The 47,044-nt window shown below is 63.9% G+C and carries 43 protein-coding genes, 1 tRNA gene and 1 pseudogene; 29 read left to right on the top strand and 16 right to left on the bottom strand.

Annotated elements, in window-relative coordinates; all coding sequences use genetic code 11:
* Nucleotides 1-70 precede the first annotated feature (70 nt).
* Nucleotides 71-766 carry an RlmE family RNA methyltransferase gene (locus tag RFM40_RS28335; protein ID WP_320229794.1) on the bottom strand — a complete coding sequence of 232 codons (696 nt, stop codon included), beginning with the start codon at nucleotides 764-766 and terminating at the stop codon, nucleotides 71-73.
* A gap of 177 nt (nucleotides 767-943) precedes the next feature.
* A complete protein-coding gene (locus RFM40_RS28330; protein WP_320278645.1) occupies nucleotides 944-2,272 on the bottom strand; it encodes a Ppx/GppA phosphatase family protein in 1,329 nt (442 codons plus the stop codon).
* A 247-nt stretch (nucleotides 2,273-2,519) separates the two neighbouring features.
* Here RFM40_RS28330 and RFM40_RS28325 point away from each other — a divergent pair, with 247 nt between their 5' ends.
* The 3 genes from RFM40_RS28325 to RFM40_RS28315 all read left to right on the top strand — a co-directional run bounded on the left by RFM40_RS28325 (nucleotide 2,520) and on the right by RFM40_RS28315 (nucleotide 4,489).
* A complete protein-coding gene (locus tag RFM40_RS28325; RefSeq protein WP_320229791.1) occupies nucleotides 2,520-3,452 on the top strand; it encodes a lysylphosphatidylglycerol synthase domain-containing protein in 933 nt (310 codons plus the stop codon).
* Between the two features lie 144 nt (nucleotides 3,453-3,596).
* Nucleotides 3,597-3,670, top strand: a tRNA-Gln gene (locus RFM40_RS28320).
* 144 nt (nucleotides 3,671-3,814) lie between these two features.
* Entirely contained in the window at nucleotides 3,815-4,489 is a 675-nt protein-coding gene (locus RFM40_RS28315) for a protein-L-isoaspartate(D-aspartate) O-methyltransferase (protein ID WP_320229789.1), read from the top strand.
* Between the two features lie 193 nt (nucleotides 4,490-4,682).
* Here RFM40_RS28315 and gloA2 read toward each other — a convergent pair whose 3' ends face one another.
* Nucleotides 4,683-5,066 (bottom strand): SMU1112c/YaeR family gloxylase I-like metalloprotein, encoded by a 384-nt coding sequence (gloA2, locus tag RFM40_RS28310; protein ID WP_320229788.1) that lies wholly within the window; start codon nucleotides 5,064-5,066, stop codon nucleotides 4,683-4,685.
* Nucleotides 5,067-6,150: 1,084 nt separating this feature from the next.
* Here gloA2 and RFM40_RS28305 point away from each other — a divergent pair.
* Nucleotides 6,151-6,321, top strand: a complete 171-nt coding sequence (locus tag RFM40_RS28305; RefSeq protein ID WP_320229787.1) for a hypothetical protein — start codon at nucleotides 6,151-6,153, stop codon at nucleotides 6,319-6,321.
* A 110-nt stretch (nucleotides 6,322-6,431) separates the two neighbouring features.
* Here RFM40_RS28305 and RFM40_RS28300 read toward each other — a convergent pair.
* From RFM40_RS28300 to ehuB, 6 genes and pseudogenes are all read right to left on the bottom strand, one after another.
* Nucleotides 6,432-6,612: pseudogene (locus tag RFM40_RS28300) on the bottom strand (helix-turn-helix domain-containing protein); the annotation flags it as partial.
* 91 nt (nucleotides 6,613-6,703) lie between these two features.
* The gene (locus RFM40_RS28295; protein ID WP_320278644.1) at nucleotides 6,704-7,432 is read right to left on the bottom strand and encodes a GntR family transcriptional regulator; all 729 of its coding nucleotides are present in this window, start codon (nucleotides 7,430-7,432) and stop codon (nucleotides 6,704-6,706) included.
* Complete coding sequence (gene ehuA, locus RFM40_RS28290; protein WP_320229785.1) at nucleotides 7,429-8,208, bottom strand: ectoine/hydroxyectoine ABC transporter ATP-binding protein EhuA; 780 nt, start codon at nucleotides 8,206-8,208, stop codon at nucleotides 7,429-7,431. The genes RFM40_RS28295 and ehuA overlap by 4 nt, the downstream gene beginning before the upstream one ends.
* Nucleotides 8,205-8,864, bottom strand: a complete 660-nt coding sequence (ehuD, locus tag RFM40_RS28285) for an ectoine/hydroxyectoine ABC transporter permease subunit EhuD (protein WP_320229784.1) — start codon at nucleotides 8,862-8,864, stop codon at nucleotides 8,205-8,207. Before ehuD ends, ehuA begins: the two co-directional genes overlap by 4 nt.
* Nucleotides 8,861-9,589, bottom strand: a complete 729-nt coding sequence (gene ehuC / locus RFM40_RS28280; protein WP_320229783.1) for an ectoine/hydroxyectoine ABC transporter permease subunit EhuC — start codon at nucleotides 9,587-9,589, stop codon at nucleotides 8,861-8,863. Before ehuC ends, ehuD begins: the two co-directional genes overlap by 4 nt.
* A 54-nt stretch (nucleotides 9,590-9,643) precedes the next feature.
* Nucleotides 9,644-10,507, bottom strand: a complete 864-nt coding sequence (gene ehuB / locus RFM40_RS28275; protein ID WP_320278643.1) for an ectoine/hydroxyectoine ABC transporter substrate-binding protein EhuB — start codon at nucleotides 10,505-10,507, stop codon at nucleotides 9,644-9,646.
* Nucleotides 10,508-10,758: 251 nt separating this feature from the next.
* Here ehuB and RFM40_RS28270 point away from each other — a divergent pair, with 251 nt between their 5' ends.
* The 8 genes from RFM40_RS28270 (at nucleotide 10,759) to RFM40_RS28235 (ending at nucleotide 19,602) form a co-directional block, all read left to right on the top strand.
* Entirely contained in the window at nucleotides 10,759-11,940 is a 1,182-nt protein-coding gene (locus RFM40_RS28270) for a M24 family metallopeptidase (RefSeq protein ID WP_320229781.1), read from the top strand.
* 35 nt (nucleotides 11,941-11,975) lie between these two features.
* Nucleotides 11,976-13,124, top strand: a complete 1,149-nt coding sequence (locus RFM40_RS28265; protein ID WP_320229780.1) for a M24 family metallopeptidase — start codon at nucleotides 11,976-11,978, stop codon at nucleotides 13,122-13,124.
* Nucleotides 13,125-13,133: 9 nt separating this feature from the next.
* Complete coding sequence (locus tag RFM40_RS28260; protein ID WP_320229795.1) at nucleotides 13,134-14,387, top strand: sarcosine oxidase subunit beta family protein; 1,254 nt, start codon at nucleotides 13,134-13,136, stop codon at nucleotides 14,385-14,387.
* A gap of 13 nt (nucleotides 14,388-14,400) precedes the next feature.
* Nucleotides 14,401-14,679, top strand: coding sequence for a sarcosine oxidase subunit delta (locus RFM40_RS28255; RefSeq protein ID WP_320229779.1), 279 nt, complete (start codon nucleotides 14,401-14,403; stop codon nucleotides 14,677-14,679).
* Nucleotides 14,676-17,624, top strand: coding sequence for a sarcosine oxidase subunit alpha family protein (locus RFM40_RS28250; protein ID WP_320278642.1), 2,949 nt, complete (start codon nucleotides 14,676-14,678; stop codon nucleotides 17,622-17,624). Before RFM40_RS28255 ends, RFM40_RS28250 begins: the two co-directional genes overlap by 4 nt.
* A 10-nt stretch (nucleotides 17,625-17,634) precedes the next feature.
* Nucleotides 17,635-18,123 (top strand): sarcosine oxidase subunit gamma family protein, encoded by a 489-nt coding sequence (locus RFM40_RS28245; protein WP_320229777.1) that lies wholly within the window; start codon nucleotides 17,635-17,637, stop codon nucleotides 18,121-18,123.
* A gap of 536 nt (nucleotides 18,124-18,659) precedes the next feature.
* On the top strand, nucleotides 18,660-18,893 hold the full coding sequence (locus RFM40_RS28240; protein WP_126084340.1) for a hypothetical protein: 234 nt from the start codon (nucleotides 18,660-18,662) through the stop codon (nucleotides 18,891-18,893).
* A 199-nt stretch (nucleotides 18,894-19,092) separates the two neighbouring features.
* Entirely contained in the window at nucleotides 19,093-19,602 is a 510-nt protein-coding gene (locus RFM40_RS28235; RefSeq protein WP_320278641.1) for a hypothetical protein, read from the top strand.
* A gap of 64 nt (nucleotides 19,603-19,666) precedes the next feature.
* On the opposite strand, the gene RFM40_RS28230 is transcribed toward RFM40_RS28235, so the two are convergent.
* The 3 genes from RFM40_RS28230 to RFM40_RS28220 all read right to left on the bottom strand — a co-directional run bounded on the left by RFM40_RS28230 (nucleotide 19,667) and on the right by RFM40_RS28220 (nucleotide 23,691).
* Nucleotides 19,667-21,124 carry a tetratricopeptide repeat protein gene (locus RFM40_RS28230; RefSeq protein WP_320278640.1) on the bottom strand — a complete coding sequence of 486 codons (1,458 nt, stop codon included), beginning with the start codon at nucleotides 21,122-21,124 and terminating at the stop codon, nucleotides 19,667-19,669.
* 372 nt (nucleotides 21,125-21,496) lie between these two features.
* The gene (locus tag RFM40_RS28225) at nucleotides 21,497-22,930 is read right to left on the bottom strand and encodes an aldehyde dehydrogenase family protein (RefSeq protein WP_320229774.1); all 1,434 of its coding nucleotides are present in this window, start codon (nucleotides 22,928-22,930) and stop codon (nucleotides 21,497-21,499) included.
* Between the two features lie 293 nt (nucleotides 22,931-23,223).
* Nucleotides 23,224-23,691 (bottom strand): GNAT family N-acetyltransferase, encoded by a 468-nt coding sequence (locus RFM40_RS28220; protein ID WP_320229773.1) that lies wholly within the window; start codon nucleotides 23,689-23,691, stop codon nucleotides 23,224-23,226.
* A gap of 412 nt (nucleotides 23,692-24,103) precedes the next feature.
* On the opposite strand from RFM40_RS28220, the gene RFM40_RS28215 reads away from it, so the two are divergent.
* Nucleotides 24,104-25,078, top strand: a complete 975-nt coding sequence (locus tag RFM40_RS28215; protein WP_320278639.1) for a YeiH family protein — start codon at nucleotides 24,104-24,106, stop codon at nucleotides 25,076-25,078.
* Here the strand turns inward: RFM40_RS28215 and RFM40_RS28210 are convergent.
* Nucleotides 25,075-25,572 (bottom strand): GAF domain-containing protein, encoded by a 498-nt coding sequence (locus RFM40_RS28210; RefSeq protein ID WP_320229771.1) that lies wholly within the window; start codon nucleotides 25,570-25,572, stop codon nucleotides 25,075-25,077. The genes RFM40_RS28215 and RFM40_RS28210 overlap by 4 nt on opposite strands.
* Nucleotides 25,573-25,663: 91 nt before the next feature.
* Here RFM40_RS28210 and RFM40_RS28205 point away from each other — a divergent pair, with 91 nt between their 5' ends.
* The 6 genes from RFM40_RS28205 (at nucleotide 25,664) to RFM40_RS28180 (ending at nucleotide 32,326) form a co-directional block, all read left to right on the top strand.
* Complete coding sequence (locus tag RFM40_RS28205; protein ID WP_320229770.1) at nucleotides 25,664-26,077, top strand: NUDIX hydrolase; 414 nt, start codon at nucleotides 25,664-25,666, stop codon at nucleotides 26,075-26,077.
* Nucleotides 26,074-27,051, top strand: a complete 978-nt coding sequence (locus RFM40_RS28200; RefSeq protein WP_320229769.1) for a GlxA family transcriptional regulator — start codon at nucleotides 26,074-26,076, stop codon at nucleotides 27,049-27,051. Before RFM40_RS28205 ends, RFM40_RS28200 begins: the two co-directional genes overlap by 4 nt.
* Nucleotides 27,052-27,372: 321 nt before the next feature.
* On the top strand, nucleotides 27,373-28,671 hold the full coding sequence (locus tag RFM40_RS28195; RefSeq protein ID WP_320229767.1) for a M24 family metallopeptidase: 1,299 nt from the start codon (nucleotides 27,373-27,375) through the stop codon (nucleotides 28,669-28,671).
* Nucleotides 28,672-28,697: 26 nt separating this feature from the next.
* Nucleotides 28,698-29,375, top strand: coding sequence for an isochorismatase family protein (locus RFM40_RS28190; protein WP_320229766.1), 678 nt, complete (start codon nucleotides 28,698-28,700; stop codon nucleotides 29,373-29,375).
* A 5-nt stretch (nucleotides 29,376-29,380) separates the two neighbouring features.
* A complete protein-coding gene (locus tag RFM40_RS28185) occupies nucleotides 29,381-30,439 on the top strand; it encodes an alpha/beta hydrolase (RefSeq protein ID WP_320278638.1) in 1,059 nt (352 codons plus the stop codon).
* A 246-nt stretch (nucleotides 30,440-30,685) separates the two neighbouring features.
* Complete coding sequence (locus RFM40_RS28180) at nucleotides 30,686-32,326, top strand: ABC transporter substrate-binding protein (RefSeq protein ID WP_320278637.1); 1,641 nt, start codon at nucleotides 30,686-30,688, stop codon at nucleotides 32,324-32,326.
* A gap of 66 nt (nucleotides 32,327-32,392) precedes the next feature.
* On the opposite strand, the gene RFM40_RS28175 is transcribed toward RFM40_RS28180, so the two are convergent.
* Complete coding sequence (locus RFM40_RS28175; protein ID WP_320278636.1) at nucleotides 32,393-33,475, bottom strand: LacI family DNA-binding transcriptional regulator; 1,083 nt, start codon at nucleotides 33,473-33,475, stop codon at nucleotides 32,393-32,395.
* A gap of 194 nt (nucleotides 33,476-33,669) precedes the next feature.
* Here RFM40_RS28175 and RFM40_RS28170 point away from each other — a divergent pair, with 194 nt between their 5' ends.
* From RFM40_RS28170 to RFM40_RS28160, 3 genes are all read left to right on the top strand, one after another.
* Complete coding sequence (locus RFM40_RS28170) at nucleotides 33,670-34,506, top strand: ABC transporter substrate-binding protein (RefSeq protein ID WP_320229761.1); 837 nt, start codon at nucleotides 33,670-33,672, stop codon at nucleotides 34,504-34,506.
* Between the two features lie 99 nt (nucleotides 34,507-34,605).
* Entirely contained in the window at nucleotides 34,606-36,129 is a 1,524-nt protein-coding gene (locus tag RFM40_RS28165) for an amino acid ABC transporter permease/ATP-binding protein (protein ID WP_320278635.1), read from the top strand.
* Nucleotides 36,130-36,201: 72 nt separating this feature from the next.
* Nucleotides 36,202-37,326, top strand: coding sequence for an NAD(P)/FAD-dependent oxidoreductase (locus tag RFM40_RS28160; protein WP_320278634.1), 1,125 nt, complete (start codon nucleotides 36,202-36,204; stop codon nucleotides 37,324-37,326).
* Nucleotides 37,327-37,669: 343 nt separating this feature from the next.
* Here RFM40_RS28160 and RFM40_RS28155 read toward each other — a convergent pair whose 3' ends face one another.
* Entirely contained in the window at nucleotides 37,670-38,461 is a 792-nt protein-coding gene (locus RFM40_RS28155; protein ID WP_320278633.1) for a DUF7847 domain-containing protein, read from the bottom strand.
* Nucleotides 38,462-38,608: 147 nt separating this feature from the next.
* Between RFM40_RS28155 and RFM40_RS28150 the strand changes: the two genes are divergently transcribed.
* The 6 genes from RFM40_RS28150 to RFM40_RS28125 are packed head-to-tail and all read left to right on the top strand — an operon-like array spanning nucleotide 38,609 to nucleotide 44,556.
* On the top strand, nucleotides 38,609-39,235 hold the full coding sequence (locus tag RFM40_RS28150; RefSeq protein ID WP_320278632.1) for a DUF4129 domain-containing protein: 627 nt from the start codon (nucleotides 38,609-38,611) through the stop codon (nucleotides 39,233-39,235).
* Nucleotides 39,232-40,446, top strand: a complete 1,215-nt coding sequence (locus RFM40_RS28145; RefSeq protein ID WP_320278631.1) for a DUF4350 domain-containing protein — start codon at nucleotides 39,232-39,234, stop codon at nucleotides 40,444-40,446. Before RFM40_RS28150 ends, RFM40_RS28145 begins: the two co-directional genes overlap by 4 nt.
* A complete protein-coding gene (locus RFM40_RS28140) occupies nucleotides 40,433-41,389 on the top strand; it encodes an AAA family ATPase (RefSeq protein ID WP_320278630.1) in 957 nt (318 codons plus the stop codon). Before RFM40_RS28145 ends, RFM40_RS28140 begins: the two co-directional genes overlap by 14 nt.
* Nucleotides 41,386-42,690, top strand: a complete 1,305-nt coding sequence (locus RFM40_RS28135) for a DUF58 domain-containing protein (protein ID WP_320278629.1) — start codon at nucleotides 41,386-41,388, stop codon at nucleotides 42,688-42,690. The genes RFM40_RS28140 and RFM40_RS28135 overlap by 4 nt, the downstream gene beginning before the upstream one ends.
* Complete coding sequence (locus tag RFM40_RS28130) at nucleotides 42,687-43,706, top strand: stage II sporulation protein M (RefSeq protein WP_320278628.1); 1,020 nt, start codon at nucleotides 42,687-42,689, stop codon at nucleotides 43,704-43,706. Before RFM40_RS28135 ends, RFM40_RS28130 begins: the two co-directional genes overlap by 4 nt.
* Nucleotides 43,693-44,556 (top strand): RDD family protein, encoded by an 864-nt coding sequence (locus RFM40_RS28125; RefSeq protein WP_320278627.1) that lies wholly within the window; start codon nucleotides 43,693-43,695, stop codon nucleotides 44,554-44,556. The genes RFM40_RS28130 and RFM40_RS28125 overlap by 14 nt, the downstream gene beginning before the upstream one ends.
* Before the next feature lie 445 nt (nucleotides 44,557-45,001).
* Here RFM40_RS28125 and RFM40_RS28120 read toward each other — a convergent pair whose 3' ends face one another.
* Nucleotides 45,002-45,688, bottom strand: a complete 687-nt coding sequence (locus RFM40_RS28120) for a D-lyxose/D-mannose family sugar isomerase (protein WP_320278626.1) — start codon at nucleotides 45,686-45,688, stop codon at nucleotides 45,002-45,004.
* A gap of 212 nt (nucleotides 45,689-45,900) precedes the next feature.
* Between RFM40_RS28120 and RFM40_RS28115 the strand changes: the two genes are divergently transcribed.
* On the top strand, nucleotides 45,901-46,959 hold the full coding sequence (locus tag RFM40_RS28115) for a D-TA family PLP-dependent enzyme (RefSeq protein WP_320229059.1): 1,059 nt from the start codon (nucleotides 45,901-45,903) through the stop codon (nucleotides 46,957-46,959).
* The last annotated feature ends 85 nt before the right edge of the window (nucleotides 46,960-47,044 follow it).

The following is a 47,044-nucleotide window of genomic DNA, read 5'->3' as shown; positions in this document are numbered from 1 at the left end:
AAACTGTTCGCGATGTCCTCGCACACCTGTTCGCGATGTCCCCGGTCCAAACAAAGGGGAGAAGGAGGCGCTACCCCTTGAACTCCTTCGCCAGCAAATACAGCTCCACCGACTCATCCCGCGAAGCCGGCGGCTTCACATGGTGGACCGAGCGAAAATTCTGCTTTAGCCGCGACAAGAGCTCGTTCTCTGCCCCGCCCTGAAAGGTCTTGGCGAGGAAATGGCCGCCGGGCTTCAAAACCTGCAGCGCGAAATCGGCCGCCACCTCGCACAGATGCATGGTGCGCAGATGGTCGGTGCGGCGGTGCCCGGTGGTGGGGGCCGCCATGTCCGACAGCACGACGTCGGGCTGGCCGCCGAGCGCTTCCGCCAGCTTTTGCGGCGCTTCAGGATCGAGGAAATCCATCTGCAGGATGACCGCGCCCGGCACCGCGTCCATCTCGAGATAGTCGATGCCGACGACGTGCGGATTTTCCGCCGTTGACTTCGTCCGCGCGGCCGCCACCTGGCACCAGCCGCCGGGAGCGGCACCCAAATCGATCACCTTCATGCCGGGCTTCAAGAGATGGTGTTTGTCGTCGATCTCGGTCAGCTTGTAGGCGGCGCGGGAGCGATAGCCGTCGGCCTTGGAGCGCTGCACATAGGGATCGTTCATATGGCGCTCGAGCCAGCGGCGCGAGGACTCCTTCAGTCTGCTCTTCTTCTTGATCCTGGTTTTCAGCACGCGCATGCCAGCCGAGCCCGGCTTTTCCGGCTTCTTTGTCATAAACGTTCTCTTTTGCGCATGATCTTTTCCAAAAACCGGATTCCACTTTTTGGGATCATACTTACCCCTGTTTATGCAATTCCGGACGCAAAACCGCTGCGCACTTTTGCTGGAATTGCTCTAGCTGTTTACGCAATTCCGGACGCAAAACCGCTGCGCACTTTTGCTGGAATTGCTCTAGCGGCGTCCGTCATGACGCCAGACGCCGTCGTCGGCCATCAGCTCGCTCAATATACCTTCGCGCAGGCCGCGGTCGGCGACGCGCAAGCGCTCGGACGGCCACACGCCGCGGATCGCTTCCAGGATGGCGCAGCCGGCCAGCACGAGGTCGGCGCGATCGGCGCCGATGCAGGGATTGGCGACGCGCTGCTGGAAATCCCAGCCGATCAGTTTTTCCACCATGCGGTCGACGCTCATGCGGTCCATCCAGAGCCCGTCGACCCGGCGGCGGTCATAGCGCTCGAGGTCGAGATGGACGCCTGCCAGCGTCGTCACCGTGCCGGACGTGCCAAGCAGATGGAACTGGGGGCTGGCGAGCACATGCGCGAGCCGGTCGCGCCCGTCGAAGGCCTTGAGCCGCATCGCGACGTCGTCGACCATCGCTGAGAACGTCTCGCGCGTCACCGTGCGGCCGCCGAAACGTTCGGCGAGAGAGACGACGCCGACGGGCAGCGACGTCCAGGAGACGATGTGGTTGGCGAGCCGCGGCGAACGCTGGCCGCGGGTGAGGTCGATCAGCGCGATCTCGGACGAGCCGCCGCCGATGTCGAACAGCACCACGCCGCGCGTGTCGCGCTCGACCAGCGAGCCGCAGCCGGAGACTGCGAGGCGGGCCTCGGTCTGGCGATCGATGATCTCCAGCTTCAGCCCGGCCTCGCGTTCGACGCGTTCGAGGAACTCGATGCCGTTCGCGGCCGAGCGGCAGGCCTCTGTGGCGATCAGCCTGGCCTTCCTGATCTTGCGGTTGCGCAGCTTCTCGCCGCAGACCTTGAGCGCCTCGACGGCGCGGTCCATGGCAGCCTGACCGAGCCGGCCGCTGGCGGAGAGTCCCTCGCCCAGCCTGACGATGCGCGAGAAGGCATCAATGACGCGGAACTGGCCGTGCCGGCCCGGCACCGCAACCAGAAGCCGGCAGTTGTTGGTGCCGAGATCGAGCGCGGCGAACACCGGCAGTTCGTGCTGCGGCGGACGCGGCACGCTTGAAACCGGCAGCCGCGGTTGCGGCACAATTGGCGCAGGCTCGCGCATGCGGCTGGCGGGATTGGCGGCGGGTGCGGCGTGCGGTATGGCGCCGTTTGCATCGCGCGCGAAAACCTTGCGGCCGCGCCTGCGCTTGCGGCGCTTGCGCGTCTTGCCTTTCTGGTTCTCGCCTTGATTGTCGGCATGTTTTGCATGCGCGCCCGCATGGCGGCTGAACCGTCCCGCGGACGGGCCCGCCGGCTCCGTCGGCGATGCCCCGGACATGCCCACTGCCGACGCGCCCGCGCCGGTATCGTGGTCTTCCACTTCAATTCCTTCCGGCGCCGCGCGAACCGGGAAGGACGCAGCAGGCACCTCGATTTGTTTCAAGTTGAAAACAGACTAGCAGCGCTATCTGCAATCACCAAGAGCGCATGGTCCGATTTTTGGCACCGTCACGCCGGGGCAATCTCATGCCGGTTGAATAGCCGGCTTCGATCAGGCATTTCTCAAGGGAGGAATAGAGAGGCCGGGCAACAGCAACTCATGAGCCGCAACGCATGACGATCTCGCCATGAACTGGAGGCGTTATTTCTGGCCGGTCATTGGCATAGCGGCCGTGGTGTTCTCGCTCTGGCTGCTCATCCACGAACTGCGCGGCATTTCACTCGACGACGTCTGGGCCGGTATCATCGCCATTCCGCCGCGCGGCTGGATACTGGCGGCGCTGAGCTCGGTCGTCGCCTATGCCTCGCTCGCCGGCTACGACCACATCGCGCTGCTCCATATCGGCAAAAAAGTGTCGTGGCTGTTCGTCACGCTGTGCTCCTTCACCACCTACGCGCTATCGCACAATATCGGCGGCTCGGTGATCTCCGGCGCAGTGATCCGCTACCGCGCCTATGGCACGAGGGGCCTCACCGGCCAGGATGTCGGCGTGCTGGTGGCGATCTGCTGGATCACCTTCGTGCTCTCCAGCTTGCTCGCGGCCGGCCTGGTGCTGGTGCTGGAGCCTCAGATCGTCGACCGCTTCTCCGGCGCCCCACATCACGGACCGGCGATCGCCGCCGGCCTCGCTATGCTGATCCTGGTCGGCGCCTACGTCTGCGGCAGCGGGCTGCATCTCAAGCCCCTCAAGATCGGCAGCTTCCAGCTACATTATCCAGCGCTGCCGATCGTGGCGCGGCAGTTGCTGATCGGCCCGATCGAATTGCTGGCGGCGGCCGCGATCATCTTTTTTGCCCTGCCCGCGGCGGGCAATCCCGGCTATTTCGTCGTGCTCGGCGTGTTCGTGGTGTCGTTCTCGGTGGCGCAGCTCTCGCACGCGCCGGGCGGGCTCGGCGTGTTCGAGGTCGTCTTCCTCGCCGGTCTCTCGGACATGGACCCGGTCGGCGTGCTGGCAGCGCTGCTGGTCTTCCGCCTGTTCTATCTCATCATCCCGCTGCTCATCGGGCTCTGTGTGGTGCTGTTCTTCGAGCATTCGCAATACAGCCGCGGCGAAGGCTGAGCCTTCCCAAGCGCTCGGCGACCAAGCGAGAAAAAAGCCTGCGATTGAAACGCCGCGCGGGGTTGACTATTTTCCAGCGGCGGCTACAAGGCAGCGCTCGCGGCGCTTGAGCCGCCCGCTTCGTGCGGCACAGACCGCGCCTGCTGGGGAATAGGTTAACGGTAGACCCACGGACTCTGACTCCGTTAGTCCTGGTTCGAATCCAGGTTCCCCAGCCAAACTGGATGCCCTGTGGACAACTTGGTTCCACAAGCCCCTTCGATCGCCGCAGCCACCAGCGCATCGGCCTTGTCGGTTACTGTGACGAGACGAACGGGATATAATGCTTTTGGCAGTAGCTGGTCGAGGAAAGCCTCACCGTCGTGAAACCAATGAACGAAAAGCATCTTGCGGTTCTACGCAGGCACATGGTCGAGATGATTGCGATCCATGCCGATCTTGCAAGCGAAGAACTCGGCAAGGCAACGCTCGATGAGCGGGTGATGGCATCGATGCGGCGGGTCCCGCGACATCTCTTCGTGCCAGCTGCGGTCGCGCCTTATGCCTACCAGGACATGCCGCTGCCGATCGGCTTCGATAAGACCGTGTCGCAGCCCTTCATTGTCGCTCTGATGACCGATCTCCTTGCTCCCCAACCGCACGAAACAGTGCTCGAGATCGGGACTGGCCTAGGCTATCAATCCGCGATCCTCGCGGAACTCGCGGGACAAGTTTGGAGCGTAGAAATCATCGAGGAATTCGCAAGCCATGCCGAGGCTCTGCTGCAGGGCCTTGGCTTCTCGAATGTCGCCATTCGTGTCGGAGACGGGTCTCGCGGCTGGCCCGAGCACGCCCCATTCGACAAGATCCTGGTTAGCGTGGCGGCTGAGCGGGCGCCGCCAGCTTTGCTGAATCAGCTCAAGCCAGGGGGACGCATTGTTCTGCCTTTGGCGTCTGAAGAAGGACAGTTTCTGACTATCATCGACAAGGATGCTGCTGGGCAACTCGAGACTCGGAAACTCATCCCGGTTCGGTTCAGCCGGCTTGAAACCATCTAAAGCAGGTCGCGTGAAAAAGGATTCACGCGACCTGCTTTAGGTTTTTGACTTTAAGCATGTCTTCGTCCCGAACCGGGCCCACTTTCGGGAGACATGCTTTAACGGAGTGCGCACAACTGACGCGACTTCGCTTTTGCAACCGTCAGCCGGATGCCGGCAGCTCCGCATTCTTCTCGTCGCAATGCTCCGACTGTCAAACTCGATCCTCGTAGAACTCAATGGGGAGACCGTCGGGGTCTGCCACGAAAGTAAACGAACGTCCTGTGTAAGGGTCTATGCGAATAGGCTCGACTTCGACGCCTCGTGCCCGAAGCAACCGGGCTGTCGCCTCTACTGAGTCCACCGAGAATGCTACGTGTCGCAGTCCGCATGCCTCAGGCCTGGTCAGCCGGCTGGGTGGCATGGGAAAACTGAACAATTCGATCTGGACAGGACCATGCCGCAAGTCGCACTTCCAAGATTGCTTTTCGGCTCGCCAATTTTCGTCGACGATGACGAAATCGAGCTTGTTGTAGAACTGCTTCGACAGCTCGTAGTCACTGCAGATGATTGCAATATGATGGATTCCTAGAAGCAACGAACTAACCCCATATGAGCACGGACACGCCCCACGTAGGCTTGAACGAAAGAGAAGGACTGCCGCCGGGCTAGGCGAGTTGATCGATCAAGCTTGTCCCAGAGCGGCTTCATGCGTCGCGACCTCCGTAGCAAGCGCCCGCAGTTCGGATGGTGGCGCGGCCCAGAAAGTTCGAAAAGCTTCCAAGAACCCCAGCCAGTCGCTTTCACCACGCTTTTTCATGGTTCCCCTGCAGTATCTCGCTAGCGCGGCAACGCGCCGACGACGATTGCGGTCAAAACTGCCGCAGCCAGGACGATCGCAGCGAGCCGAATGCGCTTCACCCAGAACTGCCGGCTAGGTCATCGGGCCACCGACGCGCCATCGTATACGCTATAGAGGCGCCGGCCATCCTCTCCATAGTAGTCAGCGTTTGGATAAATCTTTTGCGACTTGCGGCGCGGTTTGAGCATTGGCGCCCCTCTCATCTGCAAGCTACATTAGCGCCTGCTTGCACTCAATCTCCGCCAAGACGATCAGTTCGGCCGGTCCTGGCGCATAACGCCGTAGAGAAGCAGGCCCGCCACTAGAGACACGACAGCGCCCAACATGTCAGGGCCGGTCAGCCCTGAATAGTATGCGAAAGCGAATGCCAACTCGGCCATGATTTTCCACCAGGGGTATGCTGGACTTACCTGAGAGAAACCTTGTGGGCGCGCTAATGTTCCGCTTGAGGAATGAGCGGCCGTCGCAGATCCAAGACAAGGGACAGGGTGTCCACGGGTTGTGCCTTTTTCCGGCAGCTACACCCACAACTTCGAGGACAAAGGCGGAAACTGGGTCGTGTCGCTTGACGACTGAATTCGTTTCGGGGGCACGAACCAAGCTGACGGTTGCTTCACGTGTCTCATTTCAGGACGGGAATTGCTGGCACCGGGCTTGCACTGAAGCTGTTGCCGGTTTGATCCCCGGCAGCTCGTCGGGCTCTTAGAGGCAGTTGTTGGGGGCCTCGCCCGGCGAGTTTTTCACTTATATTAGCGATTGCTTGTAAACGGAACGAAGTAGGAAGATAATGGCGTTGCGAGGAGCCCTGAGGGAGGGTCCTATGCGATGGCCTTTGGTCGTGATCGCGCTGATTATTGGTTTGATCCTTTGGGACCACTTTGCCAATGACAACGCCTATACCGCCGACGTCGAGCGCAGCTTTTCGTCCTTGCAGATGCCGGGTGGCTGGAGAGCCCCCGCCATTACCTTCCACGACCCGCTCGACCAGTGAGCGATCTAGAGCCCTAGCAGCGGGATAGAGCCGTCCAAATCTCTAGACGTAAAGCGGCAACGGAAGGCTCGGCACAGCATAGACCCGATCGCCGATCGATGCCGCAGGCGTGGAAGCTGATTGGCGTGGCGGTATGGCCGGCGCGACCGGTCCGTCAGCCCTTCCAAGCCACTGTCGTTGTAGCGTGTGAGGATCTTGTAGCCCGTCTTGCGCGAGATATCGAACTCCGGCAAAGCACCGCATCTTCTCGCCGTCCAGCAGCCGGGCGATGAACTTCAGCCGCTCTTCCATGGGGAAGGGCAATTCCAATGACTTGCTCCGCGCGCTTTTCTTGCAAGGAACTGCGCCAGCAAATTCCAGGCGAGACGTTCCGAAGATGCGGTTAGGTGCCTTCTAAATCACCAGCCGCCCCTGCGTGGCGCATCATGCGGCGGAAGCTCATGGAGATGTGGGCGCGCCTGATATGCCCGATCGATTCCCAGTCGCCGATCTCGGCCGCGGCCAGGACCTCCTCCATTTCGCGCCGGAACGCCGTGAACTCCTCCACGAGGCCCAGTTGCGGCATCATCTTGAGGACGACGCGCGCCACCTGGAAATACAGTCTTTCGCTGATCTCGCGCAGCGGCTGGTTGCCGGTCATGCCGGACAGCTCGGTGAAGAAATCCATGTTGAGCTGCAGGAAGGCGCGCTGATCCGGATTGAGCATGTCGGAATCACAGCGGGCAATGAGCGCCCGGATCCGATCAAGGTCGGCGGCCGTGCGCGGAATCGGCGAAAGCTTGCCGACCAGCAGCGCCAGTTCCAAGCGCAGATGATAGACCTGCTGCAATTCCTCGATGTCAACGTCGGTGACGATGGTGCCGACGCCATGGACGGATTGAACCAGGCCTTCGGACTCAAGGCGCGCCAGGACGCGCCGGACGGGCGTGCGGCTGATCTCGAATTCCTGAGCGAGTTCTTCCTCGGAGAGCCGGCTGCCCGGCGGATAATCGAGCAGGCAGATGCGGTCGCGCAGAATCAGGTAGATGCGTTCGAACCGTTCACGCGCCGAGAGCGGTCGTGGCGCCTGTGCGATCACAATTGGAGCCGAGGCATCCGTCTCGAGCGTCATCCAGCCTCCAGGACGGCGTGCAGGAACTGCCGCGTCCGCTCATTCTTCGGTGCGCCGAACAACTGGCTCGGCGATCCCTGTTCGCAAATCTTGCCCTGATAGAAGAAACAGACCCGGTCTGAAAATTCCTTGGCGAAGCCCATCTGGTGGGTGACCATCAGCATGGTCAGGTCATGCTCACGGCCGAGCTGCCTTATCACCTGCAGCACTTCGCCGACAAGCTCCGGATCGAGCGCCGAGGTCACCTCGTCGAACAGCATGATCTTCGGCCGCATCGCGCAAGCGCGGGCAATCGCGACGCGCTGCTGCTGGCCACCGGAGAGCTGCGAGGGATAGTGGTCCTTCTTCTCCGACAGGCCGACCATATTGAGCAGCTCGGCCGCGCGCTCCTCGGCATCCTTCCGCTTCATGCCGAGAACCGTTATCGGCGCCTCGATGCAGTTCTGCAACGCAGTCATATGCGGGAAAAGGTTGAACGACTGGAAGACCATGCCGATCTTGGCGCGAACGCGGCGGATATGGGCAAGATCGGCCGGCACGAGCTTGCCCTTCTTCTCCATATGCGTGAGAGGCTCTCCTTCCACCCAGATGACGCCGTCATTGATGGTTTCCAGCGTCATCAGCATACGCAGCACGGTGGTCTTGCCGGAGCCGGACGGGCCTATGATGGAGACCTTCTCGCCACGGGCGATGTCCAGGCTCAATCCGTCGAGAACGGTCAGCGCTCCGTAGCGTTTCGAGACATTGTCGAAACGGACCATCGGTTGTTCGGTCATCGCACGGTCCTCTGGTTGAGAAAGCGCTCAAGCGCACGGATAAGCGCGGCCGATACCAGGCTCATCGCCAGAAAGAACAGGCCGACCAGTGTCATCGGCTCGGTATAGCGGAAGGTCTCGGAGCCGATGATCTTGGCAGTCTGCATGAGTTCCAGAACCGCAATCGCCGAAAGCAGCGGCGTTTCCTTGAACAGGGCGACCAGATAGTTGCCGAGCGCCGGCACGATCGGCGGGATGACCTGCGGGATGATGATATCGCGGAAGGTTATCCATTGCGGGAGATTAAGAGCGATCGAGGCTTCCCATTGGCCGCGGTGGATATTGTCGAAGCCGGCGCGGTAGACCTCCGAGCAATATGCAGCGTAGTGGACGCCGATGGCGACAACGCCGGCGGTGAATGCATCGATCACGAGGCCGAATTTCGGAAACACGAAATAGATAAAGAATATCTGGATGAGCAGCGGCGTCGAGCGGATCAGCTCGACCAGCACCGAGATCGTCCAGCCGGTCCACGGCACGGCGATGCGGACCACCGCCAGGACAAGGCCGAGCGAGGCGGCGATGACAAAGCCGAGCAGCGTTGCCTCGATCGAGATGATTGCCGCGCGCGCCAGCACCGGCAGGATCTGCAAGGTAAAACCCCAATCCCAGATCATGCCGCCTTCCCCCGCGCCAGGCCGAGCGAGGCCCGCCTCTCAAGAAGCCGCATGCCGATGGAGACGACCAGCGACATGGCGAGATACATCAGCAGCACCAGCGTGAAGATCGGAATGGTCTTGAACGTGGTCTGGTTCATTTGCTGAGCCTTGAAGGCAAGGTCGGTGAGCGTGATCAACGAGACCAGCGCAGTCGCTTTCAGAAGCTCGATGAACAGATTGCCCCAGGGCGGGATCATGGCGATGAAGGCCTGCGGCAGGATGATCCGGCGCAGCATCTGCGAGCGGCTCATGTTGAGCGCCGTTCCCGCTTCCCATTGGCCGCGCGCGACCGACTGGATGGCGCCGCGCACGACCTCCGACCCGTAAGCCCCGACATTCAGGCCGAGCGCCAGCACGGCGACGAGGAAGGCGTTGAGCGTGACGCCGAATTGCGGCAGCACGAAAAACAGCCAGAACAACTGCACCAGCGCCGAGGTGCCGCGGAAGATCTCAACATAAACGGTCGCCAGCCACCTGAGCGGCGCCGCTCCGTACATGCGCGCAAGTGCGGCAAGCACGCCCATGACGATCGCCAGCAGGCTGCCAAGGATAGCAATCTCGATTGTCAGGAGTGCGCCCTGCAGCAGTCCAGGCAGGAACAGCCTGTAGGATTCTTGCGTCGCCAGCACGCCGATCACGGCGAGCGCGACAACCAGCATGGCAACTAACGTGCGGATTCCCATCTGCCCTCCAGGAAAAAAGAGGGCGGCGCTTTCGCGCCGCCAGCAGTTGGGAACTTATTCGCCCTTGCAGAGCTGCGCGGTGGTCTTGTTCGGCAGATAGTCCTTACCGAATCCGAGCGGCTCGACCAGGGCGATATGCTCAGGCGATCCGATGAACTTCTTCAGCTCGGCGTTGAACGCTTCCTGCAAATCGGTGTCTTCCTTGCGGAAGCCGAAGCCGCCATGGCCCTTGATCGACTTGCCGGCAACCTCGCCGAACGGCTTTGTCGACTCGACGCCGTCGGCCTTCTTGGCCATTTCGGCGATCGAGAGCGCCGTCAGCGTGGCCGCATCGGCGCGGCCCGACTGGACGGCGGCAACCAGGCTGGACTGGTCGGGCAAGGTGACGAGCTGCGCGTCGGTGACGCCTGCGTCCTTGGCAATGCCGCCTTCGACAGCGCCTGCCATCACGGCGAGCTTGAGATCAGGATTGTCCTTGATGCTCGTGTAGTCCTTCACACCCTTCGGATTGCCCTTCGGCACCAGCATGGCCTCACCGATGCCGTAGGACGGTTCCGAGAAATTGATCTCGGCGCAGCGCTTCGGATTGATGAACATGCCGGCGGCGATGATGTCGAAACGGCCGGCCTTGAGGCCCGGAATGAGCGAGCCGAACTCGGTCAGCACGCCGTCCACCTGCTGGATGCCCATCTTGGCGAGCACCGCCTTGGCGACCTCGGGCGCTTCGCCGGTCAGCTTGCCGTCGGGCGTCGCGAAACCGAACGGCGCCTCGTTGGCAAAGCCGACGCGGATATAGCCGTCCTTCTTGGCGCGCTCGAGGGTCGTCTCCGCCTTGGCCGGCAGCGACGTGAATGCGGTCGCGGCGAGCGCAAGGCAGGCGGCGGCCTTCACAACCGCGCGGCGGGATATCTGTGACATGAACATGCGTTCCCCTTTGCTTTCGATGATTGCTTGGCTCGGACGACGTTTCTCCTCCATCGCTCAAGCTCATAAGACGTATACAACTCATCTGGACATATCGCAAGATGCGCTGTACGAATATCGAAAAATAGCCGTTATCGCACCATCGATCGGCCCAAACATTGAACAGTTGTGCACAATTACAGGCGATTTCCCTGAAATTACGGGCTGCGAGTCGCGTTCGGCCGCGGCAATAGGAGGAGACGGTTTTGAGCGGGTCCGGCGGGTTCACCAAGGCGGAATATGCGCGGCGTCTGGCCGACGTGAAGCACCGCATGGAAAAGGCCGGCTTCGATCTCATCATCTGCCAGGATCCCGCCAACATGTGCTGGCTGACCGGCTATGACGGCTGGTCCTTCTACGTGCCGCAATGCGTGCTCGTTCATCTGGAGGAAGACCGCCCGATCTGGTTCGGCAGGGCGCAGGACGCCAAGAGCGCCCGCATGACCACCGGCCTGCCCGAACAAAACATCGTCCCGTTCTCGGAGCGGCTGGTGCAGCACCCGGTCGAGCATCCCTATGACGAGCTCGCCGGGCTGATCAGGGCGCGAGGCTGGGACCGAGCACGCATCGGCGTCGAGATGGATGCGCATTACTACACCGCGCGCTGCCACGCCCATCTCGTTAACAGTTTGCCGGGAGCGCGCTTTTCCAACAACCACGACCTCGTCAACTGGGCGCGCCTGGTGAAATCGGACGGCGAGCTGGCGCTGATCCGCGAGGCGGGCGCGATCTGCAGCAACGCCATGAACCGCGCCATCGAAAAGATGCGGCCCGGCGTGCCGCAGAACCACGTCATTGCCGAGATCTATCATGCTCAGATCATGGGCGTGGCGGGCGCCGGCGGCGACTATGCCGCCATCTGTCCGTTGATGCCGGTCGGCGAAGGCACGAGCACGCCGCACCTGACCTGGTCAGACGCGCCGCTTCCAGACGCCGGGCTTGCCATCGTCGAAATCGCCGGCGTACGGCGGCGCTACCATGCGGCGCTGACCCGGACGGTGCATTTCGGCAAGCCGCCAGCTGCCCTCTCCGACATGGCCAAGGTGATCGTCGAAGGCGTCGATGCAGGGCTCGAAACGGCGCGGCCCGGCAGCACCGCCGAACAGGTTGAAGCCGCCTGGCAGGCCGTGCTGCGCAGGAACGGACTGAAGAAGGAAAGCCGGGTCGGCTACCCGGTCGGCCTCGCCTACCCGCCGGACTGGGGCGAACGCACCGCGAGCCTGAGGCCCGGCGACAAGACCGAGCTTCAGCCCGGCATGTGCTTCCACTTCATGGCCGGCGTCTGGCTCGACGATTTCGGCGTCGCCATTTCGGAGTCCTTCGTCGTGGCCGAACATGGCGGCGAGCGGCTCTGCGACGTGACCCGCGATCTCATCGTCATCAACTGACCACCCCTGCAAACAGGCATTTTCGAGGATCTAGAATGGACCGCAATCCCTTTTCGGAAGCCGAGATCGCCGGCCGCCTTTCGAAGGTGCGCAAGGCGTTGGCCGAGCGCGGGCTCGATGCCGCCGTCTTCGCCTCGCCGGAGAACATCTTCTATCTCACCGGCCTCGACCATTGGGGCTATTTCGCGCCGCATCTGCTGATCGTCACGCTCGACCGGCAGCCAGTCCTGGTCACCCGGTCGATGGAAAAGGTGACGATCGAGAACCAGGTGAAGGCAGCGCAATTCCGCGGCCATTCCGACAGCGAGACTGCCGCCGATCTCGCCGCGCGCGTCCTTGCCGAACTTGGCCTGACGGGTAAGCGCATCGGCCTCGAACATTGGACCTCAGGCCTCAGCCACGGCCTCGCGCTGAAGCTCGAAGCGCAGGCCGACGCCAAATGGAGCGACGTCTCCGGCCTGGTGGACAGGATGCGGCTGGTGAAGAGCGCCGAGGAACAGGCGCTGATGCGCCGCGCCGCCAAGGTCACGGATGCCGCCGCGGGTGCTGCGATCGCGGCGATCCATGACGGCGCCGCCGAGCAGGAGGTCGCCGCGGAATGCGTGGCGGCAATGGCGCGCGCAGGCGGCCATGCGCCGGGCTTCGGCCCGTTCATCCGCCCTGCCGCCCGGCTCGGCGAGGAACACACGACCTGGGGCGATGGCATCTATCGCCGCGGCGAGCCGGTTTTCGTCGAACTGTCCGGCTGCGTCTCGCGCTACCATGCGCCGCTTGGCCGGCTGATCCGCATCGGCACCATCAAGGACGAGGATGCCGCCATGGCCGAGGTGACGGCCAAGGCATTCAATGCCGTCGTCGAGGCGCTGAGGCCAGGCGTCAGGGCGCGCGAGGTCTACGCCGCCTGGCAGGGCGTCGCGGACGAGGCAGGCCTGTCGCACTATCGCCGCCATCATTGCGGCTATCTCGTCGGCATCGGCCAGCCGCCGTCCTGGACCGGCGGCAATTCGGTCACGGGCCTGAGGCACGATTCCGATCTCGAGATCGAGACCGGCATGAGCTTCCATATCCTGTCCTGGCTGATGGGCACCGGACGCGGCGACGATTTCATCTCCAACACCGTGCTTCTGACAGAGACTGGCGCCGAAGTGCTGACGCGCACGCCGACCGGCCCGATCGTTCGCTAGACGATGACCATGCGCTACTCGGCGTTTTCGATTTTCCGCAACGGCCTGTCCGGCCAGAAGAACTGGCAGCGCGCCTGGCGAGCCGCCGAGCCGAAACCGGCCTACGACGTGATCATCGTCGGCGGCGGCGGGCATGGCCTCGCCACGGCGTTCTATCTGGCCGAGAACCACGGCATCCGCAATGTCGCGGTGCTGGAGAAGGGCTATGTCGGCGGCGGCAATGTCGGCCGCAACACCACCGTCATCCGCTCCAACTACCTGCTCGACGGCAACACCCAGTTCTACGAATTCTCGGTCAAGCTGTGGGAAGGCCTGTCGCAGGCGCTGAACTTCAACGTCATGTTTTCGCAGCGCGGCCAGATCGTCACCGCTCATTCTGCGGATCAGCTCGACACGTTCAGCCATCGCGCCAACATCATGCGGCTGAACGGCATCGACGCCGACATTCTCGACCGCGACGAGGTGCGGCGGCTGGTTCCCTATCTCGATTTCTCCGACGCGGCGCGATTTCCGATTCATGGCGCTATCCTTCAGGGCCGCGCCGGCACCGCACGCCACGATGCCGTCGCCTGGGGTTATGCGCGCGCCGCCGATGGCCATGGCGTCGACATCGTCCAGAACTGCGAGGTGACCGGTTTCGTCCGCGACGGCGGCAGGATCATCGGCGTGGAGACGAGCAAGGGCCGCATCGGCGCAGGCAAGGTCGGCCTGGCGGTCGCCGGCCATACGTCGGTGCTCGGCCAGAAGGCCGGGCTGGAACTGCCGATCGAAAGCCATGTGCTGCAGGCCTTCGTCACCGAGCCGCTGAAACCGCTGGTCGACCATGTCGTGGCTTACGGCGCCGATCATTTCTATGTCAGCCAGTCCGACAAGGGCGGGCTCGTCTTCGGCGGCAATCTCGACGGTTACAATTCCTATGCCCAGCGCGGCAATCTCGGCGTCGTACGCGAGGTGGCCGAGGCGGCAATCGCGCTGATGCCGTGCATCTCGCGCGTGAGGCTGCTGCGCCATTGGGGCGGCGTCATGGACATGACGCCCGATGCGAGCCCGATTATCTGCCCGACGCCGATCGACGGGCTCTATCTCAATGGCGGCTGGTGCTATGGCGGCTTCAAGGCCACGCCCGCCTCGGGCTGGTGCTTTGCGCACACGCTGGCGACCGGCAAGCCGCATCCGCTGATCGCCGCATACGGGCTTGACCGTTTTCGCACCGGCCGCACGCTCGACGAGGCCGGCGTCGGCCCCTCGGCCTGGCTGCAATAGAGAGCAAGACAAAATGCTTCGCATCGAATGCCCGTGCTGCGGCCCGCGCGACCATGACGAGTTCCGCTATGGCGGCGACGCTTCGGTGGCGCGTCCCGCCCATGGCGATCCCGACCCGGAAGCCTGGTACCGCTATGTCTATGTGCGGAACAATCCGGCCGGATCGCATCGCGAGTTCTGGCAGCACGTGACCGGCTGCCGGCAATGGCTGGTCGTCGAGCGCGACACCAGAAACCACGTCATCGCATCGGTCGGCTTCGCCCGGAAAACGGCCAGGAAAATGCCCGCATGAACAGGACCGGAAATCGCCTCGCCGCCGGCGGCCGCATCGACCGTGCGCAGCCGCTGGGCTTCGTCTTCGATGGCCGCGAGCTGGCCGGCCATCAAGGTGACACGCTCGCTTCCGCCCTGTTGGCCAATGGCGTCACGCTCACCGGCCGCAGCTTCAAATATCACCGGCCGCGCGGCATATTTTCGGCCGGCCCGGAAGAGCCGAACGCGCTGGTCACGCTTGGCACCGGCGGACGGCGCGAGCCGAACCTGCCGGCGACGACGCTCGAACTGGCGCAAGGCATGGCTGCCGAAAGCCAGAACCGCTGGCCTTCGCTCGCCTTCGACATGCAGAGTATCAACGGGCTGTTCGCGCCCTTCCTTTCCGCCGGCTTCTACTACAAGACGTTCATGGGGCCGACGCGGCGCGCCTGGATGTTCTATGAGCATTTCATCCGCAAGGCGGCGGGCCTGGGCCGCGCGGGCACCGAGCCCGATCCCGGCCGCTACGAGACGCGGCATGCATTCGCCGACGTCGCCGTCGTCGGCGGCGGCCCCGCCGGCCTGTCGGCGGCGCGCGCGGCGGCAGCCGCCGGCGCCAGCGTCGCGCTCATCGAGCAGGACTTTTTGCTCGGCGGCCAGCTGCTGTCCGAGCGCCCGGACGGAGAGGCGGCCGCCTGGCTGAGCGCGGTCGAGGCAGAACTGGCGGGCCTCGACAACGTCACCCTGATGCGCAGGACGACGGCGTTCGGCACCTTCGACGGCAACACGCTGGGACTGATCGAGCGGCGCGACGGCCCGGCCGCGGAAAGCGCCGCGCGCCAGATCTTCACCATGCTTCACGCCGGCGCAATCGTCTTTGCCGCCGGGGCCATCGAGCGACCGCTGGTGTTTTCCAACAATGACCGGCCGGGCGTCATGCTGGCGTCCGCCGCCCGGACCTACCTCAACCGTTTCGCCGTCCTGCCGGGCAAGAAGATCGTCGTCGCCACCACGAATGACGGCGCCTACCGCGCCGCCTTCGACCTCGCCGCCCTCGGCGCCGAAGTGACGATCGCGGATCAGCGCGGCGCCCCGCCCGCCGGCATGGCCGCAGAAGCCCGGCGCCTGAACATAGCGATCCGGACCGGTGGCCTGATCGCCGATCTGCGCGGGGGCCATGCGGTGAAGGCCGCGCGACTTTCAGGACCAGACGGCAACCTGGAAATTGCCTGCGACCTGGTCTGCCTGTCCGGCGGCTGGTCGCCAAGCGTGCATCTCACCTCACATCTCGGCGTCAAACCGGTCTATCGCAGCGATATCGACGGCTTCGTTCCTGGCGGCTTTGCGGGAGGCCAGTTCGGCGCCGGCGCCATCATGGGCCGCTTCTCGACCGCCGACGCCATCGAGGACGGCCACCGCGCCGGCATTGAAGCGGCATCGTCTTGCGGAAAATCGGCAGCGGTGCCGGCGCCTTTGAAACTCGATCTCGGCGAATCCGCAGCCAATGCGTTCCGAGCGATCCCATCCGCCGGGCGCGGCAAAGCCTTCGTCGATTTCCAGATGGATGTGACCGCGAAGGACATCGAGCTCGCCCATCGCGAAGGCTATGAATCGGTCGAGCACCTGAAGCGCTACACCACGCTCGGCATGGGTACCGACCAGGGCAAGACCAGCAATTTTGCCGCACTCTCGGCCATGGCGGCGCTGCGCCATGCGACGGTCGCACAAACCGGGACCACGACCTTTCGCCCGCCCTATGCTCCGGTCGCCATCGGCGCGCTCGCCGGTCGAGCCGTCGGCCATCATTTCAAGCCGTTCCGCCGCACGCCGATGCATGACTGGCACTTGGGCAACGGCGCCGAGATGCTCGAGGTCGGGCTGTGGATGCGGCCCTATTTCTACCGCGGCGCCGGAAGCGACGTGAACGAAGCCTATGTCGCCGAGATGCGAACCGTGCGCGAGGCCGCCGGACTGATGGACATCTCCACCCTCGGCAAGATCGACGTGCAGGGGCCGGATGCCGCCGCCTTCCTCGACCGTGTCTATGCCAACGGCTTCGCCAAGCTGCCGGTCGGCCGCGCGCGCTACGGCGTCATGCTGCGCGACGATGGCATCGTCTTCGACGACGGCACGACCACGCGGCTTTCGGAAACCCAGTTCTTCATGACAACCTCGACCGCCAAGACGGCCGATGTGCTGTCGCGGCTGGAATTCCTGCTCGACACCGCATGGCCGGAGCTGCGTGTCGCCGTCACCTCGGTCAGCGACGAATGGGCGGCGATGTCGATTGCCGGCCCGAAGAGCCGCGACATCCTGGCCGCCTCATTCCCCGGGCTCGATGTCTCGAACGAGGCGCTGCCGCATATGGGCTTCACCGAGGCCGAGTTCGACGGGCGGGCGCTGCGCATCATCCGCCTCAGCTATTCCGGCGAGCGCGCCTACGAGATCTATGTCGGCGCCAGCCGCGGTGAACGGCTCTGGAGCCGCCTGATCGAGGTTGGCGCGCCATTCGGCCTGACACCCTACGGGGTCGAGGCGCTCGGCGCGCTGCGTGTCGAGAAAGGCCACGTCGCCGGGCCGGAGATCGACGGCCGCACCACGCTCGACGATCTCGGCCTTGGCCGCATGGCCGGCAAGCGCACCGGCTTCGTCGGCGAAGTCCTGAGGCATCGCCCGGCATTTCTTTCGCCCGACCGTCAGCGACTGGTCGGATTGGAATGCATCGAGGACGGCAAGCGACTGCGCGGCGGGGCGATCTTGTTCCTGCCCGGCGATGCCGTCGCCGGCCACGGACGCGGCCGGATCACGTCCGTCACCTTCAGCCCCGAGCTCGGCCGCTATGTCGGACTGGCGCTGCTCGCCGGCGATGTCGCGACCGAGGGAAGCGAGCTCGTCGCCGCCTATCCGATGCGGGCCGAGACGGTTCGTTCCCGCATCGTGTCACCGGTGTTCCTCGATCCCAAGGGAGAGCGACTGCATGGTTGAGCCTCTGTCGTTGAAAGACTTCAACCTGCCGGTCGCCGATTGCCCGATCGTCCAGATCGAAGGCTGGGATGCAACGCTGGCAAGATTCGAGGCGAGCGTCTCGCAGGCATTGGGCGCCGCCCTGCCCGCTGCGGTTGGCGAAACGGTCCGCCATACCGATGACCTGATCGTCCGGGTTGCGCCGCGCCGTTTCTGGTTGATTTTCGAGGCCGGCGCAAAACCGCTGACCATCGATCCCGAACTTGGCTGTTCGGTCTCTCTTGGAGAAGGCCGCGTGCGCCTCAAGATGGACGGGACGCGCCTCCCCGAAATTCTCTCCAGATGCGTCGCGGTCGACTGGTCGTCGCCCGCCGCGGCGCCGGGCCGCGCCTGGCAGACCGCCTTTCACCACGTACCGGTGCTTCTGCTCCGCACAGCCGAAACCGCCTGCGACCTCATCGTGCCGCGCAGTTTCGCGAAGAGCCTGACCGACTGGATCGCCGACAGCGCCGCGGGGTGAGGGCTGTCGAACTGTATCGCGCGACGTTGCAGGCGGTGACGGCGGATGCCGCATCTGCCGGTGTTTTTGCCGCCACCGGTTTTGAGAATCGGATTAACGAATCGTAGACCGCGCTGTCCTATTCTGAGACAGCGCGGTTCTACACCCATCGCCCGCGCAGGCGGCTCCGGCTCTCAGGCACCCTACCCCTAGTCGGAGCCGCCACTTTGTATACTGCCAGCAAGGGTTGAATCAACTCTTACCAAGCATCCTTGCTAGTGTATTTTGCCGATCGCTAGATTTCGAAATATCGACGGCGGCCGCTATCCAGACGAACTCGCCATCGACTTCGGTTGCCACACGCTCGGCTTTGATTTGCTTCACCCTTCCACCAGCGCCGGCGAACGTGGCTTAGAAGGTTTGCGATGAATATTAGCAATCAACGATATATTAACGCCTAGGGCGCAGCCTCCACGTATCGGGGGCGAGAACCGCCCCCTGATCGACGATCCGGTACTCCATGTGCCGAGACGTTCGACCGATGCGGAGCAAAACGCATGAGTGTCGAAACAGCGCTGGCGCAGCTGTTGCGCATGCTTCACCGTCGAGCCCTGAATTTGGCAAGCTTGCCGGACGATGAAAGAGACCCGCACTACGATCGCATCCGCCGTTCATGCTGCGGAGCAGCCGAACATATCGGCCAGAGCCCCGACAACGCAGCCATCACGGCCAACAGCATGGTCGAATTTACTCGCGCCATGGTCGGGATCATCGAGGCAAGGCGCGGGTAAGACGGCGCCAGCACCTTCGCCTTGCAAGCGGGCTGCGGTCGCAGCGCAGATCGGAAGGATGGAGGCTGCCCGCGGGCAGGCCGCACCATCGCGGCATTACAGCAATTTTTCCCAAGACCCGGAACCCACAACGCTGCGACGTTATGGCGGCGATCTTCCAGCTTCTTATCCATGCTCGTCTATCCGTTGGAGAAAAATCATGACGATTTCGCCTTTTCTCGCTGCTCTTGGATCTGAAGGTCAGCCTGCAGACCGGGCGAAAGACATGGACCTCTATGGGTGGCTAATCGGAAGCTGGGAAATGGAGACGGTCCACTACCGCGACGACGGCACGATCGAGAAATGGGATGGAGAATGCCATTTTGGCTGGGTGCTCGAAGGCCGCGCTATCCAGGACGTCTGGATCAGGCCGAAGCGCCCTGCGCCGTCCACCATGTATGGCACGACTTTGCGTGTCTTCGATCCCGGGATCGGCGGCTGGCACATCATCTGGAGCGATCCGCTCAACCAGGATTACTCGCGCCAGATCGGGCGGGCCGAGGGCAAGGACATTGTCCAGATCGGCGACGACTCGCGCGGTCTGCGGGCCCGGTGGCGGTTCACAGAGATCACTGCCAACAGTTTTCATTGGATCGGCGAAGAAAGAGCTGCCGAGAGCACCCCCTGGCGCGTGACCTATGAACATTTCGCGCGGCGGACAGCTTCCTAAAGTGGCGCCGGCACGGAACCCGCGCCGCCGCCCGGAAATCGTGGGACTTCCTGGCAGCGGATCGCTATTGGAACTCCGTCAGAGGCAAAACGATGTCGTTGCACAGATTGCTGCAGAAGCTTTGCAGGGAGGCGCGGTCTATCCCGATCTGGCGGGCGCGCGCGAAAGCCTCCTTGGCCTCTTTGGTCTTGTTGGCTTTCAGATAATCGGACGATTTGACCAGCCAGGCGACCGTCACCAGCGAACGGCTCCAGCCGGATGGATAAAGCGAATACGCCTTCTCTCCGTATTTGATGGCGCCGTCGATGTCGCGGAAGCGGAACAGCCTCAACCCGGCATAGGTGGCATTGGCCGGCCCGGAGGTCGCGTTCACCTCCAGGTCGCGCAGATAGATCCTGTCGGCGACATTGCGGTCGCCTCCCCAGTCATAGGCGAGCGCCAGCAGGGTGTCCTCCGGAAGATTGCGCCTCTGGTAGAGGTTCATCACGTCGACATATCTGCCCTGCGCAAACAGCAACTGAGCTTCGCGATAGCCGACCGAAGTGGCATCGTAGCCTTTCAGGCCGGCTTCATCGAGAAGTTTGGTCATGGCCGCGACGTCGCCGAGACTGAGGGCCAGATCAAATCGGGTACCCCATATTTTCTCCGCAAGTTGCGGATCATTGCCGATCTTGTCGAGGATCACGATCGCGGCTGCGGCGTAGTCCGGCCGGTATTGAGGCCTGACGCCGTCGTTGTACATATAGCCAATGGTCAGATCGAGGCGCGCGATTTCGTACCAGAGAGCATTCGACAAGGCTTGCTTGGCTTGAAGTCGTTTGGTGATCTCCGTCAGAGCATCCAGCAGACCCGGCTGGTAGCTGTAGCCAGACAGGCATCCGTCGATGACCTCGGCGAGCTTATCCGTGTCCGGCTCGAGCGCCAGTATCTGATCGGCCAGGGCGATCGCGGCGTCGTGGTTGGCTACACCTTGCAGGTTGGTGATCGCTAGGATTGCGCCAACCATCGCCTTGGTATTTCCGGCCGTCTTGGGTAGCGCCGTCTTCGCCCAGGTCAGCGCTTCCTGTCGGTGATCCAGATGTTCGAGCATCAGCGACCAGGTGATGTCGACCCAGGGGTCCGCGGCGTCGAGAGCAAGCGCCTTGTCGAGCTGCTTGCGCGCGCCGGCCGGATAGCCGGAATAGATATATGTCCGTGCCGCGTAGACGTAGGCCGGCGGATAGGAAGGGTCGAGACGCTCCAGTTCCTCGAAGACGATGAAGAAGGACTTGCTCGACAGGGCAAATCCCATGCGGCTGGCAATCCTCATCCACTCCGCCCGGGTCGCCTCGACGCGGGCAGGAACGAAATCCGGGTGCGCATCCACGAATGCTTTGAGATCGGCCTTGATCTTGTCGGCCTTGTCGGCTGTCCAGCCATCGACCTTGCCGACCAGTTGCGTGAACTTCTGCCGGTCCGGCTCGCCGAGCTTTTCCAGCCATGGCTGCGCTGCCCGGGCGGCACCCAACTGGACGCCCAACATCAGAATGGACACCAGGAAAGACGCAACCCACGTTTTGACTGCCAAGAGACGAATGCCGTACCCCCGCCTTCTATACGGCAAGCATGCACTGCGCCCCGTTAACGCCGGCGCAAACTGATTGTTCGAGTTTTACTGAGTTCTTCGTGATGGTTATTCGACGAGCGCAGCAACTTGAACTACAGAGATTTCTAATATGAAGGTTCGCATGCAGGTTTGATTACAAACCAGCGGCAAGAAGATATGGCCATTCGCTCTTCGAGCTACCGCCGCTTCAGCGAGCCATTCCAGCTGCGCGACCACGGCGCGGCCGGGGCCGCGCCCTTGGTCAAGTTTCTTCGGAGGCTTGATCCTCCGAGCGCGGACTCGTGAGCCCTACTCCGCCGCCTCATATCCCGCGATGCCCTTGATCTCCAAAAAATCCTCCAGACCATACTCGGCGTATTCGCGGCCGTTGCCGGACTGTTTGTAGCCGCCGAAGGGCAGGCCGGCGTCCCAGGCCGGGTAGTTGATGTAGACGTTGCCGGAGCGCATGCGGGCAGCCGCCTGACGCGCCTTCTCGATGTCCTTGGCCTGAATGTAGGAGGCAAGGCCGAAGACGGTGTCGTTGGCCTGCTCGATCGCCCGCTCGACCGTGTCGTAAGGCATGATCGACAGCACCGGCCCAAAGATTTCTTCCTTCGCGATGCGCATGTCGTGCGTCACGTTGGCGAAGACGGTCGGGCGGACATAATAACCGCGGTTGAGTTCTGCCGGACGGCCAGGGCCGCCTGCGACCAGGGTCGCGCCTTCCTCGATGCCGCTCTGGATCAACCCTTGAATCTTGTCGAACTGCAGCTGGCTGACCACCGGGCCGAGCTTCGAGCCGGGCGCATCGGCCGGGCCGACGGTGAATTTCTCCGCCGCCTTCCTGGCGTAACCGGCCGCCTCGTCGTGACGGTCGCGCGGCACGAACATGCGGGTCGGCGCGTTGCAGGACTGGCCACTGTTGCCGAAGCAGCCCGCGACGCCCTTGGTGACCGCCCTTTCGAGATCGACATCTGGGAACAGGATGTTGGCCGACTTGCCGCCAAGCTCCTGATGCACGCGCTTGACCGTATCGGCGGCCGCCTTGGCGACCAGGATGCCGGCCCGCGTCGAGCCGGTGAACGACATCATATCGACGTCCGGGTGGCTGGCCAAAGCCTGCCCGACCGTCGGGCCGTCCCCATTGACGAGGTTGAAGACGCCCTTCGGCACACCGGCCTCGTCGACGATCTCGGCGAAGATGATGGCGTCGAGCGGCGCGATTTCCGAAGGCTTCAGCACCATGGTGCAGCCGGCGGCGAGAGCCGGGCCGACCTTGCAGGTGATCTGGTTGAGCGGCCAGTTCCACGGCGTGATCAGGCCGACGACGCCGATCGGCTCCTTGACGATCAGTGACGAGCCTCTGACGTGGCGGAACTGAAAAGTCTTCAGCACCTCGGCCATCTTCTCAAGATGCGCCTGGCCGACGCCGACCTGGCTGTCCAGCGCCATCTGGCGCGGCGCGCCCATCTCGCGCGAGACGGCGAGCGCGAGGTCCTTGCTGCGCTTCTTGTAGACGTCGATGACGCGGTTGAGGATATCGAGCCGCTCCTCGACCTCGGTGAAGCCGAAAGTGGCGAAGGCGCGCTTGGCGGCGGCCACCGCCTTGTCGACATCGGCCTTGGTGCCGAGTGAAATTTGCGCGAAAGCGTCCTCAGTTGATGGGTCGATGACGTCGAAATTGTTCGGCACCACAGGGTCGACCCAGGCGCCGTCGATATAGAACTGCAGATCGTGTGACATGCTTTCGCTCCCTGTGGGCCGCCGGGCTTCGATTGCGGTGAGGCGATCGTCGTATATCGTCAGAGATAACGATGCCGCAACCGCCCTGTCAAACACAAGCGCAGGTGACTGAGCCACGTTGAATTCCCGATGCATACCGCCCGAAACTGTGCAGCGGTTTCGGGAAAACGACATCCATGAAGACAAGACCTAAGGCGCGTCGCGATCTTTCAGATTCGCTCCGTGCGCTTTAGGTTTTTGATTTTACGCATGTCTTTGTCCCGAAACCGGTCCCACTTTCGGGAGACATGCTTTTAAGGCGCCAACCGCTTGCTCATATAGACCGTTGTCCCGTTCATGAACGGTTCTTCGCGATCGATCGTGTAACCGTGCTTGCGATAGAGCAGCACATTGGCTTCAAAGGCGCCATTGGTCAGCAGCCGAAGTTCCCTGCGGCCGGCTTCAACGGCCTTGCGCTCGGCGCTGTCGAGCAGCTTCCGCCCGATCCCCCTGCCCTGCGCTTCCGGCGCCACGGCGACATTCTCGATCCAGATGTGGTCGTCATGCACCATGGTTTCGATCAGGCCGACGATGCGGCCGCCCTCGATGGCAAGCTCGAACTGGTGTTCGTCCAGCGCCTTGTCGTAGTCGGCGCGCATCGGCAAGGGCTCGCGGCCAATCACCAGCACCCATTTGGTGTAGGCCGCCCGCACGATGATCTTGATGGCGGCGGCATCCGCCGGGCCAGCCGGCCGAAACTCGATGGAAGAAAGGACAGTCATTCAGACGCTCCAAATGCAAAAAACCCGCCGATCGTTTCGATGGGCGGGGCTGGTGATGGACGAACCGGTTTTGCTTGCTAGCCGGCCTTTGTCTTAACGCAATCAGCTTGCCGCGCCTTCGAACGGCGGCGTCGCTGCGGGTTTGCGGGAAAGGCGGTCATGGCGCGAAGCTGGACCAGGAGCCGCGACGCTGTCAAGCCGGTCGGCGAGCCGTCGCCCTATCGGCACATCGTTCGGAAAAATCGATCATTACAACTCGAATAATTTATTGGAAAGATTGGTTCTGGAATGCCATTTCCCCGGACAACATATCCGGAGAATTGCATTGTCTTTCCTGCCCGCTGCCGCGAACGATCTTCCACACGGCCTGAATTCAGCCGATTCCGGAAGCAAGGGCCCGGCTCTCACTTCGATGCGGGCCGGTGCTGTGCCGGGAATCGTGCTGGTGGCGATGATCACCTGCGTCGCCTATTCGGCGCGCAATCTCTCCGGCCTCACGCTGTTCAGCCCGATGATCCTCGCCGTCGTCGCTGGCATGGTCTATTCCAAAGTTCTCGGTACGCCCGCCCATGCCAAGGGCGGCATCGCGTTCGCGCAGCGCCGGCTGCTGCGCTTCGCCATCGTGCTGCTCGGCTTCCAGCTCACGCTTGGCCAGGTGGCGGGCATCGGCCTTGACGGTGTCGGCATCGTTGCCGCCACGCTTGGCGCGACCTTCCTGTTCACCGTCACGCTTGGCCGGCTGATCGGCGTCGACGCCAAGCTGGCGCAGCTGATCGCGGCCGGCACCTCGATCTGCGGCGCCTCGGCCATCGTCGCCACCAACATCGTCACCGATGCTCGCGACGAAGACGTCACCTACGCCGTCGCCGCGATCACACTGTTTGGAACGGTCGCCATGCTCGGCTTCCCGCTGCTGGCGCCTCTGTTCGGCCTCGACCAGCACGCGTTCGGCCTGTGGGCCGGGGCCTCGATCCATGAGGTGGCGCAGGTGATCGGCGCCGGCTTCCAGAATGGCGCCCAGGCCGGCGAGACCGCGACCGTCGCCAAGCTGACGCGCGTCGCCATGCTGGCGCCGATGGTGATCGCGCTTGGCCTGATGGCGCGCCGCGGCAGCACTGATTCTTCCGCCGCCAAGCCGCCGATGCCGTGGTTCGTGGTAGCCTTCGTCGCGGTGGTGGCGCTGAACAGCCTGGTGACGGTGCCGACGCAAGTTCATTCGGCGGTTGCTCTTTCCGCACAGATCATGCTGACCATGGGGCTCGCCGCCATGGGCCTTCAGGCCGACATCTCGGAGCTGCGCTCACGCGGCCTGCGCCCGCTGATGCTGGCCTTGTCGGCCTTCATCTTCATCACGGGCTTCAGCCTGACACTGGTGAAGCTCGCCTAATCCTCGAAAGAACTCGCCGCGACATAGATCGCGGCCAGCTTCTCGATGCCGGCCTGGTCTTCCTTGTCGAAGCGGCTGGGCAGCGGGCTGTCGAGATCGAGCACGCCGAACACGCCGTCGGCGTCGCGCAGCAGCACGACCAGTTCCGAACGCGAGTCGGCATCGCAGGCGATGTGGCCGGGAAAATCGTGCACGTCCTTGATCAGCATCGACATGCCGAGATCGACCGCCGTGCCGCAGACGCCCTTGCCGACCGCGATGCGCACGCAGGCCGGCTTGCCCTGGAAGGGTCCGAGCACCAGCTCTTCGTCGGACTGCAGGAAATAGAAGCCGGCCCAGTTGAGGTCGGGCACCATCTGGTAGATCAGCGCCGAAGTGTTGGCGGCGTTGGCGATGGAATCGCCCTCGCCTTCCAGCAGCGCTTTCAGTTGCACAGCCAACTCATCGTAGAAGGCCGGCTTCTTGCTCGTGTCGATAGCGGTTGCCGCAAACATCCTGGTTGCTTCTCCGTTGCAAGGGCGCGGATACGCCCGCTACAGTCCTGCCCTCTCTGCCACCAAAGCCGCCGTCGGGAAACAGCCTATCGTGACTTCCAGCCATGCCAAGACGATTCGGATCGCCGCCGCCGTGATCCGGGATGACAGCGGCAAGCTGCTTCTGGTGCGCAAGCGCGGCACCAGCACCTTCATGCAGGCCGGCGGCAAGATCGAGCCGGGCGAGGCGCCCGCTACCGCACTTGCGCGCGAATTGCGGGAGGAATTAGGCATCGTCGTCGATCCGGCTGCGGCCTTCCATCTCGGCTGCTTTTCGGCGCCCGCCGCCCACGAGCCGGATGCCCGCGTCGAGGCCGAACTGTTCGAACTGTCGATCGCGGGCAAGCCGATGCCGGCAGCCGAGATCGAGGAAATGATCTGGCTGAGCCCGGAGCTGGCAAGCGACATGGAGCTCGCGCCGCTCACCGCCGACATCGTTCTGCCCCGCTACGGCCGCCAGTCATGACTGCGCAGAACCAGGCAAAACCGTCGGCGAGCGAAGCGCCCGTCACCTTCGCGGTGCTGGTCTTTCCCGGCTTTCCGATGATGGCGTTTTCTTCCGTCATCGAGCCACTGCGCGGCGCCAACATTCTTGCCAGGCGCGAATGCTACCGCTGGGTGATCGTCGGCGCTGATCCTGGCACCGTCGAGGCATCGAACGGCGTCGTCATCCAGCCCGGCTTTTCCGCGGCGGGCGCGCCGAAGGTCGACCGCATCGTCGTCTGCTCGGGTGGCGACGCCGACCATGTCGTGGCCGACGAGGCGATGAGCTGGATCAGGAAAAGCCTGCGCGGCGGCGCGCATATCGGCGCCGTGGCGGACGCGGCGTTCTTCCTCGCCCGCGCGGGCCTGCTCGACGGGCACGCCTGCACCTTGCACTGGACCAGCCAGGCCGCCTTCACCGAGGCGTTCCCGGACATCGAGCTCAGGCGCGACCTCTTCGTCATCGACCGCAAGCGTTTCACCTCCGCCGGCGGCGTCGGCAGCCTCGACATGATGCTGGAGATCATCACGCGCGATTACGGCGCCGAGCTCGCCGCCGGTGTCGCCGAATGGTTCGTGCACTCTCCCTTGCGGTCGAGCGTCGACCGCAAGCTGATGCCGCTGCGTCTGCGCACCGGCGTCCAGAACGAGCTGGTGCTGTCGGCCATCGCCATCATGGAGGACGCGGTGGAGGAAAGGCTCAGCATGGCCGACCTCGCCGAGCGGCTGGGCGTGTCGTCCGACAAGCTCGAGCGAAATTTCCGCGCCGAGCTGGGCATTTCTCCCAACGGTTACTACCGGCGGCTCAGACTGAAGCGCGCCGCCGACCTGTTGGCGCATTCGACGCTGATGGTGCGCGACGTGGCGCTGGCCTGCGGATTTGCTTCGATGTCGAGCTTTGCGCGGGCCTTTCGCGAGGAGCATGGGCAGGCGCCCAAGGCGATGCGGCGGCATTAAGGTGCTGTGCGCGCTGGCGCGGTGAGACGTCGGCGGGACAGCGCCCCTCTCTGTCCTCCCGGACATCTCCCCCACTTGGGCGGAGATTGGCAGCTTCAGCGCCGGCTCTCCCTTTCGGCGTTGGAGATTGGCGAAGCCCTGCGTGACATCCGATCCCCCCTTGTGGGGGAGATGTCCGGCAGGACTGAGGGGGGCGCGAAGGATCGCGGCGTTTCTCGTTTTCCCGCCGCCACCTCTGCGGCATCCGGCACGACATTTGCGGAATGCCGCACAAGCTCTGCATCCTGCACGGCTATGTTCGCCAAGAACAGGAGGCCGCCCATGAGCATCGTCGTATTCGACCCCGACAGCACCGAGGATGTGGACTTCAAGGACCGCATGCGCCATCCGGCCGCGGCCGATCCCGCCGGCGGCATGTGGCTTTCCGACACCGAGCCGTCCTTCATCAACGCGGACGCGCTGCGCAAGGGGCGGCTGGCAAAACTGCGAGCCTGGATGCGCGAGGCGGGCTATGGCGGCGTCGTTTTGTTCGATCCATACAACCAGCGCTACGCCACCGGCTCGCGCAACATGTTCGGCTATTTCCTGCGCAATTCGACCCGCTACTTCTTCATCCCGACCGAAGGGCCGATCGTGCTGTTCGAATATCCGCAGAGCTACCATGTCTCGATGGTGCTCGACACGATCGACGAGGCGCGGCCGTCGAAGCTCGTCTGGTCATCCGTCTCCGGCCGCGACGACGAGACCGCCGGGCCGTTCGCGGACGAGATCACCGAGCTTTTGAAGAAGCATGGCGGCGGCTCGATGAAGCTCGGCCTCGACCGCTGCAGCCATCTGCAGGCGCTGGCGCTGGAAAAGCGCGGCTGCGAGGTGAAGGACTGCCAGGGCGAGATCCTGGCGGTGCGCGCTGTGAAGACGTCGGAGGAGGTAAAGTGCCTGCAGGCCTCGATGGCGGGCGCTGAAGCCGCGGTGGCTGCCGTGCGCGAGGCGATCAAGCCCGGCGTTTCCGAAAACGAGCTGTTCGCCATCATGTATCACGAGGTGATCCGCCAGGGCGGCGAGTTCATCGAGACCCGGCTGCTCACCTCCGGACAGCGCACCAACCCATGGTTCAACGAGGCGAGCGGCCGCAAGATCAGGCCGGGCGAGCTGGTCGCGCTCGATACCGACACGATCGGCTGCTACGGCTATTATTCCGACTTCTCCCGCACCTTCCGCTGCGGCCCGGGCAAGCCGACGCCTTACCAGAAGTCGCTCTACCGCATGGCGCACGACCAGGTGCAGCACAACATCGGGGTCGTGAAGCCCGGCATGGCGTTCCGCGAGATCGCCGAGAAGGCGTGGAAGATTCCGGATCGCTTCGTCGACCAGCGCTACACCTCGGTCATGCACGGCGTCGGCATGCATGGCGAGACGCCGTTCATCGCGCATGCGATGGATTACGAGACCTATGGCCGCGACGGCATCATCGTGCCCGGCATGGTGGTCAGTGTCGAAAGCTATATCGGCGAGAAGGGCGGCCGCGAGGGCGTCAAGCTGGAGGACGAGATCCTGATCACCGAGACGGGGACGGAGCTGCTCTCGCGCTTCCCGTATGAAGACGAATTTCTTGACAAGTAGCGCCGACGCATCGACAGCACATTCGCATGAAAACGCCCATTTCCATTCGGCGCGGCACGGTGGCCGCGGTGTTCATCGATCTCCAGGAGGAGCACCGCAAAGACAAGCGCTATCTGGTCGAAGACTTCGACAGCATTCTCGCCAACGTCCAGCGGCTGCAAGACGCGGCGCGGCGCAATTTCGTGCCGCTCCACCATTGGGCCTATATCGTCGACCTGGCCGAAGCGCGGCCTTTCCATCCAGTGGATGACAGCGGCAAATCGGCCTTCTCCGACAAGGACGATCCGCTGACGGCGATCTGCCATGAGGTCGCGCCGCAAGACGATGAAACGATGCTGATCAAGCAGGAAGCCAGCGCCTTCGGCAAGAACGACTTCGCCGACAAGCTCAAGGCAGCCGGCATCGAATGGCTGGTGATTGCAGGGGTCTGGACCGAAGCCTGCATCGACGCCACGGTGAAGGACGCGGTGGCGCGCGGTTTTCGCGTTCTGCTGGTCAAGGACGCCTGCGGCAGTGCCAGTGCAGCCATGCACCAGACCGGCATTCTCAACATGGCCAACCGGCTCTATGGCGGCGCCGTCACCAACACGCTCGACGCCTGCCGGCTGATGGCTGGCGACACGGTGAGCGTCTGGCAAGTCGAGGGCTCGGTGCCGCTGCGCTTCACCTTCGAGAACGCGGCCCGGCTCTACGCCGAGCTCTGACGGCGATGGCCAACGACCGCTCCGATCCGGCAGGGCGCGGCAAATATGCCGCCCTGCTCGATCCGGAACTCTGGGACTACATCGACAAGGTCAACAGCTGGTACCCGCCGGAGATCGTGGCTGCACCCATTGCCGAGCAGCGCGCGGTCTATGACAAAATGTGCGTGGCGTTCCACCAGGGACATCCCGAAGGCGTGGCGACCGGTGACGGTCTCGTCGCCACGGCTGCGCATGCGGTCCCGGTGCGGCGCTACCGCATGGCGGCAAAGGCGGCATCAGCGATCGTCGTCTACTATCACGGCGGCGGCTTCGTGCTCGGCGACCTCGACAGCCATGACGACATCTGTGCCGAGATCTGCGCCGGCACCGGCTTCGAGGTGGTCTCGGCAGACTACCGGCTGGCGCCGGAGCATCTGCACCCGGCCTCCTTCGACGATGCGTTGGCGGTGTTCGAGTGGGTCGCGGCGACGAGCAAGCTGCCGATCGTGCTGTGCGGCGAGAGCGCCGGCGGCAATCTCGCCTCGGCGGTAGCGCAGACGACGCGGCATCATCCAAGGCATGCCATCGGCCAGGTGCTGATCTATCCCAGTCTGGGCGGCGACGAGACCGGGCGGTCCTATATCGAACACGCCGAGGCGCCGTTGCTGACGCTCGCCGATATCGACTTCTACCGCCGCGTCCGCTCGGCGCCCGGGCAGTCACCCGACGACCCGACGTTTTCGCCGCTCAGGGATCGCGATTTCTCCGGCCTGCCGCCGACGGTCATCGTCACCGCCGAATGCGATCCGCTGTCGTCTGACGGCGAGAACTATCGCGACCGCATCCTCGCCGCCGGCGGCCGCGCCTGGTGGCGCGAGGAGCCGCGCCTGGTGCACAGTTTTCTACGAGCAAGGCCGATGGTGCCGCGATCTGCGGAGGCGTTTGCGAGGATTATTGGCGACATCGCCAGGCTGGGTGCCGGCGATGAGGCGCTAATCTCCCCCCAAGTGGGGGAGATGGCCGGCAGGCCAGAGGGGGCGCGAAGGATCGCGACCCTTCGGCTTCCTAACATTCAGTTCCTGTGAAGGCAGCTCCAATCAGCTGAGACGCTGGCGGGACAGCGCCCCCCCTCTGCCCTGCCGGGCATCTTCCCCCACAAGGGGGGAGATTGGCTGTACGCACGTCATGCGGAACAGCGCACAAGAACTGCGGAAAACCAAACATTTCGTTGCGGAAAGCGGACCTATCATTCCTGGAAGGCAACGGCGCCCCGGCGGTCGCATCCGCCCTGTATCTGGCGACACCGCGCGCCCAACCAAGAGGGAACGACGATGAAATTCATGCTGACCGACAGAAAACTGCACCCGCGGGCCAAGCCAACCGCCGACGAATTCAAGACAGGCGCGATCAGCCGGCGCGAATATCTGGCGCTGATGGCTGGCTTGGGCGTCAGCGCCGCCGGCGCCTTGGCCTTGGGCGGACTTACCCCCTCGCCCGCCCGCGCCGAGGAGCCGAAGCGCGGCGGCGTGCTGCGCGTCGCCATGAACGTCAAGGGTTTCAAGGATCCTCGCACCTTCGACGGCGTCGAGATGTCGAATGTCGCGCGCCAATGCAACGAATATCTGGTGCGCTGGAAAACCGACTTCAGCTTCGAGCCATGGCTGCTCGAAAGCTGGGAAACCAGCGACGACGCCAGGACGATCACGCTTCATGTGCGCAAGGGCGTCACCTGGTCGAACGGCGATACTTTCAATGCCGACGACGTGATCCACAATCTCAACCGCTGGTGCGATGCTTCGGCCGCCGGCAATTCGGTCGCCGCGCGCATGGGCGCGCTGGTCAATGCCGACACCAAGAAGCCGGTCGACGGCGGCATCCAGAAGGTCGACGACCACACCGTCAAGCTCAACCTGCCCAAGCCCGACATCTCGCTGATAGCCGGCATGGCCGACTATCCGGCGCTGATCATGCACCGCTCCTATGAGGGCGACGCCGACCCGAAGAAGGCTTTGGCTATCACCACCGGCCCGTGCGAGTTGGTGAGTTGGGATGCCGAGACGGGCGCCGAGGTGAAGCGCAAGGAGAAGCCGTGGTGGAAGGGCGACTTCTATCTCGACGGCATCAAATGGGTCGATTACGGCTCCGACCCCAACGCCATGCTGTCGGCCTTCGAATCCGGCGAGATCGACACCGACCACGAGACCGCTTCGGACGCGGTGTCGCAGACCGAGCAGATGGGCCTGCAGAACTCCGAGATCGCCACCGGCTCGACCATCGTCGCGCGCTTCAATGTCGGCAATGAGCCCTATGACGACGTCAAGGTACGCCGCGCCGCCCAGCTTGCCGTCGACAATGCGGCCGTGCTGAAGCTCGGCCTCGACGGCAGGGGCAAGCCCGCCGACAATCACCATGTCGGCCCGATGCATCCGGAATTCGCCGATATCGGACCGGCCAAGCGCGATGTCGATCAAGCCAAGAAGCTGCTCTCCGAATCCGGCAAGGCCGACCACGAATACGAGCTGATCTCGGTCGATATCGAATGGCAGAAGAGCACCGCCGACGCCATCGCCGCCCAGATCCGCGAGGCTGGCCTCAAGATCAAGCGCACCGTGCTGCCGGCCGCGACCTTCTGGAACGACTGGAGCAAGTTCCCCTATTCCTGCACCGAATGGCTCGGCCGACCGCTCGGCGTCCAGGTGCTGGCGCTCGCCTATAAATCGGGCGCCGCCTGGAACGAAAGCGCCTATTCGAACAAGGAGTTCGACGAACTTCTCGACAAGGCGCTGGCGACGCCCGACGCGGCGGCGCGCAAGGAGATCATGGCCAAGATCGAGCAGAATTTGCGCGACTCCGGCGTCATCATCCAGCCCTACTGGCGCTCGGTCTACCGCACCTACCGCAAGGGCGTGCACGGCTGCGTGCAGCACCAGGCGCTCGAGCAGCATTTCGAGACGGTCTGGCTGGAGTCCTGATCCTGCCAGGGACTCGCTCGGCCGGCGTGGCTCAGCAGAGCCGCGCCGGCCGGTTTGCATCTGCTTTCATGAGTAAGATCGATCGCCCGATTGGCTCGGGCGACTGCCTACCGACATCCGTTCGATGATCGTCGTCGGCAGGACGATCCTCTCGGGCGGCCGATCATCGCCCTTCAGGCGGCGGATCAAGAGCTCCGCCACGGATTTCCCCAATGCATAAACCGGCTGGTCGATGACGGTGATCGGCGGCGTCGTCACACTTGTCCAGTCGGCGTCGTGGAAGGTGATCAGCGATATGTCGCTCGGAATGCTGAGCCCGCATTCGCGGATCGCCTTGAACAGATCGAGCGCCACGACGCTGTCGGACGCAAGGATCGCCGTCGGCCGTCCCGCATTCCGGAGCAGACGTTGCAGCACGGCGTGCGCGCTGTCCGATCGCCCGCTGCCGAAATGAATGTTGCGCTCCGCCCCCTCTATGCCGGCTTCGCGGCAGGCTTCGAGGAAGCCCAGGATACGCTCCCGCACAGTGGAGGTGTTGATCCTCGACTCGGCGCCGCGAAAATCTCCCGACAGCACCGCGGCGGTGACATAGGCGATCCTGCGGTGCCCCGTTTGCGTCAACATGCGCGTGGCACGTAGCGCGGCATTGCGGTCATCGACCGTTACCGTGTCGACGTCGAGTTCCGGCAATGCCCGGTCGAGCAGTGCCAACGGGCAGGTGATCTCCTTAAGGTGAGCGATATCTCCAGACTGGGCGGGCGTCACGATCAGGCCGTCGACCTGCTTTGCCAACAGAACGCGTATCGCGCTCTTCTCGGCCTCGACCTCCTCGCCAGAATTGGCCAGGATGACGTTGATGCCCGACAGGCGCGCGACGTCGCTTATGCCGCGCACCGCAAGCGAGAAGAACGGGTTCTCGATGTCGCCGACGACGACGCCGATGCTGCCCGACCGGCCGGTGGTCATGCTGCGCGCCAGCTCATTCGGCCGGTAGTCGAGCGCCTTCGCCGCTTCGAGCACGGCGGCGCGCACCGTCTTGCTTACCCGGCCGTAGCCGCCAAGCACCCGCGCGGCGGTCGCCTTCGAAACCTTCGCCTCGCGTGCGACATCGCTGACGGTGACGGAGGGGGCCTTGGGTGGGCGCTTCATTGTGGAAAAGTCGCTTTCAAATTCGTTTGACGGATCGTCGTTCCTGTGCCTACAAATGTCAAGAGACCGGTCTCACCCCTATTTGAGACCGGTCTCACAAGAAAAAGAACGCCCGGAGGCGTCGGATCGCAGGCCGTGTCGAAATTGTTCGCTGCGCCGCGCGCACGAACTGATCTTCAGAGTGGAGAACAGCCATGAACATCAGAGGTCTTTTCACATCGAGCCGGCGGCAGCGCATCGGCTCTTTCGTCTTCGCAGTCGCGCTTGCCGCCCTGTCGCTGCCCAAGGCCTGGGCGGCGGACAATCCGTACAATCTTATCGATCCCACGGTGATCAGCGTCGGCACGATGGGCGATGCCAAGCCCTATGCCTTCACCACGGCGGACGGCAAGTTCACCGGCTTCGACCTCGAATTCTTCCAGAACGTGGTGGGCCGGATGGGCTTCAAGCCGGATCAGGTGACATTCACCGGCCAGGAATTCTCGGCGCTGATGCCCTCGGTCGCCAACCAGCGCTTCGACGTCGCGGTCGCGGCAATAGGAACGACGGAGCAGCGCAAGAAGGCGGTCGATTTCTCCGATGGCTATCTCGCCGGCTACCTGTCGGTGCTGACGTCCGATCCCAAGATCACCTCGCCGGAGGGTCTCGCCGGCAAGCGCCTCGGCGTCGTCCAGGGCACGCTGCAGGAGATCTATGCCAGCAAGAACTTCAAGAACACCGACCTGGTGAAGTTCCCGGACAACAACTCGGCAATAGCCGCGCTCAACAACGGCACGGTCGACGGGCACTTCCTCGACTATGAGGCGGCAAAACAATATGGCGAGCGCTATCCGGCCCTGAAGATCGCCATCAACATCCCGTCCTTCGACGCTCCCGCGGGCTTCGTCGTGCGCAAGGGCAATGACGCCTTCCGCGAAGCGCTCAACAAGGGCATTCACGAAGCCATGCAGGACGGCACCTGGCGGGACCTTTACCAGAAATGGTTCCCCGGATCGCCGATGCCGGAGCAATATCTCCCCAAGAAGAACTGAGCCGCGCTTGGCCGCCGGCGCGAATGCCGGCGGCCCCTTTCGGCAGGCCATGAGCGATCGCGCGCGGCGATCGCGCCGCCGTGCAAAGCAGGTTGACGGATGGATTGGTTAGAAAATCTTCAGCGCAGTTTCTTCGACTGGGACGCGATGGCCTCGGTGCTGCCGGCGCTGCTTGCGGTCGGGCTGAAGAACACCCTGATCCTTGCCGCGGCATCGACGGTGCTCGGCATCCTTATCGGCATGGTGCTTGCCGTGATGGGCATCTCACGCTCCGCCTGGCTGCGCGTCCCAGCGCGCGTCTATACCGACATTTTTCGCGGGCTGCCGGCGATCCTCACCATTCTTCTGATCGGGCAAGGCTTTGCCCGCATCGGCCGAGAGATTTTCGGGCCCTCTCCTTACCCGCTCGGGATCGTGGCGCTCAGCCTGATTGCCGGCGCCTATATCGGCGAGATTTTCCGCTCGGGCATCCAGAGCGTCGAAAGCGGTCAGATGGAAGCCTGCCGCGCGCTCAGCATGAGCTATGGCCAGGGCATGCGGCTGATCGTGATCCCGCAGGGTGTGCGCCGCGTGCTGCCCGCGCTGGTCAACCAGTTCATCGGCAACGTCAAGGATTCCAGCCTTGTCTACTTCCTCGGCCTGCTCGCCTCCGAGCGCGAGATATTCCGCATTGGCCAGGACCAGGCGGTGGTCACCGGCAATCTGTCGCCGCTTCTCTTGGCCGGCATGTTCTATCTCATCATCACTGTGCCGCTGACCCACGTCGTCAACTACATCGACAACCGCCTGCGGCTCGGCAAGCAGAAGCCTGGCGGTGTCGTCAGCGGCCTCGTCGAGGTCGGCGAGTTGAAGGACACGGTGGGCAAGCCCCGTCACGAGGTGGCACAGCCCGCCATCAAGGCCGGCAGCCTCGAAGTGCGCGATCTCGACATGGCCTATGGCGAGTTGCAGGTGCTGAGAAAGATCCGGCTCAAGGTCGAGCCGGGAACGGTCACTTGCGTCATCGGCCCCTCGGGCTCCGGCAAATCGACGCTGCTGCGCTGCCTCAACAGGCTAGTCGAACCCAAGGCCGGCGACGTGCTGCTCGATGGCGAAAGCATCCTGGCGATCAAGCCGGAAACGCTGCGCCGGCGCGTCGGCATGGTCTTCCAGCATTTCAACCTGTTCCCCAACCACACGGCGATCGAGAACGTTATGCTGGCGCTCACCAAGATCAAAGGCATGGCGGGAAGCAAGGCACGGCGCCTGGCCGAAGCGCGCCTCTATGAGGTGGGCCTTGCCGCGCGCGCGGACTACCGGCCGAGCCGCCTGTCGGGCGGCCAGCAGCAGCGCGTGGCAATCGCCCGCGCGCTGGCCATGGACCCCGAGGTCATCCTGTTCGACGAGGTGACGAGCGCGCTCGATCCCGAACTCGTCAAGGGCGTGCTCAACCTGATGGCCGATCTCGGCCGGCGCGGTATGACGATGATTGTCGTCACCCATGAGATGGGCTTTGCCCGCAAGGTGGCGGATCAGGTCGCCTTCATGGACGAGGGCCGCATCGTCGAGGTCGGCCCGCCGGTGGAAATCTTCGACAGGCCGAAGAGTCCCCGGCTCAAGCAATTCCTCGCCGAGGTGCTGTGAACGATTCTTGCCGCGCCGGCCGGGCCCGGCGCCCCCGTAAAACCAACCGTCAGACCATCGAAAGCTGCATCCATGACCGAAAAATCCGCCCTCAAGGTCGCCGTCATCGGCGGCGGCATCTTCGGCGTTTCCACGGCCGTCCATCTCGCCCGGCTGGGTGCAGAGACGACCATCGTCAATGACGGCCCGGTCGCCAACGGCGCGTCGTCGCGCTCGCTCGCCTGGCTCAACTCGGCGCGAAAGCGGTCGGTGGCCTACCACAAACTCCGCATGCAGGGTATCGAGCGCTACAGGGCATTTGCGACAAAGCACGACTGCGGCGCCTGGCTGCGCCTTGATGGCGGGCTCACCTGGGACGCGGACGACGCTTCCAACCAGATCAAGGAAATCTTCCGTCACGAACAGGTGATCGGCTATGAGACGCGACTGGTCGCGCCGGGCGATATCGCCGCCGTCACGCCGGGCGTCGACGCCGGCGCCGTGTCACCGCAGGGTGCGATCTTCAATGCCGGCGAAGGCTGGGTCGACCTGCCTTCGCTCATCGCCCTGCTGCTAGGCGAATTCCGCGACCGGGGCGGCCGCGTTCTCGCCGACGCCGGCTCCGCCGACGTCACCCTCGCCAATGGCCGCGTTAGTGGCGTGAAGACGGCCTCCGGCCAGACAGTCGATTGCGATGCTGTTGTCGTCGCGACGGGCCCAGCCGTCCCTGGCATGGCGGCCAAGGTCGGCAAGCGCATCGGCGACGGCACGACGCGCGCGCTGCTCGTCTTCAGCAAACCGGTCCCGCATCCGCTGCGCGCCGTGCTCAACACGCCGCGCGTCGCCATCCGACCGACGCCGAACGGCGCCTTCGCGCTCGACTCGGCCTGGTCCGAGGATGAAGTCATCGTGCACGACGACGGCACTTACGAGGCAAAGCCGTCAACGATCGCCGGGCTGCTCGAGGAAGCCTCGAAAGTGCTTGAAGGCAACCCGACGCTGGCGCTGGAAAGTCATCACATGGGGCCGAAGCCAATTCCGGCGGACGGCGAGCCGGTGATCGGAAAGCTGACCGGCATTCCCGGCTATCACGTCGTTTTCAGCCACAGCGGCGCGACGCTTGGCCTCGTCGCGGGCGAATTGCTGGCCGGCGAGATCGTCAGCGGCACGCCCAGCCCGTTGCTTGAACCGTTTCGTCCGGCCCGGTTCGACGGCTGAGAAGCGTTTGCGCCACGCCACGCGCTGGCCGCACTTCTCCTCGGCCAGGGCCACGCAGCGGAAGCCTGTCGCGACGACCTTGGCCTCAGCGGCGCAGTCCAGCACTGCGCGGAGCACCCGGACAATGTCTGGGCGCTGCACGGGCTGGTCGAATGCCTGAAGCGGCGCGGCGAGAGCGAGAAACTGCCCGGCCTCGAGGCGAAACTTGCCACAGCACTTGGCAGGGTGGATGTGCCGATCACCTCGTCCTGCCTATGCCGCACGAGCGTGCGATCAAGGCACTGCTGCTATTACTGACTCAGCTGGCCGCCGCCCTCATCGGAGGACGGCGGTGATCGCTTCGCTACGAGAAAATCTCCGCCAGTTCGTCGACACTGGTGCCTTCCTTGACCTGGCGCAGTTCGACATAGCTGACGGCTGTCGCCGTGGACATAACCGTCGACATCACCGCGGAAACCACGGCGCCGACTACGGAACCGATAATGCCGGTGCCAAAGAGGTAGACGAAGGTGCCAAGAACCGCCTGGATGACCATTGCCAGTATGAAAAGGATGACGAACAGGCCGAAGAGAGACCAACGGTTGCCCTTGGCCAGCGCCCGGCTGCGCGACATCGAGCCGAAAACGCCGCGACGCTCCTGCACCAGAACCGGCACCGATACCGACCAGCCAAGCCACAGGATGATGCCGGGCACCAGCAGCGCCAAGGAGGCGATGCCCGTGCCGAGGGCGACCAAAATTCCGATGCCGATCGTGGGCAAAAGGCACTGAAGGGCAATCTGAATGCTGTCGCCGAAGCCGGGCTTCTTGCCGTTCAGGTCTTCGATCGTTGCCCTGACCAGGGCCGACTGCAGCAGTAGCGATAGAAGGAAATAAACAAGACCAAAGGCAAAGGTGAAGAGTGAATCCCGGATCACCACATTCGGGTCGGCCAGCGCGAGGTTGGACGTATCGACGCCTGCCAACTTACTCATCCGAGCTTCATTCCAGAGCTGAAAAAGAAATGTCGGCAGCCCCGAAAAGAGCAGGGCCAATCCAACGCAAAGCCCGATGTTGCGCGTAATCACACCGAAAGTGGTGTTGAACACCCTGCCGATCTCGAATCTGCCGGGTCGTCCCAATGTCGCAGTGGTCATGATAGTTTCCCCCGAGCCGCCGCATCCAATTCGGCGACTTCAAAGTAAATTTGCCAAGATTGATGGGCCGCGTCCAGTGCACTTGCAATTGTCTAGGCATATTGCCAGTGTCGGAGCCGAACCGCAGGTTGCAGGGGGAACGCGCGGGTGACAGAGCCGGGCACGGCCGACGCCGAATGGCTGGCCAAGATGCACAAGCAGCTTTTGGCGGACGATTCCATCCAGTTCGACCTGCCGGCGCTGGTGCGGCCGGAGCCGCCGGAATGGCTGAAGCCTTTGCTGGAAGCCCTGGCGAAGATCGGCCCTTACATGATCTATCTGTTCTGGGGCGCGGTGATCACCGGCGTCGCGATCATCGTGTTCCTGCTCATCCTCGAAGCAAAGGGTGTCGCCTGGCGGCTGCCGTGGCGGCGCGCCCGCAAGGAGGCGGAGGCGAAGGAGGAATGGCGCCCGGATGCGGGTACGGCGCAGATCCTGCTCTCCGAGGCCGACGCGCTCGCTGCGCGCGGCGAGTATGACGAGGCGGTGCATCTTCTTTTACGCCGCAGCGTCGCCGCCATCGCCACCCGCCTGCCCGATTTCCTGCGCCCATCGCTCACCGCGCGCGACATCGCCGCCGCGAGCTCGATCCCCACCCGCCCCCGCACGGCCTTCAGCGAGATCGCGCGCATCGTCGAGGCCGCGCTGTTTGCCCGCCGGCCGGTCGGCGCCGAGGGCTGGCAGCAGGCGCGCGGCGCCTATGAACGCTTCGCCTTTCGGGACGCCTGGGCATGAGCGCGGAGGCGGCCGAGACAGAAGAGGCGCCGTTCAGCCGCAGGACGTTGTTCTGGGGCATCTTCGCTAGCCTGCTGGCGGCTGCCGGGTTCTTCCTGCTCTCGACCTACGCCCCCGACTTCCGCGAGCCGGAGGGCGGCACCACGCCCCTTTCCAAGGGCGGCACCGGCTATGCCGGACTAGTCGAATGGCTGAAGCTCACCAACGGGCAGGCGCCACCGATGGCGCGCGGCGAGAAGGACCTGGAATCCGCTTTGGCGTCCACCTTCCTGCTGATCGTCACCATCGCGCCGGGAAGCGACCCGGCAGCACTCCAGCGCATCGTCAAGCTCCGCTCGGGCAAGGACACGCTGTTCGTGCTGCCCAAATGGCAAACCATGCCATTGCTGGGCAATGACGGCTGGGAGACAAAGGTCGAGCGGCTGCCCACCACGGTGGTCAACGATTGGCTCGGCCGGCTCGCCAAGGCGAAGCTTGGCGACGGCAAGCCAACGGTCGATCGGATCGACGTTCAAGGCCGCAAGATCGCCATGCCCGAAGAGCTGCAATGGGTGGCCGACGACCACCCTCTGATCTCGGCGGGTGACGGCAAGGCCATTCTGACCGAGCTCGACAACGAGCCCTTCTACATCCTGACCGATCCCGATCTCATCAACAACGCGGCGCTGAAGGATCCGCAAAAAGCCGCCGCGGCCCTCGACATGATCGCCATGCTGGAGCCTGCGAAAGGCGCGGTGATGTTCGACCTGACGCTGCACGGCATCGGCCAGAATTACGATCTCGCCAAGCTCTTGGTCGAGCCGCCCTTTCTGGCGCTGACGCTGTCGGTGCTGGTAGCCGCGGCGCTCGCCTTCCTGCATGGGCTTGGCCGGTTCGGCCCGCCGCGAACCGAAGGCCGCGCCATCGCCTTCGGCAAGCGGGCGCTGGTCGACACCACGGCGATGCTGCTGAAGCGCGCCGGCCGGCTGCAAGAACTTGGCGACCGTTACGCGGCGCTGATGCGCCAACGCGCCGCCGCGCTGCTTGGCGCGCCGCATGGGCTGCAGGGCGAGGCGCTCGACCGCTGGCTGGATTCCCGCGACAAAAGTGAAGCGAACGGCTTCACCGCGCGGTTCAAGGCCGCGAACGATTCCAATACTTTGGCCGGAATGCATGAAGCAGCGGAAAAGCTGCATGACTGGACGGCAAGGAGGCTTGGTGAACGTCGATGAAGTGAAGGCCCTGGCGAGCGCGATCAGGGAAGAAGTGGCGAAAGCGATCACCGGTCAGCGCGACACGGTCGATCTGATGCTGACGGCCCTGTTTGCCGGCGGGCATATTTTGCTCGAAGGCCCGCCAGGCACGGCCAAGACCATGACCGCGCGCTGCTTCGCGCAGGCGCTCGGTGTCGCCTATGGGCGCATCCAGTTCACGCCCGACCTGATGCCCGGCGATATCGTCGGCTCCAACATCTACAACTTCCAGAGCGGCCAGTTCACGCTGACGCGCGGCCCGATCTTCTGCGACCTCTTGCTCGCCGACGAGATCAACCGCACGCCGCCGAAGACGCAGGCCGCACTGCTGGAAGCCATGCAGGAGCACGCCGTCACCTTCGACGGCACGACGCATTCGCTCGGCAAGAACTTCATGGTGGTGGCGACGCAGAACCCGATCGAGCATCAGGGCGTCTATCCGCTCCCCGAGGCGCAGCTCGACCGCTTCCTGTTCAAGCACCGGGTGAGCTACCCCGATGCGCAGGAAGAACGCGCCATCATCATCCATCACGGCGGCGGCTCGGCCTCGCACAATATCGAGCAATACGGCATCACGGCGCAGACCGATCGCAAGACGCTTGAAGCCGCGCTGGCCACGGTCGGCGGCGTCATGCTGGTCGAGGATGTCGTCGGCTATATCGCGGCGCTCGTGCGCGGCACGCGTGAAAGCCCGGATCTGGAAGTGGGCGCGAGTCCCCGCGCGGGTGCCATGCTGGCCAGGGCGGCGCGTGCCCGGGCCGCGCTCGACGGCCGCAACTATGTCATCCCCGACGACGTCAAGGCGCTAGCCGTGCCGGCGCTGCGCCACCGCGTCATCCTCTCGCCGGCGGCGCAGATCGACGGACGGCTGGTCGAGCAGATCGTTTCCGACCTCGTCGACCAGACGGAAGCACCGCGTTGATCTATCCAAGCGGCAGAGCGGTGTGGGCAGCGGCGGCGGGGGCGATCCCCGCCTTCCTGATCGCGCTCGCGCTGCCGCATGTCTGGTACCTCGGGCTGTTGTGGATCTGCGCGCTGCTTGCCTTCCTGGCGGTCGACGCGGCGGCCGGGCGCGGGCGCGCCTCGCTCGGCGCCACGCTGACCGCGCCGCCGCAGGTCGGCGTCGGCGGGCGTTTCACGCTTCATATCGCGGCTGGGCTCGGCGCAAGGCCGCGCCGCCTGCAGGCGCGCGTCGGGCACGATCAGCGGCTGGCGCCTGTCAACGGCACGGGCGGCGCGCTGCCCGCGAATGGCGGCACGCTCGATCTCGAATTCGACGCCATCCGGCGCGGCATTGCCAGCTTCGATCGGCTGTGGCTGCGCTGGCAGGGACCGTTCGGGCTGGTCTGGAACCAGGTCGTGCTGCCGATGGACCGCAAGATTGCGGTGCTGCCCGATGTCAGCCGCGCGCGCGACGAGGCGATCACGCTGCTGCAGCGCTCGGCCCTTGCCGACGGCCATGCGCAGAAGCGCGCCGGCCAGGGCCGCGAGTTCGAGGCGCTCAAGGACTATCAGCCCGGCATGGGCCGGCGCATGATCGACTGGAAGCGCAGCGCCCGCCACGGCAAGCTTTTGGCCCGCGAGTTCCGCATCGAGGAGAACAACAACATCGTGCTTGCCATCGATAGTGGCCGCCTGATGTGCGAACCGGTCGAAGGCGTGCCGAAAGTCGACCGCGCGGTGACGGCCGCACTTCTGTCCGCCTTCATTGCGCTGAAAGGCGGCGACCTCGTCAGCCTGTTCTCCTTTGACGCCAGGCCGCGCGTGTCGAGCGGCGCGGTGCGCGGCTCGCCGAGCTTCACCATGATCCAGAAGCGTGCGGCCGAGATCGACTATTCGACCGAGGAGACCAATTTCACGCTGGCGCTGACCACGCTTGCGGCGAAGCTCGACCGGCGCTCATTGGTTATCATCTTCACCGATTTCGTCGATCCGATCAGCGCCGAATTGATGATGCGCACCGTCGGCCGGCTGACCGAGCGGCATCTGGTGCTGTTCATGCTGATGAAGGACGTCGAGTTGGAGACGCTGGCCGACATGGCGCCGGCGATCCCGGAAGACGTGGCTCGCGCGGTGACCGCGGGCGACTTGCTCAGGCAGCGGCAGGTGGTGATCGGGCGCCTCAGGCTGCTCGGCGCGCATGTCATCGAGGCCGACCACCAGCGGCTCGGCCCGGCGCTGGTCGAGCGCTATATCCAGCTCAAGGAGGAGAACCTGTTATGACGCTGCCCGCCGGCACCGATGCCGTGCGCCAGTCGCTGGCGAGCTTCCGCCAGGAACGCGAGGCCGATTGGAAGGCGTTCGAGGCGCTGCTTGCCCGCGTCGAGAAACGCGCGCCGCGCGCTCTGTCGGAAGACGAGCTCTTATCGCTGCCTCTACTCTACCGCTCGGCGCTGTCCTCGCTCTCGGTGGCGCGCGCGACCTCGCTCGACAGCGCGCTGATCGCCTATCTCGAAGCGCTTTGCCTGCGCGGCTATTTCTATCTCTACGGCGCGCGCCGATCGTTGAGAACGCGCATCGGCGACTTCTTCCTGCGCGACTGGCCGGCGGCGATCCGCGACCTGTGGCGCGAAGTGTGGACGTCGGTCGCCCTCACGGTGATCGGCGCCATCGCCGGCTACTGGCTGGTCGCCTCCGACAAGCGCTGGTACGACGCCATCATCGCGCCGAGTCTCGCCGGCGGGCGCAATCCGGATTCATCGGCCGAGATGCTGCGCAGCGTGCTTTACGGCGATGGCGGCGGCCATTTCCTCTCGGGCTTCGCCGCCTATCTCTTCACCCACAACACGCAAGTGTCGATCCTCGCCTTCGCGCTCGGCTTCGCCTTCGCCGTGCCCAGCGTGCTGATCATCCTGATGAATGGTTGCATGCTGGGCGCCCTGTTTCAGGTCTACGCGGCCAAGGGTCTCGGCTTCGCGCTCGGCGGCTGGCTGTCGATCCACGGCACGACGGAGCTGTTCGCGATCGCCATCGCTGGCGCGGCCGGCATGCGCATCGGCACCAAAATCGCCTTTCCCGGCGAACTGACCCGCATGGCGGCGGCCGCCCGGGCCGGGCGCGTGGCGGCGACCGCCATGGTCGGCGTCGCGGTGATGCTGCTGTTCGCCGGCCTGCTCGAAGGCATAGGCCGGCAGACGATCACCGGCGACGTCGCCCGCTATTCGATCGGCGGCGGCATGCTGGCGCTCTGGATCTCTTATTTCTACCTGTTCCGGACGGTGCGGCATGGCAACGGCTAGGAACCCTGCCGCGCTCGTGCGTCCTCTGGTCACGCCGGAGGGCGTGGACCTGCGCGTGAAGCTGGCGGATGCCGGCACGCGGGCTTCGGGATTCCTGCTCGACGTGGTGATCGTCGTCACCGCCGCGGTCGTGGTCAGCCTCGTCGCGATCTTCGGCCTGGGCGGACTTGGCGTCCAGGAAGCGGAGCCGCTCTTCATCGTCTGGATCATCTTCATCTTCCTGCTGCGCAACGTCTATTTCATCGCCTTCGAGGCGGGACGGCGGGCGGCGACGCCCGGCAAGCGCCTGGTCGGTGTCCGCGTCGCTTCGCGAAGCGGCGCCGGTCTCACGCTCGACCAGGTCATCGCGCGCAACCTGATGCGCGAGATCGAGGTGTTCCTGCCGCTGTCGATCCTGGCCGCGCGCGGCGGCGCCGGCGTCGCCGACACGCTGTCGACGATCTTCGGCCTGGTGTGGGCGCTGCTCTTCTCGCTGTTTCCGCTGTTCAACCGCGATCGGCTAAGGATCGGCGACCTGCTTGCGGGAACCTGGGTGGTCGAAGCGCCGAAAGTGGCGCTGGTCGAGGATCTTTCGCTGCGCAAGGATCCGGTCGCGGCCCGCTTCCAGTTCAGCGCGGCACAGCTCGACGCCTACGGCATCGCCGAGCTGCACAAGCTCGAGGAAGTGCTGCGCCGCGACGACTATTTCGCGATGAAAGCGGTGGCGGAAACGATCGGCCGCAAGATCGGCGCCAAGGTCGAACCGGTCGATTCAAAGGCCTTTCTCACGGCCTACTATGGCGAACTCAGAGCGCATCTGGAGCGCAAGCTGCTGCTCGGGAATCGCAAGGCGGATAAGTATGCGCGGTAGGCGCTATTCTTTCTATAGCTACGACGTTAGGAATAAAAACAGACAAATTAAGAGAATGCCCATTGTTTGCATAAATCGGACCATCAATGCCTGGCCTTCAGCGAGTTTGCCTCTAAATCCTCTTTCATGATCGTCGTACTTTATATATCCATACATCATAACTACTGATACAATTATTAGAAAACCTCCTCTCATAACGTGACCGCTAGAAAAATACCCTTTTCCATATAATGTTACCCATCCCCCGATCCCGTTAATGATTAATATTGAAACGACGAACACGAATAGCAAAGTAAAGGCGAATAATGCCTTTATACTTCGTTGCAGACTGCTTCCCTCGTTCGTCATTACACGATCACGATCTGCTGCCTAGACCCTCGGCAACCAACGTCCCACTGACACCAAGCTCGACTTCCAGTGAATGCAGCTTTCGCCGAAGCTCGCCCTAGCCCACCCACTTTTCGTAGTCGGACACCAGCAGGTGCACCGGCGCCACATCCTCGTCGATGTTGGAGAAGCGGCCGATCGGCTCGCGGAAGACGTTGTCGGTGAGATCGTCATTGACCGTCGAGACCTCGCCGATCAGCACGTCCTTGCCCTCGGCCCAGAAGGCGTGCCAGACGCCGGGCAGCAGCGTGACGCTCTGGCCGGGGTCGAGCTTCAGGAGTCCGCCCGCCGGCAACCTGGTGATGGTGCCGTCGACCGGCACCGATACTTCGGCCTTCGGATCGATGCCTCCGTCGCGGTCGTGCATGAACAGTTCCAGCACCAGCTTGCCGCCGCCGCGGTTGATGATGTCCTCGGCCTTGATGTTGTGGCGGTGCATCGGCGAGAGCTGGTCCTTGCGCGAGATCATGATCTTCTCGGCATAGAGCATGCCCATGCCGAGCTTCATGTCCTCGTAGCGGCCGTTGCGGACGGTGAACAGGAACAGGCCAAGCTCATCAAACTTCTCCTGGCCGTAATCGGTGATGTCCCAGCCGAGGCGCGAGGTGAAGATGGCCGAAGAGTCGCCCTTGTGAGCCTTCATCTTTTCCGGCGACCAGTAGGCGAAGGGCGGCATGATGTAACCGAAGGAGCGGATGAAAGCGTCGGCCTCGCGGATGATGTCGTTGATTTTGGAGCGCTTCATGGTCCTGTTTCCTTCCGGCCGCTGCCTGCTGAAATCTGCCAATCCGAATAGCCCAATGCCGTTCCGCTGTCGACGCAAACTGACGGCTCTGGCCCGGTGACATCCGGCCGGATCAGGCCCATAACCTCCACCGGTCTTTTGATTTTTTGTGCATGTCTTTGTCCCGAAACCGGTTCCCACTTTCGGGAGACATGCTTTGAACGGTGATCTTCATGGCAAGCATAGACGACCTCGACACGCCGGCGATTTTGATCGATGCGGCCCGCGCCGAAGCCAACATCAAAAAGGCGCAGGCGCATGCCGATCGCCATGGGCTGAAGCTCAGGCCGCACATCAAGACGCACAAGCTGCCTTACTGGGCGAAGAAGCAGGTCGCGGCCGGCGCGATCGGCATCACCTGCCAGAAGATCGGCGAGGCCGAGGTGATGGCCGATGCCGGGCTGACCGACATTTTTCTGCCCTACAACATCCTTGGCCGCGCCAAGCTGGAGCGGCTGAAGGCGCTGCACGGCCGCGTCACGCTGTCGGTCACGGCGGACAGCCATGAGACGCTGGAAGGGCTTGCCGCTACGTTCACCGATGCCGGGCACCCGCTGCAGGTGCTGGTCGAGTGCGACACCGGCATGGGCCGCTGCGGCGTGCAGAGCCCGGCCGAGGCGATTGCGCTCGCAAAGGTGATCGATCAGGCCAAGGGTCTCGCCTTCGGCGGGCTGATGACCTATCCGGCCGCCGGCCGCGCCGCCGAAGCGGAGGCCTGGCTGATAAACGCCCGCGAGACGCTTGCCGCGACAGGACTGGAATGCCAACGCATCTCAAGCGGCGGCACGCCGGATATGTGGCGCTCAGGCGAAGACAGCGTCGTCACCGAGTATCGGCCCGGCACGTACATCTATCTCGACCGCTACCAAGTCGCCAAAGGCGTCGGCACTCTCGACGATTGCGCGCTGACGGTGCTCGCCACCGTGGTCAGCCACCCGACGCCGACCCGCGCCATTCTCGACAGCGGCAGCAAGGCGCTATCCTCGGATACACTCGGGCTCTCCGATTTCGGCGAGCTGCTCGGCATGCCCGGCGCCCGCGTCACCGGCCTCAGCGAAGAGCATGGCAATGTCACGCTCGCGGAAGGCGCCAAGCTTCGCATCGGCGAGCGTGTGCGGGTCGTGCCCGACCATTGCTGCGTGGTGACGAATTTGTTCGACCAGGTGCATCTCATCGACGGGGAAAGGGTGCTGGAAACACTGCCGGTGACGGCGCGGGGGCGGATGGGGTGAACGGGTTTGAAGCGCCTTCCCTTCTCCCCTTTGTTTGGACCGGGGACATCGCGAACAGGTGTGCGAGGACATCGCGAACAGTTTT

The sequence above is a fragment of the Mesorhizobium captivum genome, from assembly GCF_033977165.1.
GTDB lineage: Bacteria > Pseudomonadota > Alphaproteobacteria > Rhizobiales > Rhizobiaceae > Mesorhizobium > Mesorhizobium captivum.
Note: the sequence above shows the minus strand (reverse complement) of the source record. Positions and strands in the feature narration are given on the sequence as shown.

Coding starts and splice junctions, on each gene's coding strand:
- RFM40_RS28195 (WP_320229767.1), top strand. CDS start 27,373: ATGAGCATCGTCGTATTCGACCCCGACAGCACCGAGGATGTGGACTTC.
- RFM40_RS28160 (WP_320278634.1), top strand. CDS start 36,202: ATGACCGAAAAATCCGCCCTCAAGGTCGCCGTCATCGGCGGCGGCATC.
- RFM40_RS28220 (WP_320229773.1), bottom strand. CDS start 23,691: ATGACTGTCCTTTCTTCCATCGAGTTTCGGCCGGCTGGCCCGGCGGAT.
- RFM40_RS28260 (WP_320229795.1), top strand. CDS start 13,134: ATGCGCTACTCGGCGTTTTCGATTTTCCGCAACGGCCTGTCCGGCCAG.
- RFM40_RS28210 (WP_320229771.1), bottom strand. CDS start 25,572: ATGTTTGCGGCAACCGCTATCGACACGAGCAAGAAGCCGGCCTTCTAC.
- ehuA (WP_320229785.1), bottom strand. CDS start 8,208: ATGACCGAACAACCGATGGTCCGTTTCGACAATGTCTCGAAACGCTAC.
- RFM40_RS28215 (WP_320278639.1), top strand. CDS start 24,104: ATGCGGGCCGGTGCTGTGCCGGGAATCGTGCTGGTGGCGATGATCACC.
- RFM40_RS28265 (WP_320229780.1), top strand. CDS start 11,976: ATGGACCGCAATCCCTTTTCGGAAGCCGAGATCGCCGGCCGCCTTTCG.
- RFM40_RS28165 (WP_320278635.1), top strand. CDS start 34,606: ATGGATTGGTTAGAAAATCTTCAGCGCAGTTTCTTCGACTGGGACGCG.
- RFM40_RS28295 (WP_320278644.1), bottom strand. CDS start 7,432: ATGACGCTCGAGACGGATGCCTCGGCTCCAATTGTGATCGCACAGGCG.
- RFM40_RS28325 (WP_320229791.1), top strand. CDS start 2,520: ATGAACTGGAGGCGTTATTTCTGGCCGGTCATTGGCATAGCGGCCGTG.
- RFM40_RS28190 (WP_320229766.1), top strand. CDS start 28,698: ATGAAAACGCCCATTTCCATTCGGCGCGGCACGGTGGCCGCGGTGTTC.
- RFM40_RS28120 (WP_320278626.1), bottom strand. CDS start 45,688: ATGAAGCGCTCCAAAATCAACGACATCATCCGCGAGGCCGACGCTTTC.
- RFM40_RS28255 (WP_320229779.1), top strand. CDS start 14,401: ATGCTTCGCATCGAATGCCCGTGCTGCGGCCCGCGCGACCATGACGAG.
- RFM40_RS28225 (WP_320229774.1), bottom strand. CDS start 22,930: ATGTCACACGATCTGCAGTTCTATATCGACGGCGCCTGGGTCGACCCT.
- ehuD (WP_320229784.1), bottom strand. CDS start 8,864: ATGATCTGGGATTGGGGTTTTACCTTGCAGATCCTGCCGGTGCTGGCG.
- RFM40_RS28335 (WP_320229794.1), bottom strand. CDS start 766: ATGACAAAGAAGCCGGAAAAGCCGGGCTCGGCTGGCATGCGCGTGCTG.
- RFM40_RS28155 (WP_320278633.1), bottom strand. CDS start 38,461: ATGACCACTGCGACATTGGGACGACCCGGCAGATTCGAGATCGGCAGG.
- RFM40_RS28240 (WP_126084340.1), top strand. CDS start 18,660: ATGAGTGTCGAAACAGCGCTGGCGCAGCTGTTGCGCATGCTTCACCGT.
- RFM40_RS28180 (WP_320278637.1), top strand. CDS start 30,686: ATGAAATTCATGCTGACCGACAGAAAACTGCACCCGCGGGCCAAGCCA.
- RFM40_RS28230 (WP_320278640.1), bottom strand. CDS start 21,124: ATGTTGGGCGTCCAGTTGGGTGCCGCCCGGGCAGCGCAGCCATGGCTG.
- RFM40_RS28305 (WP_320229787.1), top strand. CDS start 6,151: ATGCGATGGCCTTTGGTCGTGATCGCGCTGATTATTGGTTTGATCCTT.
- RFM40_RS28250 (WP_320278642.1), top strand. CDS start 14,676: ATGAACAGGACCGGAAATCGCCTCGCCGCCGGCGGCCGCATCGACCGT.
- RFM40_RS28115 (WP_320229059.1), top strand. CDS start 45,901: ATGGCAAGCATAGACGACCTCGACACGCCGGCGATTTTGATCGATGCG.
- RFM40_RS28125 (WP_320278627.1), top strand. CDS start 43,693: ATGGCAACGGCTAGGAACCCTGCCGCGCTCGTGCGTCCTCTGGTCACG.
- RFM40_RS28145 (WP_320278631.1), top strand. CDS start 39,232: ATGAGCGCGGAGGCGGCCGAGACAGAAGAGGCGCCGTTCAGCCGCAGG.
- ehuC (WP_320229783.1), bottom strand. CDS start 9,589: ATGGGAATCCGCACGTTAGTTGCCATGCTGGTTGTCGCGCTCGCCGTG.
- RFM40_RS28235 (WP_320278641.1), top strand. CDS start 19,093: ATGACGATTTCGCCTTTTCTCGCTGCTCTTGGATCTGAAGGTCAGCCT.
- RFM40_RS28175 (WP_320278636.1), bottom strand. CDS start 33,475: ATGAAGCGCCCACCCAAGGCCCCCTCCGTCACCGTCAGCGATGTCGCA.
- RFM40_RS28130 (WP_320278628.1), top strand. CDS start 42,687: ATGACGCTGCCCGCCGGCACCGATGCCGTGCGCCAGTCGCTGGCGAGC.
- ehuB (WP_320278643.1), bottom strand. CDS start 10,507: ATGTCACAGATATCCCGCCGCGCGGTTGTGAAGGCCGCCGCCTGCCTT.
- RFM40_RS28170 (WP_320229761.1), top strand. CDS start 33,670: ATGAACATCAGAGGTCTTTTCACATCGAGCCGGCGGCAGCGCATCGGC.
- RFM40_RS28200 (WP_320229769.1), top strand. CDS start 26,074: ATGACTGCGCAGAACCAGGCAAAACCGTCGGCGAGCGAAGCGCCCGTC.
- RFM40_RS28185 (WP_320278638.1), top strand. CDS start 29,381: ATGGCCAACGACCGCTCCGATCCGGCAGGGCGCGGCAAATATGCCGCC.